We start from the raw sequence: 54,902 nt of genomic DNA, 5'->3' as shown, positions 1-54,902 counted from the left end.
GGGCCGGCGGGGAGCCGCTGGAGCACGTCGTCGGCTGGGCCGGGTTCTGCGGGCTGCGCATGCGGGTCGGCGCGGGGGCGTTCGTCCCGCGCAGGCGCACCGAGTTCCTGGTGCAGGAGGCCGTCGCGCTCGCCGCTGCGGACGGCCGCCCGCAGCCGGTGGTCCTCGACCTGTGCTGCGGCGTGGGCGCCCTCGGCGCGGCGGTCGCTCACCGGCTGGGTGCCGGGACCGAGCTGCACGCCGCGGACATTGACCCGGGCGCGCTCGCCTACGCGCGCGCAAACACCGCCCCGTACGGCGGGCGGGTGCACGAGGGCGACCTGTACGGGGCGCTGCCGGAGATGCTGCGCGGCCGGGTGGACGTCCTGCTCGCCAACGCGCCGTACGTGCCGACGGACGAGATCGCGCTGCTGCCGTCCGAGGCGCGCGACCACGAGCCGCCGGTGTCGCTGGACGGCGGCCCGGACGGGCTGGACGTCCACCGGCGCATCGCGGCGGGCGCCCCGCCCTGGCTGGCGCCGGGCGGGCGGCTGCTGATCGAGACGAGCGGACGGCAGGCGCCGCACACGGCCGCGGCCCTGGAGGCGGCGGGCCTGGCCGTGCGGACGGTCGAGTCGGAGGAATTCTGGGCGACGGTGGTCATCGCCACCCGCACCGCATAGCGGCGCGCGGAGGGGCCGGATCCCCCGCGCGGGCGGGCAGGTCTCCCCCGGGCGGGGGAGACCGGCCGCCGCGGGGTCGGCCGGGAGGCGCGGGAGGGACCGCACCCCCGGCCGACGCGCAGGGCGCGGGCCCGCCGACACGCTGCTGTACATGACATCCCGCAGCGGTCTCGCCTCCGTTCCCCTCCCCGCCCCCGCACCTGCCGCGTCCCGCCGGGCGGTGTGCGCCGCACACGCCATCGCCCTGCTGACACTGCCCACCGGCCTCTGGCGGCTGCTGCTCGCCGCCGGCTTCACGGCCGGGTACACCGAGGCCGGGTACGCGGCCGCGGGCCTGCCCGGCTGGGGGCGGGCGTACGCGCTCGGCGTCACCCTCGGCAGCGAGCTGCTGGCCCTGCTCGCGCTCGGCCTGGTCCGGCCCTGGGGCGTGGTGCTGCCCGCCCGGATCCCGCGGCTGGGCGGCCGCCGCCTGCCGGTGCGCGCGGTCGCCGCCGCGGCCGGCGCGACCGCCGTCCTGCTGACCTGCGCGTGGAGCCCTTTCCTGCTGTGGTGGACGCTGCCCCACCCGGACATGACCCCCCGCGGCGCGCTCGTCGTCGGCCTCCTCTACCTGCCGCTGGTCGCCTGGGGGCCGCTGCTGGGCGCGCTGACCCTCTCGTACCGGCGCAGGACGGCCGCGGGCGGGCGGCCTGCGGGTCTCAGCGGCGGCCCAGGAGCTCCGCGATGCGGATGAACCCGTCCGTGCCGTGGCCCAGGCCGATGACGCGGCGCGCCCACCCCTCGGCCGCGCGCATCACCCCGGCGTCGATGCCGTGGCCCTCGGACGCCTCGACGATGTGCGCCATGGAGGACGCCGCCGAGGTGACGGGGTTGTCCTTGCCGGAGTGGCCGCCGGAGTCGGCTTCCTCTGCCGTCTGCGCGAAGATCGGCGGGAGGATCGCGGCGATGCCCTGCGCGAAGGGGGCCAGCTCCCGGCCGGTGATGCCCTCCGCCCGCGCCACGGCCAGGGCGTGCGCGTAGCCGGCCATCGCCGTCCAGAACACGTCGAGGAGCGCGATGTCGTACGCCGCCGCCCGGCCGATGTCCTCGCCGAGGTGGGTGTGGGTGCCGCCGAGCGCGGCCAGCACGGGCCGGTGCTCCCGGTACAGCTCCTCCGGGCCGGAGTGGAGGAACACCGCGTCGGGGGTGCCGATCGTCGTGTTCGGCGTCATGATCGCGCCGTCGAGGTAGCGGATGCCGTGCGCGGCGGCCCAGTCGGCGGTGGCGCGGGCCCGCTGCGGGGTGTCGGCGGTCAGGTTCACGACCGTCCGGCCCCGCAGCGCGTCGGCAACGGCCTCGCGGCGCAGGATCCCGTCTGCCGCGTCCTGGTTCACGACGCAGACCACGACCAGCCCGCTCGCGGCGGCGGCCTCCTCGGGCGAGCCGGCGCCGGCCGCCCCGCGGGCCGTCAACTCCGCGTCCCGGCCCGGTGTCCGGTTCCAGACGGTGGTGCGCAGGCCCGCGTCGAGGAATGCGCCGGCCAGAGCGCGGCCCATCGGGCCCAGACCGAGCACCGTCACGGCAGACTGGTCGGAGGGGTGCGGGCCGGTGTGCTGCGGGGACGTGGACGTGGACATGGTTGGCTCCCGTACGTGGTCGAGGATGGAATGGGGGGCGCATGACGCGCGGTCGTGCCCGGGACACGGAGGTGTGCGGAGTGACCGCCGCCATCGCCGTGATCGACGGCAAGTGGAAGACGGCCCTGCTGTGGCTGCTGGAGGCGGGCCCCTGCCGGCCCGCCGAACTGCGCCGGCGGCTGCCGGGCCTCAGCGAGAAGGTGCTGACGCAGGCGCTGCGCGAGATGCAGGCGGACGGGCTCGTGCACCGGGAGGTGCACGACGTGCTGCCGCCGAAGACCGAGTATTCGCTGACCGCCTTCGGCCGCGATCTCTCCGACGCGCTCGGCCCGGTGTCCGACTGGGGGCACCGCAGGCTGGAGCGGCTCGTGGGGGAGCAGTCGCCCTAGGCCGGTGCCTCCTTCCGATCCGCCGGCCGCCGACCCCTTGATCAAGAGTGGCGCGGTGCGGGGCGCTTGCCCAGTACCCACAAAAAAGTGGGTGTCGGGGGGGCGCCGCCACGATTCGGCCGGGACGAGCCCTGCTGCCCGCGCTCGGAACGCGACAGGGCGCGCCTCACCGCCGGCCCGGGCGACGCCCGCGCGCTTCTACTGCCGCTCCTCGGTGAGGAAGGCCCGGACGTCGGCCGCCAGGGAGGCCATCTGCTCGCCGGCCTCCAACCAGGTGGTCACCGAGGCGCTCCAGTCTCCTGCGGCCTGCCTCCACGGCTGCACGGCCCAGGTCAGGCCGACGTGTCCACCGGACCGGAAGACGGCCGACACCGTCAGGTCGCGGTCGAGGGTCTGCCAGCTCCGCTCGCCGTCCCAGCCCCTGTAGTCGGCGGCGAGCCCGTCCAGGAACGCCGGGAGGCCGCCGTCCCCGACCCATGCGACGACGTCGTCGACCCGAGCGGTCAGGCCGGGGGCCGCGCAGCTCGACGCAATAGTGCACGCAGCCCTGGTCGGGGCCGGACCGGTCGCGGAACGCCACGCCCACGGCCGAGTTGTCCTGGGAGCGGACGGTCACGTCGAGCCGGTTGTCGAGGTCGGAGTGCGGGAACGTCATGCAGGAACGCCAGACCGGTGCTGTCCGGCCCGTCATCCGGGTTTGCCACTCCTGAGCGGACGACCACTTCGCCCCCGGGGTGGGAGATGCTGCAAGCGCTTGCTTGCAAAAGTTAGCAAGGTGCGGCAGGATCGCCGCATGGCATCGCTCAACGTCGGCAATCTCGGCGAGTACCTCCGCGAGCAGCGGCGGCAGGCGCAGCTCTCGCTGCGGCAGCTGGCCGACGCGGCCGGCGTGTCGAACCCGTACCTGAGCCAGATCGAGCGCGGTCTGCGCAAGCCGAGCGCGGACATCCTCCAGCAGCTGGCCAAGGCGCTGCGCATCTCCGCGGAGACGCTGTACGTGCAGGCCGGGATCCTCGACGAGCGGGACCGGGACGAGGTCGAGACGCGGGCCGCCATACTCGCCGACCCGTCCATCAGCGAGCGGCAGAAGCAGGTGCTGCTCCAGGTCTACGAGTCGTTCCGCAAGGAGAACGCGCAGGAGGCCGGACCGGCCGCCGCGCAGGCGCCGGACACCGCGGGCGACACGGAGCCCGCGGACCCCGCGGCTTTCGCCGACGGCACGACGCACCCAACGAACTGAACTGTGATCCGGGAGGACCAGCCACATGGCCATCGCCGATGACCTGAAGAAGACCCTCGCCGACCCGACCCCCCTCTACTTCGCCGCCGGCACCGCCGACATCGCGCTGGAGCAGGCCAAGAAGGTGCCCGGCCTCATCGAGCAGCTGCGCACCGAGGCGCCCGTCCGCTTCGAGGCGGTGAAGAACACCGACCCGAAGATCGTCCAGCAGAAGGCCCGCGAGGCGCAGGAGGTGGTGACCGCCAAGGTCGCCGAGGTGCTCGGCACGATCGACGCCAAGAAGATCGGCGAGACCGCGCAGGACCTCGCCATGCGCGGGGTCGGGGTGGCCGCCGAGTACGCGGTGAAGGCCAAGGAGACCTACGACCGTGTCGCCGAGCGCGGCGAGCAGGCCGTCCGCGAGTGGCGCGGCGAGGTCTCGGAGGAGATCGTCGACATCGCGGTTGCGGTCGAGCCGGAGCCGGCCGTCGACGACAAGGCCGCCGCCCGCCGTACCACCACGCGCAAGACCCCGGCGAAGAAGGCCGAGGAGAGCGTCGAGGGCTGAACGCGACGGGGCCGGGCACCCGAGGGGTGTCCGGCCCGTTGGGGTGGATGAGGGGGCCTGTGCCGGTAGCGTGGAGGCAGAGGCACCAGCCATGGCAGGGCACGTGTGAAGGCGGTCGGGTCGATGTTGATGAACGGGTTCGATAACGGCGTGCTCCCGCTGCTCGGGTTCGCCATGCTGGCGCTGGCCGTCGTGGCCTTCGTGCTCGCGCTGATCGCGAGGGAGGACGCCTACCGGGCCGCGGACAAGCAGACGAAGACCTTCTGGATGGTCATCCTCGGCGTCACCGTGCTGGTGGACTTCTTCCTCGGCATGCTGTTCCTCCAGATCGCGGGCCTCGTCGCGACCATCGTCTTCCTCGTGGACGTCCGCCCCGCGCTCAAGCAGGTCTCGGGCGGCGGCCCGCGCCGCGGCGGCAGCAGCAGCGACGGCCCGTACGGGCCCTACAACGGCGGCCGCTGACCGCCGGCGCCGACACGGAGGCCCCGGATGCGCAGGGGTCAGGGCGCGTTGCGCGACAGGAGCACCACGGCGACGTCGTCGGTGAGCTCGCCGCCGTTGAGCCGGCGCGCTTCGGTGACGGCGGCCTCCAGCAGGCCCTCCCCGCTCAGTCCGCGGGCCAGGTGCCGGTTGATCATCTCGACCATGCCGTCCTGTCCGAGCCGCTCCCTGCCCTCGCCGATGCGGCCCTCGATGAGGCCGTCGGTGTAGAGCATCAGGCTCCAGGTGCCGCCGAGCTCCACCTGGCGGCGCGGCCAGCGCGCCTTGGGCAGCAAGCCCAGCGCGGGCCCGCTGTTCTCGTACGGGAGCAGCCGCGCCGGCCGGCCCGGCCGTGAGACCAGCGGCGCCGGGTGCCCGGCCAGGCAGAGCCCGGCGCGCCTGCCGTCGGGGGATATGTCGACGGTGCACAGCGTCGCGAAGATCTCCTCGCAGGGCCGCTCCACGTCGAGGACCTCCTGCAGGGTCGCCAGCAGGTCGTCGCCGCACAGCCCGGCCAGCGTCAGGGCGCGCCAGGCGATGCGGAGCTCGACGCCGAGGGCGGCCTCGTCCGGGCCGTGCCCGCACACGTCGCCGATCATGGCGTGGACGGTGCCGTCCGGGGTGCGGACGGTGTCGTAGAAGTCGCCGCCGAGGAGGGCCCGGCTGCGGCCGGGGCGGTAGCGGGCCGCGAAGCGGAGGTCGGAGCCGTCCAGCAGCGGGGTCGGCAGCAGGCCGCGTTCCAGGCGGGCGTTCTCCTGGGCCCGCAGTTTCGATTCTGCAAGCTTGTACTGGGCCGTGTCGGCGCGCTTGCGCTCGACCGCGTACCGGATCGCCCGGCTCAGCAGCCTGCCGTCCAGCTCGTCGCGGAAGAGGAAGTCCTGTGCCCCGACCCGGACCGCCTCGGCGGCGCGCTCGGCATCCGCCTCGTCCGTCAGGACGAGGACCGGATGGCGCGGGGCGATCCGCAGGACCTCCCGCAGCACGTCGAGCCGGTCGGCCGGGCCCGGCTCGGCGCCGGCCAGGGCCGCGCGGGCTGCCGCCGACGGGTTCGGCAGGGCCAGGTCCAGCAGGATGCAGTGGACGTCGGGCGTGAGCAGGCGGGCCGCCTCGGTGAGGTTCCGGGCGGTGCGGAGCCGGATGCGCTGGCCGTCGGAGTCGAGGATCTCCGGAACGGTGAGGCCCCCCGCGGGGTCGTCTTCGATCACCAGCAGGGTCAGGGACGCCTGCGGCGGTACGGCCTGACCGTTCTCCGTGGCGGGGATCTCCCTCTGCCGCGGTACGGGTACGGGCATCGTCTCCGGTTCCTTCCCTCCCCCCGAGGGTGCGCTCGTGGGCCGACCCTAGCGGTCCGCGGCGCCCGAGCGGAATGGCGTTCCGGTACGGGGACAGCGTCATATGCCGTTATCGCGGGGGAAAATCCGCCTCGCCGAATGACCAACGTCACGGCGGGGGACGTGCTCGTCCCGTTCAGCGAGACGTCCCCGGGGCGCGGGCGGTTGCCTTCCGGATCGGCTTCCGCGGCGGGCCCGCCGGGCCTCCCCGCCGGGCCTCCCCGCACCCTTCCCGCGCCCTCCCGCACTTCCGCGGAACCTCCCCGCGGCCTCCACGGAACGGCCACGCCCCGGAACCGCTTCCCGGCGCGCTCGAGGTCACGCCTCGGGCCGGACCACCGCCTTGATCGGCATGGAGCCGGCGCCTGCGAGGGTGATGTTGCGGCCCGGGCGCGGGGCGTGGACCATCGCGCCGTCGCCCACGTACATGCCGACGTGGCTGGCGTCGTCGAAGTAGATGATCAGGTCGCCGGGCCGCATGTCCTTCAGGGCGACCTTCGGCAGCAGCCGCAGCTGCTCCTGCGAAGTGCGCGGAATGCCCTTGCCCGCGGCCCGCCACGCCTGGGAGGTGAGCCCGGAGCAGTCGAAGGAGGCCGGGCCCACGGCGCCCCACTGGTACGGCTTGCCGATCTGCGCGGTCGCGAACTGCACGGCCTTGCGGCCCGACTCGGTCGCCGTGCCGTTGATCTCCTTCAGGACGCCCGTCGACAGCCAGGCCGTCTGCGCCTTGTACTGGGCTTCCTGCTCCAGCTGTATCAGCCGGGCCCGCTCCTCGGCCTCGAGCTTGCTCTCCAGGTCCTCCGCGGCCTTGATCTTGGCCTCGATCTCCTTCTTCGAGGCCTCCTTCTTGACGCGGTTCGCCTCCAGCTTCTGCCATTCCGCGTTCGCCTCGCGGGCGCCGCGCTGCAGGTCGGCCTGGGTGCGGTCCATGTCGGACAGCAGGTCCGCGGTGGCCTTCTCGCCTTGCCGGATCCGGCTCGCCCCGTCGAGGAACCGGCTCGGGCTGTCGCTCAGCGCGAGGCGGGCGCCGGGCGGCAGCCCGCCCGAGCGGTACTGGGCGCGCGCGGCGGCTCCGGCCCGCCGCTTCAGGTCGTTGATGCGGTCCTGGCCCGCGGCGACCTGCTTGGCGATCTCCACGATCCGGTCCGACTGCGCCTTGGCCTCGCTCTCGGCCTGGTTGTAGGCGTCGGTCGCGGCACCCGCCTGCCGGTACAGGCCCTCGATCTCCTTGCGCACCTGCTCCAGGGACTTGGCTCCCGGCTCCGGGGCCGGCGCCGCGAGGGCCGGCGTGGTCAGCGCCGCCACCGCCAGCAGGGCCGACGCGCACAGCAGTGTCAGGGCGGAGGCGCCCCTGCGCCGCCGCTTCGGCTCCTCGGTTCCCATGGTCCCCCCTGGCACCCGGGTCGGATCCGGTGCCGCACGGCGCGCCGACCGCGCACGCGGCGCACGGCGAGCGCCGCACCCACCGAATCTGACTATTCATCAGTAACTTGTGCTGCCCTTCGGGATGGTGCCACGACTCGGAGGATTCCAACACCCTCACGAACCCCTCCGGATCTTGTCCCTCCCACCCCCGCCGGTCCCGGCACACATCCCCGTGCCCGCTCAACGGGCCGCCCCGACCGCCGGTTCCCCGCCGCGCGGCTTTCACCCCGCCGGGCGCAGCGCTTCCCAGCGCACCGTCAACTCCCCCTGCCGCCACCGCTTCGGACCGTCCGTCAGCGGCCAGTCCCCGGCCAGCGCCCGCGCCGTCCGGATCCACCGCTGCCGAGCCCCGTACGAGGCGTACGGCGCGGCCGCCGCCCACGCCCGGTCGAAGTCCCGCAGGAAGGCGTGCACCGGCTCGCCCGGCACGTTGCGGTGGATCAGCGCCTTCGGCAGCCGCTCCGCCAGGTCCGAGGGCCGCTCCAGCGACCCCAGCCGCGTCGCGAACGTCACCGTCCGCGGCCCCTCCGGCCCCAGCGCCACCCACACGTGCCGGCGCCCGATCTCGTCGCAGGTGCCCTCCACCAGCAACCCGTCCGGGGCCAGCCGGGCGCACAGCCGCTCCCAGACCTCCGCGACCTGTTCCTCGTCGTACTGCCGCAGCACGTTCGCCGCGCGGATCAGCGCCGGCCGGGCCCCGCCCTCCAGGGGCACCTCGAAGCCGCCGTGCCGGAAGCGGAGCCCCTCCCGCTCGTACGGGCGAGCCGCCGCGACCCGCGCCGGCTCGATCTCGATGCCGACCACCCGCACCGCGGGCGCCGCCCGCCGCAGCCGGTCCAGCAGCTCCACCGCCGTCCACGGCGCGGCCCCGTACCCCAGGTCCACGGCCACCGGGGCGTCCGCGCGCCGCAGCGCCGGGCCGTGCACCTCGGCGATCCAGCGGTCCATGCGGCGCAGCCGGTTCGGGTTCGTCGTCCCCCGCGTCACCGTCCCCACCGGGCGCGCCGCCTGTACAGCCCGCCCGCCGCCGCCCGCGCGGGCCCGGGCCCCGGTGCGGCCGGGGCCGCCGGCGGAGGCGGGGACGGGCGGTTCGGAGGCGTGCCGGGACATGCGCCGAGCGTAAGCGGAGGGCCCGCTCGGGGGGAAAAGCAGCCCCGCGCCCGGCGCCCCGCCGAGGAAATCCGGCCGCCCCGGAATGCGCGGCACCGCCATCCGGGTTGCACTCCTTGAAGGGCGCCGGGTGCGCTCCGTCCGGCATGCCCGCCCGCCGGCCCCGAAGCGCCCCCGACGCCCCGGCCCGCATGTCGTCATGTCGCCCGAGCGAGAGGAACTGCTCCCTTGAGCCAGTACGTGTCCCGCATCGGCGGCACCATCGGCGGTCGCCTCGCCGCCGTCCGCGGCACCCGCCACGACCCGCCCCGCCTGCGCATCCCGTCCGTCGGGCACCACCGCAGGCCGCGCCGCGTCGCCATGCTCAGCGTCCACACGTCCCCGCTGCACCAGCCGGGCACCGGCGACGCCGGAGGCATGAACGTCTACATCGTGGAGCTCGCCCGGCGACTCGCCGCCATCAACATCGAGGTGGAGATCTTCACCCGGGCCACCGAGGGCGGCCTCCCGCCCACCGTCGAGCTCGCCCCCGGCGTCCTCGTCCGGCACGTCGACGCCGGCCCGTACGAGGGCCTCGCCAAGGAGGAGCTGCCCGCCCAGCTGTGCGCCTTCACCCACGGCGTCATGCAGGCCTGGGCCGGCCACCGCCCCGGCCACTACGACCTCGTCCACTCCCACTACTGGCTCTCCGGCCACGTCGGCTGGCTCGCCGCCGAACGCTGGGGCGTCCCCCTCGTCCACGCCATGCACACCATGGCCAAGGTCAAGAACGCCTCCCTCGCCGAGGGCGACACCCCCGAGCCGGCCGCCCGCGTCATCGGCGAGACCCAGATCGTCGCCGCCGCCGACCGGCTCGTCGCCAACACCACCGACGAGGCCGAGGAGCTCGTACGGCACTACGACGCCGACCCCGGCAAGGTCGCCGTCGTCCACCCCGGCGTGAACCTCGACCGCTTCACCGTCGCCGACGGCCGGGCCGCCGCCCGCGCCCGCCTCGGACTGCCGCAGGACGCCGTCATCCCGCTGTTCGCCGGGCGGATCCAGCCGCTGAAGGCCCCCGACGTGCTGCTGCGCGCCGTCGCCGTGCTCGTCGGTCAGGACCCGGCCCTGCGCCGCCGGCTGTTCGTGCCCGTCGTCGGCGGACCCAGCGGCAGCGGCCTCGCCAAGCCGGAGGGGCTGCAGAAGCTCGCCGCGAAGCTCGGCATCGCCGACCTCGTCCACTTCCACCCGCCGGTCGCCCAGGACCGGCTCGCCGACTGGTTCCGGGCGGCATCCGTACTGGTCATGCCCTCGCACAGCGAGTCCTTCGGGCTCGTCGCGATAGAGGCACAGGCCACCGGAACGCCCGTCCTCGCCGCGGAGGTCGGCGGGCTGCCCGTCGCCGTCAACGACGGCGTCACCGGCATCCTCGTCCCCGGCCACGACCCGGCCGACTACGCCCGCGAGCTGCGGCGCTTCGTCGACGACCCGGGGCTCGCCGAGCGCATGGGCGGCGAGGCGGCCCGGCACGCGCAGTTCTTCGGCTGGGACACCGCCGCGAGCGCCACGGCGGACGTCTACACCGCGGCCGTGCACGAGCACCGCCGTCGCGTACGCTCCCACCATGGCTGACACCGCGATCATCGAGAGCGCGCTGAACGGCGCCGAGCTGACCTGGGAGAGCCCGACTCCGGGCACGTACGTCGTCCAGCTCCCCGGCACCCGCAAGCTGTCCACGACCTGCTCGCTCAAGGTCGGCCGGCACTCGCTGTCGGTCAACGCGTTCGTGATCCGCCACCCCGACGAGAACGAGGCCGGCGTCCACCGCTGGCTGCTGGAGCGCAACCTCAAGCTGTACGGGATGGCGTACGCCGTGGACCGCCTCGGCGACGTCTACCTCACGGCCCGGCTCCCGCTGACCGTGGTCACCGCCGAGGAGCTCGACCGGCTGCTCGGAACCGTCCTGGAGGCGGCGGACGGCGCGTTCAACACCCTCCTGGAGCTGGGCTTCGCCACGGCGATCAAGAAGGAGTACGAGTGGCGGACCGCCCGGGGCGAGTCGACCCGGAACCTCGACGCCTTCCGCCACCTGACCCGCCCGGCGGACTGACGCCCGCCTACGCGTCCGCGGCGGCCGCGGCCGCTCCCGCCCGGGCGGGAGCCGGCTTCACCGGCGCGGCGGCGGACTCCGCGGCCGCCGCCCCGCGGGCCGGCAGCCGCCGCATCAGCAGCCAGTAGCCGCCCGCCGCGACCGTGCCCAGCACGCCGGCCGACCCCCACAGCCACGCCGCGCCGAACTCGTCGACGACATAGCCCGCCATCAGCGGCGCGACCAGCGCCGCCACCGACCACGACATCGTGTACATGCCCTGGTAGCGGCCCCGGCCCTGTACCGGAGACAGCCGGACGACGAGCTCCATCTGCGTCGGCGAGTTCACGATCTCCGCCAGCGTCCACACCGCGACCGTCAGCGCGTACGCCCACAGCGGCCCGGCGAACGCCGTCAGCGCGAACCCCCAGCCCGCCAGCAGCGCGGAGAGCACCAGCAGCCGCCGGGGGTCGCGGTGCTCGATGAACCGCGTCACCGGGATCTGCAGCAGGACGATCATCACGCCGTTCACGCAGATCGCCAGGCCGTACTCGCCCGGCGTGAAGCCGGCGGCGCCCATCGCGACCGGCAGGCCGACCGAGCCCTGCATGAAGATCATCGAGATCAGGAACGACAGCCCGACGACGCCCATGAACCGGCCGTCCCGCAGCACCGTCCCCAGCGACACCTCCGGCCCGGCCGCCCCGGCGCCCCCTGCCGCACCGCCGCCGGCACCGGCCTCCGCAGCGGGCCGCGACTCCGGCAGCTTCACGTACACGAGCACCGCGCAGACCAGGGTCAGCGCCGCCTCCCCGAGGAAGCCCGCCAGGTAGCTGTACTCGGCGACGAACCCCGCGGCGACCGAGCTGATCGCGAAGCCCAGGTTGATGGCCCAGTAGTTCAGGGCGAAGGCCCGCACCCGGTCCTCGGGCGGGACGATGTCCGCCAGCATCGCCGACACCGCCGGCCGGGAGGCGTTCGACGCCATGCCGACCATCATGGCCACCGCGGCGATCGCCGCCGGGTGCTCCATGAACCCCAGCAGCGCCACCGACCCGGCCGTGGCCAGGTTCGCCGCCAGCATCGTCGGCCGCCGCCCCAGCCGGTCCGTCATCACCCCGGCCGCCAGCGAGGACACGACGCCGCCCAGACCGTGCAGCGCCGCCACGAGCCCCGCGAACGACGCCGAGTAGCCGCGCTCCAGCGTCAGGTACAGCGCCATGAACGTGGCGACGAACGCTCCCAGCCGGTTGACGAGCGTGCTCGCCCACAGCCACCAGAACGCCCGAGGCAGCCCCTCCACGCTCTCGCGTGCGGCACGTATGAGACTTCCCGCGGACATGACGCAATCCCCCCGAATGTGTAAGTGCCTCCCAAGCAGTCCGCACCCTACGGTTCTGGGCCTTCCGCAAGCCACCGGATTGACGCGCACCGTCAATCCACGGCCCCCCGGCACCGCGTGCCGCCCGCCGGAGGCGTCCATTAGGCTCCTGTGCATGGCCGACGCACCGTACAAGCTGATCCTGCTCCGCCACGGCGAGAGCGAGTGGAACGCGAAGAACCTGTTCACCGGCTGGGTGGACGTCAACCTCAACGAGAAGGGCGAGAAGGAGGCGGTCCGCGGCGGTGAGCTGCTGAAGGACGCCGGCCTGCTCCCCGACGTCGTGCACACCTCCCTCCAGAAGCGCGCCATCCGCACCGCGCAGCTGGCCCTGGAGGCCGCCGACCGCCACTGGATCCCGGTCCACCGCTCCTGGCGCCTGAACGAGCGCCACTACGGCGCCCTCCAGGGCAAGGACAAGGCGCAGACCCTCGCCGAGTTCGGCGAGGAGCAGTTCATGCTGTGGCGCCGCTCCTACGACACCCCGCCGCCGCCGCTCGAGGACGGCACCGAGTTCTCCCAGTCGGACGACGCGCGCTACGCGACGATCCCGCCGGAGCTGCGCCCGCGCACGGAGTGCCTGAAGGACGTCGTCGGCCGCATGCTGCCGTACTGGTACGACGGCATCGTCCCGGACCTGCTGGCCGGCCGCACCGTCCTGGTCGCCGCGCACGGCAACAGCCTGCGCGCCCTCGTCAAGCACCTGGACGGCATCTCCGACGCCGACATCGCGGGCCTGAACATCCCGACCGGCATCCCGCTCGCGTACGAGCTCGACGCCGACTTCAAGCCCCTCAACCCGGGCGGCACCTACCTCGACCCGGAGGCCGCGGCGGCCGCCATCGAGGCGGTCAAGAACCAGGGCAAGAAGTAGTCCCAAGGCGCGAAACAGCCCCCTACTTGCTAATTTCCAGCTGGTAGGGGGCTTCTCGTTGCCTCGGGTCTGTCTGTGGGCCGTCAGGCGCGCCGGACCTGCCGACGGATCCGGATCCGCGCTGCGACCAGGGCGGGCACCGGCAGGGCGGCGGCCAGCGGTACGTCGGTCCACGCGGGTAGGGCCGCTGCGCCCGCGCTGATCGCTGGCCCCTACCGGCCATCTACTGCCTTACAGCATCGACGTCAGATCGTTCATAGCCGCGACGCAGTTCTGCCTGTAGTCCTCGTGTACCGACACCCGGTGTCCCATCACGTCGAGGCGCCCGGCTTGCAGGGCGTACAGCGGGCATCCGCGAGCGAACGCAACAACGCCAGTGGTCTGGAAGTCGCGGATGTCCACCACTCCCTTCGAGTGCTCGTCGAACGTGAAGATCTCGGGATTGCTTTGCAGCAGCTTGGCTACGTCGCTATCGATCGAACGTAGTACGGCCGCGTAGGCCGATGCGGGACCCATGTACTGAGTGAGGCGGTTCTTGGCGATCGCGTGCACCCGCGGCAGCTCGCGGTCCGCCTCCCTGAGGCGCGTGGCGAACGCGTAGGTGGCGTAGATGTCCGAGGGAAGCTTCAGGCCGTATACGAGGGAGAAGGCGTTCTGAATGGCCCGGCGAGAGGAGTCATCCGCCATGACGGGAAGGATCAGGCGGTCCACTGCGGACAGCGCGATCTGCGTGTAGATCGAGAAGCTCGGGTTGCAGTCGACGAAGATCGCGTCGTACTGGTCTTTGATGGGCGCCAGAAGGTCACGGATCCAGTCGATGACCGACAGCCACGCATTCGTCCCAGGGATCTGGTTGTTCGCCAGAGTGGATATCGCGTTTGCCTGGAGCTCCAGCAGGGGATCACCGCAGACCAGGTCGATGTTTTCGGGCACAGCGGGGTTGTACTGGCTGGGCGTCGTTACGAAGTCCATCGCCGAGATGCTGGGCGGAGAGTAAGGCGAAGGCAGCCTCTGCTGGAAGTAGCCGCCGATCGTAGCGCGAGGCATTTCGCCCTGGCGGGCGAGCAGCTTCCCGCTGCCGTCGTTCGCGAGGCCTCCGAGGAAGAGCTCGGACAGGTTGGCCTGCGGACAGACATCTATGGCCAGAATGCGCTCATCGGGATGCTGGTCAGCGTAGAAGCAGATCGACTGAAAGCACAGGCTCGTCTTGCCGGTGCCGCCCTTGTTGTTCCAGAACGCATACACGGTCACTGGGGCCCCTAGATTGTCGGATGCGGACACGCTACCGTCCGATGTCGACAGTGTCACGTCCCAATGTGACGCAAGATCGTCAAAAGCGTACATCGGCTTGGTCTCTGGGTACCGGTTGCGATACGCCCAGCTGAAGCCGACGCCTGGCTACTCGGGTCGTCTGTGCGCCGTGGGACGGTTGCCAAAGGGCAGCCAAGGGTGACAACCGCTGACCGCCCGACCGCAGGTCAGGGCCGAGGTGGCGGTTAAAGCCGCAGGCCGGTTCAACGACCAGGGCAAGAAGAAGTAATCGGCCCGAAGGAGCCCCGGTCCGCGCGTCGTCCGCGGGCCGGGCTCCCGGCCATCACTCCTCGCTGTACCGGGCGAACACGTCCCGCTGCTCGTCCTGCCAGGTCCAGTCGGCGGGCCGGGAGAACGGGACGGAGCGTGCGAGCGTCGAGAACTGATCGGACGGCTTCCGGCTCGCCTTGTTCACCACGATCGCCGAGAGCATCGGCGCCCGTCCGTCCTCGTTGCCGTGCAGGCAGACGTCCTTGAGCAGGTAGGTCATGACTCCGCGGTACGGCGGTATCGAGTCGAAGCCCCGAGCCTCCAACTCGGCACTCAGCTCCCCGTACGTGAGGGTCCCTTCCACCCGGGCCCGCTGCCGCAGGATCGCCACGGCGGCTACGACCGCCTGCTGGTACTCCGGGTCCTTGCGCCTCATTGGGATCCCCCGCCTTGTGGACACCGACCGGACTGCGCAGCGTAGCGGGCAGCACGTCCCGGCGCCGTGAAAACGGGCGAAGAAGTGCCTGCCCGGGGACCGGCCCCGGCGCAGCGCGCAGGAGCCCCCCGGCCGCGGCATGCGCGGCCGGGGGGGCTCCCGGGTGTTCGGCGGAGCCGTGGTGGGCGGTGTCAGCCGCCGCACTGGCAGGGGGCTCCGGACTGGCAGCCGCAGCCGCAGCCGGAGCCGCAGCCGCAGGCCGCGAGCAGGGGGAGCCGCAGCGGCTCCGGAGCCGGCTCCCGGTCGGACTCCGGAGTGACGGGGACGGGGGAATCGGGCATGGTTCCTCCTCGCAGGCGGTGTACGCGTGGGCCTACTGCCTTCCGCCTCATTCATGCCCAGCCGCACGGGCGCGTCAACGGCGCACAGGCGCTCGACGGCGCCCGTGCGGGGTCCGGCCCCGGCCGGCCGGGTGCCCGGTCAGACCGCCTCCGGCGGGACCGGCGCCTGGAGCTCGTCCGCGTGCTCGCCCGTCACCAGGTACACGACGCGCTTGGCCACCGACACCGCGTGGTCCGCGAACCGCTCGTAGTAGCGGCCCAGCAGCGTCACGTCCACGGCCGTCTCGATGCCGTGCTTCCAGCGGTCGTCCATCAGGTGCTGGAACAGCGTGCGGTGCAGCTGGTCCATCTCGTCGTCGTCCGTCTCCAGCTGGAGCGCCAGGTCCACGTCCTTCGTGATGATCACCTCGGCGGCCTTCGCCATCAGCCGCTGCGCCAGCTGCCCCATCTCCAGGATCGTCGCGTGCAGGTCCCGCGGGACCGCCGCGTCCGGGAACCGCAGCCGCGCCAGCTTGGCCACGTGCTGCGCGAGGTCGCCGGAGCGCTCCAGGTCGGCGCTCATGCGCAGCGAGGTCACCACGATCCGCAGGTCGGTGGCGACCGGCTGCTGCCGGGCGAGCAGCGCGATGGCACGGGCCTCCAGGTCGTGCTGGAGGTCGTCGATCTTCTGGTCGGCCGCGATGACGCTCTCGGCGAGCTTCAGGTCGGCGTCGAGCATGGACGTCGTGGCCCGCCCGATGGCGGAGCCGACCAGCCGGGCCATCTCGACGAGGCTCTCGCCGATCGAGTCCAGTTCCTCGTGGTACGCGTCACGCATGGTGTCCCTCTCTTGGCCTACTGCGCGGTGCCCGGGGCCGGGCCGGATGCGGGCTCGAACCCCACGGTGACACGCTGGACGGCGTACGCGTCCGACTCCGGCACCGGAAGTGAATCGGCCCCGTCGCCGCGGTGAACTCTGGGCGACGACTGTTCGAGGCGCCCCCCGAACGGCTGGGGAAGTGCCGTCGCGCCTGCTTAACCTGGACGCATGGACGTGAACGCGGCGGTCGCCGCAGCTGCAGCGATAGCCGGTGCCTGCACCGGTGTCGTCGCCACGCTGGCGTTCCGCTGGAGCGAGCGCGACCAGGCCCGCCCCACCCGGAGCTCCATGCGCCCCGACATCAACGCGGTGCTCCCGCCCGGTGTCGACACCGTGCTCTCGGTGCTCCGCTCCTCCGCCGTCGTGCTCGACGAGGGCGACGCGGTGGTCAAGGCCAGCTCCGCCGCGTACGCCCTCGGGCTCGTCCGCGGCGGCAGGCTCGCCGTCGAGCCGATGCTGCACATGGCCCGCGACACCCGCCGGGACGGGGAGATACGCCAGGTCGAGCTGGACCTGCCGCGCCGCGGCACCGGCCGCGGGGAGGCCCTCGCCGTCTCGGCGCGCGTGGCGCCGCTCGGCTCCCGGCTGGTGCTGCTGCTGGTCGAGGACCTCACGGAGGCCCGCCGCATCGAGGCCGTGCGCCGCGACTTCGTCGCGAACGTCTCGCACGAGCTGAAGACGCCGGTGGGCGCGATCTCCCTGCTGTCCGAGGCCGTCATGGACGCCGCCGACGACCCCGAGGCGGTCAGCCGCTTCGCGGGCCGCATGCAGATCGAGGCGACCCGGCTGATCAACCTCGTCCAAGAGCTCATCGACCTCTCCCGGGTGCAGAACGACGACCCGCTGGACGACGCCGAGCCCGTCCGCGTGGACACGCTGGTGGAGGAGGCGATCGACCGCTGCCGCCACACCGCGTCCGCGAAGCACATCACCATGGCCTCCGGCGGCACCGCCGACCTGCGCGTCTGGGGGCACCGCGGCCAGCTCGCGGCGGCCCTGGGCAACCTGGTGGAGAACGCCGTCAACTACAGTCCCGCCCGGACCCGCGTCGGGATCGCCGCCCGCCGTGTCACCGCCCCGGGCGGCGACCTGATCGAGATCGCCGTCACCGACCAGGGCATCGGCATCCCCGAGAAGGACCGCGAGCGGATCTTCGAACGCTTCTACCGCGTCGACCCGGCCCGCTCCCGCGCCACCGGGGGAACGGGCCTCGGCCTCGCGATCGTCAAGCACGTGGCGGCCTCCCACGGCGGGGAGGTCAGCGTGTGGAGCTCGGAGGGCCAGGGCTCCACGTTCACGCTGCGCCTGCCCGAGGCGGCCGCGTCCACGGGCCCCTCCCGGGCCCCGGCCGGGGAGGCGGACCCGTCGCCCACCCCCGGCCACCCGACCCCCGCCTGATCCACAGAACGCCAGAACCGCCCAACCCTGCCCCGGAGGTCCTTCCGTGACCCGTGTGCTCGTCGTCGAGGACGAGGAATCCTTCAGCGACGCCCTCTCCTACATGCTCCGCAAGGAGGGATTCGAGGTCGCGGTCGCCGCGACGGGGCCCGACGGCCTCGACGAGTTCGAGCGCAACGGCGCCGACCTCGTCCTCCTCGACCTGATGCTCCCCGGCCTGCCCGGCACGGAGGTGTGCCGGCAGCTGCGCGGCCGCTCCAACGTCCCCGTCATCATGGTGACCGCCAAGGACAGCGAGATCGACAAGGTCGTGGGGCTGGAGATAGGAGCCGACGACTACGTCACCAAGCCGTTCTCCTCGCGCGAGCTGGTCGCCCGCATCCGCGCGGTGCTGCGCCGCCGCGGCGAGCCGGAGGAGGTCGCCCCGGCCGCGCTGGAGGCCGGCCCGGTCCGCATGGACGTCGACCGGCACGTGGTGACCGTCGGCGGGGCCAAGGTGGACCTGCCGCTGAAGGAGTTCGACCTGCTGGAGATGCTGCTGCGCAACGCCGGCCGGGTGCTGACGCGCATGCAGCTGATCGACCGGGTGTGGGGCGCGGACTACGTCGGCGACACCAAGACGCTCGACGTGCACGTCAAGCGCCTGCGCGCCAAGATCGAGCCGGACCCGGGGGCGCCGCGCTACCTCGTCACCGTCCGCGGCCTCGGCTACAAGTTCGAGCCGTAGGCCGCCGGAGGCACCTGTGGGAAGGGCCCCGTCCGCGCGCTGCGGACGGGGCCCTTCCGTGTGGGCTGCTGCCGGGTCTCAGTGGCCGGCGGCGTGCGACGCGGAGCCCGAGGGCGACGCGGCCGGGGAACCCGACGCCGCACCCGCGGGGGTGGCGGCCGGGGAGCCGGACGGCGAGCCCGACGGGCCGGCGGACGGCGAGGCGGCCGGGCTGCCCGAGGCGGACGGGGCGGCGGCGGGGGCCTCGGTCGGGCCGAAGCCCGCGTACATGCCGGTGTTCGGCCAGACGAACGCCTCCAGCTCGACGTCGCCGGTGTTGCTGAGCTTGAAGACGACCTTCTGGACGTCGCCGTCCTTCACGGCCTCGGTGCCGCCCTCGATCACCGCGGAGGGGTTGCCCTTGCCGCCGAGGACGACGGAGCCGCCGGCGGGGACGGTGACCTTGCCGGAGGCGCCCTCGGCACCCTTCAGGACGACCTTGCCCTTGGAGCCCGGCAGGGTGATCGCGTCGATCGTCTGCGGCTTGTCGCCCTCGTTGAAGACGGTCGCGGAGACGACGGCCGACCCCTTGCGGTCCTTGCCGGTGATCACCAGCGCGTTCTGGACCATGATGTCGCCCTTGGAGGCGGCGGCGTTGTCCGGCTTGATCTTCAGCGTCTGCGCGTCGTTGCCCGCACCGCAGGCGGCCAGCGAGGCGATCGAGAACACGACGGCGGTGGCGGCGAGGGCGCCGCGTCGAAGGCTGCGGCTCACGGCGGCGGCAACTCCTTGGACGTACGGAACGGAAGGTGGTCGGTCCCGCGGACGGCCGAGGTAAAGCCGCCCTAAGGGTGTGTCAGCGCGCTTAGGTTACCGAGCCGCCGCCCCGCCCCCGCACCCGACCCTCCGCAGGGGGCGGGCTCCGCTGCCCCGGCCCGGCGATCACCCATTCCGCCGGGCGCCGGGCGCCCGTTCCGCCGGCGAAGAGCGCCGGCACTTCCGGGTCCGTTCATGTGCCGTCTCATGTGCCGTCCGCATATAGCGCTCCGGCCGCCCGGTGATCAATTCCGGGATTCCCTCGAACGCCTCTCCGTGATCAATTCCGGGATTGGGCCGGAACCACTCCGTTCGGGTGGCCGGTAGTCGAACGGAGTAGTTCGGTTTCCCGACCTCGAACCCGGCAAAACGGGACGTACATCACACCGGAGGGGTCACCCGCCAGGTGTAACGTGGCCGTTTCGCCCGGTCCGTACAGCGCCTCCGACCTGCGAATACCCCCCTTCCGGAGCCCTTCGCAGCACGTCCGCGCCGGAGTTGTCAAGCCCCGAGATGTGCCCTGACCTGCGAAAACGCCATTCATAACAGTCAGTTCTCGTGTTACCCTGGATAGCCACGGAAGGGGTACCTGTCACATGACGTTCAAGGTTGGCGACACCGTGGTCTATCCCCATCACGGGGCCGCGCTGATCGAGGCCATCGAAACTCGCCAGATCAAAGGCGTGGACAAGACCTACTTGGTGCTCAAGGTCGCCCAGGGCGACCTGACGGTGCGTGTGCCTGCCGACAATGCGGAGTTCGTCGGCGTTCGCGACGTAGTCGGCCAGGACGGGCTGGACCGGGTCTTCGAGGTGCTGCGGGCACCGCTCAACGAGGAGCCGACGAACTGGTCCCGTCGCTACAAGGCAAATCTGGAGAAGCTCGCCTCCGGCGACGTCATCAAGGTCGCCGAAGTGGTGCGCGACCTGTGGCGCCGCGAGCGCGAGCGCGGGCTGTCCGCCGGTGAGAAGCGGATGCTCGCCAAGGCGCGCCAGATCCTGGTCAGCGAGCTGGCGCTCGCGGAGAACACCAACGAGGACAAGGCCGAGGCCCTCCTCGACGAGGTCCTCGCGTCCTGACGGCGCGCAGACCCGCAAGCAGCCGTGCCGCGGTGCCCGACGATCGGCCTCCCCAACGGGGGGCCGTTGCCGGGCGCTGCGGCATGTCTGCACCCGCACGCCCCACCTCGCCGCATGCCCGTACGCGTACGCGCGCGCACGCCGTCCCGGACAGGCGGCGCCGTACGCACCCACACGTGATCCCGCGCGGCCCCCGACGGCGCGCTCCCGCGCCGCCCGGTCCCGCGCCGTCCTGAGCCGGACCCGGCGCACCAGCGCCCACGGCACCTGGCACGACGCGACCCGACCCGATCCGAACTGACCCGACCGACCTGTCGTGCCGGGTCCGGGCAGCCGGCTCGACCGGTCGTCACGGAAGGGGGCGAGGGCGTCGCACCCGGCACTCCCCAGGGCCATACCCATGTCGGTCGAAGTCACAAACCTTGGCTCGGAGCTACTTCCATGTCTGACGAAACGCGCCCCCGGCGCACCGCCGCGGTGATCCCCGCGGCCGGTCGCGGGGTCCGCCTCGGCCCGGGCGCCCCCAAGGCCCTGCGGGCCCTCGGCGGCACCCCGATGCTGATCCACGCCGTCCGCGCCATGGCCCGCTCGCGGGCCGTGCACCTGGTTGTCGTCGTCGCACCGCCCGACGGCGCCGCCGAGGTGCGACGCCTCCTCGACGAGCACCCGCTGCCCGACCGCACCGAGCTGCTGGTCGTCCCCGGCGGCGACACCCGCCAGGAGTCCGTCGCCGCCGGCCTCGCCGCCCTGCCCGACGACATCGCCTGCGTGCTCGTCCACGACGCCGCGCGCCCCCTCGTCCCCGTGGACACCGTCGACGCCGTCGTCGAGGCGGTCCGCGACGGCGCCCCCGCCGTCGTCCCCGCGCTTCCCCTCGCGGACACCGTCAAGGAAGTCGAGCCCGGCAAGCCCGGAGAGCCCGAGCCGGTCGTCGCCACCCCGGAGCGCGCCCGGCTGCGCGCCGTCCAGACCCCCCAGGGCTTCGACCTCGCCACCCTGCGCCGCGCGCACGAGGCCGTCGCCGTGTCCGGCGAGGGCGCCACCGACGACGCCGGCATGGTGGAGCGCCTCGGCACCACCGTCGTCGTGGTCCCCGGCCACGAAGAGGCCTTCAAGGTCACCCGCCCGCTCGACCTGGTCCTCGCCGAGGCCGTACTCGCCCGCAGGAGGGCCACCGATGCCTACTAGCCCCACCCCCGCCCCTTCCCCGGCCCCGCTCCTCCCGCTCGTCGGCATCGGCACCGACGTCCACGCCTTCGAGGCGGGCCGCGACCTGTGGTGCGCGGGCCTGCTGTGGGAGGGAGAGGACGGCCTCGCCGGGCACTCCGACGGCGACGTCGCCGCCCACGCGGCCTGCGACGCCCTCTTCTCCGCCGCCGGAGTCGGCGACCTCGGCGCCCACTTCGGCACCTCCCGCCCGGAGTGGTCCGGCGCCTCCGGCACCACCCTCCTCGCCGAGGCCGCGCGGATCGTCCGCGCCGAGGGCTTCGAGATCGGCAACATCGCCGTCCAGGTGATCGGTGTACGCCCCAAGATCGGCAAGCGGCGCGAAGAGGCGCAGAAGGCGCTCTCGACCGCCGCGGGCGCCCCCGTCTCCGTCTCCGGGACCACCACCGACGGACTCGGCCTCACCGGGCGGGCCGAGGGCCTCGCCGCCATCGCCACCGCACTGGTGTACCGGACGAACCAGGCCTGATCCGCGCAGGCCGCCCTTACCGGGCGCCGCTCCCGGCGGCGCCCGGCTCGACGGCGGCTCCCCGGCCGCGGCGGCAAAGCGCCGCCGCGCCCCGGAAAGGGTCGCGGGGCACTGCCCGCGGCGCACTACCCTGGTGCCGTGACTATTCGCCTGTACGACACCAGCGCCCGGCAGATCCGCGACTTCACCCCGCTCGCCGAGGGCTGCGTCTCGATCTACCTCTGCGGTGCCACCGTGCAGGCGGCCCCGCACATCGGGCACATCCGCTCCGGCCTCAACTTCGACATCATGCGCCGCTGGTTCGAGTACCGCGGCTACGACGTCACCTTCATCCGGAACGTCACCGACATCGACGACAAGATCATCAGGAAGGGCGCCGAGCAGGACCGGCCCTGGTGGTCCATCGGCTACGCGAACGAGCGCGCCTTCAACAGCGGCTACGAGGCCCTCGGGTGCCTCCCGCCCACGTACGAGCCCCGCGCCACCGGCCACGTCCCCGAGATGATCGAGATGATGCGCGGCCTCATCGAGCGCGGCCACGCCTACGAGGCCGAGGGCAGCGTCTACTTCGACGTCCGCTCCTACCCCGGCTACCTCGCGCTCTCCAACCAGGAGCTCGACAACCTCCAGCAGCCGGCCGAAGAGGGCATCACCGGCAAGCGCGACCCCCGCGACTTCGCCATGTGGAAGGCCACCAAGCCCGGCGAGCCCGACTGGGAGACGCCGTGGGGCCGCGGCCGCCCCGGCTGGCACCTGGAGTGCTCCGCGATGGCGCACAAGTACCTCGGCAGCGCCTTCGACATCCACGGCGGCGGCCTCGACCTGATCTTCCCGCACCACGAGAACGAGATCGCCCAGGCCAAGGCGTTCGGCGACGACTTCGCCTCCTACTGGGTGCACAACGCCTGGGTCACCATGTCCGGCGAGAAGATGTCGAAGTCCCTCGGCAACTCCGTCCTCGTCTCCGAGATGGTCAAGAACTGGCGCCCCATCGTGCTGCGCTACTACCTCGGCACCCCGCACTACCGCTCCATGATCGAGTACAGCGAGGAGTCGCTGCGCGAGGCCGAGTCCGCCTTCGCGCGCATCGAGGGCTTCGTCCAGCGCGTCGTCGAGAAGGCCGGCGGCCCCGTCGAGCCGGCCGCCGAGGTGCCGCCCGCCTTCGCCGAGGCCATGGACGACGACCTCGGCGTCCCGCAGGCGCTGGCCATCGTCCACACCACCGTCCGCCAGGGCAACAGCGCGCTCGCCGCCGACGACAAGGACGCCGCCATCGCCCGCCTCGCCGAGGTCCGCGCCATGCTCGGCGTCCTCGGCCTCGATCCCCTCGACCCGCACTGGTCGCAGGAGGCCGACCGCGGCGACGACCTCCACGGCGCCGTCGACACCCTCGTCCGCCTCGTCCTCGACCAGCGCGAGTCCGCCCGCGCCCGCAAGGACTGGGCCACCGCCGACGCCATCCGCGACCAGCTCCAGCAGTCCGGACTCGTCATCGAGGACAGCCCGTCCGGCCCGCGCTGGACCCTCGGACCCCGCTGACCGGACCCGCCCGGACCAGCTCTGTTGTGCCGCCCGGCCCCCCGGGCGGCACACTCTTCATACGTACGTACCGCAGCACCAACGAAAACAGGTAGAGGTCATGGCCGGGAACAGCCAGCGCAGGGGACGCCGCACGTCCAACAAGAAGGGCCCCACGGTCGGAAGCGGCGGCCAGCGGCGCAGGGGCCTGGAGGGCAAGGGCCCCACGCCCAAGGCCGAGGACCGCAAGGGCCACAAGAAGTTCCGCCTCGCCAACGCCGCGGCCAAGCAGGCCGCCAAGCGCCGCCCCGCGCCCCGCCGCGGCGGAGCCAAGGGCCAGAGCGAGATGGTCGTCGGCCGCAACCCCGTGTTCGAGGCCCTGCGCGACGGCGTGCCCGCCACCACCCTGTACGTGCAGCAGTTCATCGACAACGACGAGCGCGTCCGCGAGGCCCTCCAGCTCGCCGGCGAGCGCGGCAACATCAACCTGATGGAGGCCCCGCGCCCCGAGCTCGACCGGATGACCGGCGGCCTCAACCACCAGGGCCTCGTCCTCCAGGTCCCGCCGTACGAGTACGCCCACCCCGAGGACCTCACCGAGGCCGCCTACGACAACGGCGAGGAACCCCTCATCGTCGCCCTCGACGGCGTCACCGACCCCCGCAACCTCGGCGCGATCGTCCGATCGGTTTCGGCCTTCGGCGGCCACGGCGTCGTCATCCCCGAGCGGCGCGCCGCCGGCATGACCGCCGGCGCCTGGAAGACCTCCGCCGGCACCGCGGCCCGCACGCCCGTCTCCCGGGTCACCAACCTCACCCGCGCCCTCCAGGACTACAAGAAGGCCGGCCTGACCGTCGTCGGCCTCGCCGCCGAGGGCGAGCACTCCGTCGCCGACCTCGACGCCCTCGCCGGGCCCGTCGTCATCGTCGTCGGCTCCGAGGGCAAGGGCCTCGGCCGCCTCGTCGGCGAGAACTGCGACTACCTCGTCCGCATCCCCATGCCGGGCGGGGCCGAGTCCCTCAACGCCGGTGTCGCCGCCGGCGTCGTCCTCTACGAGGCGGCCCGCCGCCGCGCCTGAACCCGGGCGGCTTCGGCCGATCGGCGCACCGCCGGTGACCCGTGAGCGTGCCACCCCGCCCCCTTGGGGCGGGGTGGCTTGATCTTGACGGGTCTCGGACACAAGAACCCCGTCAAGGCAGTGTCCTAAACACTGATCACTCGGTTAGATGAGTGTGGACACAAGAACGTCAGGGTTCGACGACCAGCCCGCGCTGAGCATGGTCAAGGTGCCGTGCGACCCCGCACAGGTCATCGTGAACCACGCCAGCTTCCGCGTGCGGCTCGCACCGAGCCCGAGCGCGCGTTCCAAGCCCGCGAACACCCCCGGCCGGGCACCCGTCCTCGGCGCCGCCGCCGCGGCGGCCGCCGGAGCCGCCGCCGGCCGCCGCCGGGCCCCCGTCGTCTGGAGCGGCAAATCCGCCCAGGGCGACTCCGCAGCCATGGGCGGCCTCCTCCAGGCCGTACGCGAACACGGCCGCGGCCACCACGAACACGACAGCGGCGCCACCCAGGTCATCCCCCGGATCGACCTCGGCCGCGACCTCGCCGACGACACCGTCCCCACCCCCACCGTCATCGGCCAGCGCACCTACGGCGCCCCCGACGAGACCCGCCCCCTGGCCCCCGTACGGGACCAACGCGGCCCGTACGCCGGCGGTCCCTACGCCGGCGGCCCGTACGCCGGCGGTCCGGGCATCCCGGGCGGCCCGGGCGCCCACCCCGACACCCTCCGCCGGACCCCCGCCGACAGCCGCCCGCAGGCCTCGTACTACCCCGGACGCCGCATGAACCTCGGCGTCGTCCTCCTGCCCCTGCGCGTCTTCCTCGGGTTCATCTCCATCTACGCCGGCATGGGCAAGCTGTGCGACCCCGTCTACTTCGACGGCGGCGAACGCGGCTCCATGGTCACCTGGCTCCGCACCCTCCACCCCTGGGCGCTGGCCGAGCCGCTCCGCGACTTCGCCCTCGCCCACCCCGTCGGCGCCGGGCTCAGCGTCGCCTTCCTCCAGGTCATCGTCGGCGTCCTCACCGTCCTCGGGCTGTGGCAGCGCCTCGCGGCCTGCATCGGGGCCCTGCTCTCCGCCGCCCTCCTGATGACCGTCAGCTGGAAGACCGTCCCCGCCTACGACGCCCCCGACATCATCTACCTGGCCGCCTGGAGCCCCCTGATCATCGCCGGCGCCCCCGTCTACTCCCTCGACGGGCGCCTCGCCGGCGAAGCCTGGCGGACCCTCGGCCCCCGCTCCGAGCTGTGGACCCTGCGCCGTCGCGTCCTGCGCCGCGGAACCATCATGGCCACCGTCGTCTGCGGACTCACCCTCCTCATCGGCTCCCTCCTCGGCGGAGCCGTCCGCTCCAGCACCGTCGTCACCGTCCCCGGACCGGGCCAGGCGCCCAGCAACTACCTCCCGGGCTCCCCGCTCCCGAAGCCCCCCGCCAAGTCCCGGCAGCCCCAGCAGCAGCAGTCCCCCACCCAGCAGCCCTCCAAGTCCCCCGAGCCCACCGCCACTCCGTCCCCGTCCGCGAAGACGGGCCGCACCACCTCGGGCACCACCTCGCGGCAGACCGCGGGCACCGGCTCCCAGCCCACCGCGTCGTCCCGTACCGGCAGCAGCACCGGCACCGGCACGGCCCCGAAGCAGTCCACCCCCAAGCCCCCGTCGAGCGGCACCGGCACCCGCAGCGGCTCCACCGGCGGCGACACCCCGTCCACGAAGCCGGGCCTCGTGGGCGGCCTCCTCGGCTGACCCCCCGGCACCACACGAGCGGGGCCCGGCGCGCGAACAGCGCACCGGGCCCCGCTTCTTGCCGCCGGGCTCAGGAGCCGCCCTGTGCCGCCGCCAGTTCGCGGGCGGCCTCCGACAGGTCCTTCGCCGTGTCGATCGCGCGCCAGTACGCGCCCTGGGGGAGCGGGTAGCCGGCCAGGCGGCGGGCGCGGGCCAGGCGGGGGAACGTCGTCCGCTCGTGGTCGCCCACGTCCGGGAGGAGTGCCGCGAAGTCCGGCGCGAACACGTACACCCCCGCGTTCACCTGGTACGGCGACGGCGGCGCCTCGATGAAGTCCAGGACCTGCCCGAACTCGTTCGTCTCCACCACGCCCCACGGGATCCGCGGCCGCGCCAGCGCCAGCGTCGCCACCGCGCCGCGCTCCGTGTGGAACGCGGCCATCTCGCGCAGCGAGAAGCGCGTCCAGACGTCCCCGTTCGTCGCGTACCACGGCGCGTCAGGGGACGGCAGGTGTCGGGCCGCGTACTTGAGGCCACCGCCGCGGCCGAGCGGCTCCTCCTCCACCACCGTCGTCACCCGCAGCGGCAGCTCCGCCGCGGCCAGCCACTCCTGGAGGACGCCCGCGAGGTGGCCGCAGGACACCACCGCGTCCGTCACCCCCTCCGCCGCCAGCCACGCCAACTGGTGCCCGATGATGGGCACCCCGGTTCCGGGGATCTCCACCATCGGCTTCGGCCGGTCGTCCGTGTACGGCCGCAGCCGCGACCCCTGACCGCCCGCCAGGACCACCGCCTGGGTGGGAGCCTGTGCGAGCGGAGCCGGGATCGCGGCTGCGGAACGGGTGAAACGGGGTGCGGAGGGCGGTGGCGCGTCGGTCATGGCCGCCAGCGTAGGGGCCCGCCCGGGGGAGCCGGACCGGGCGCCGCCGACCCGGACGCCGGGAATCCGGCGCCTGGCGTCAGGCCGGCGTCAGCCCATCGACGCCACGCCCGACGCGTACGAGGTGTCGCAGACGGGGCGCGCGTACGACTGCGCCTTCGTCGGGCCGTACGCCTCCACGGCGGCCCGGCCCAGTGCCCGCGCGATGCCCGCGCAGTGGCCGGCCAGCGACGGCCGCCGGTCCACCTCCTGCTGCAGGTGCATCAGGACGTCGCCCGGCTGCTCACCCGCCCGGAGCTCCCCGAGGAGCTTGTCGCGCAGCACGTCCTGGGGGGCGCGCGGCTTCGCGGGCACGGAGACGTCCTCCGCGGACGCGGTCAGGATCCGGGACGAGCTGTTGTCCGCCCACGGGACCATCGTGACCGCGAGGGTCCCGGACAGGACCATGACGACGGGCAGGACCAGGGCGAGGGATCGGCCGATTCGGCGGGCAGTGTGGGTCACGAGGGGAGAGTAGCGCTCGGTGCGTAAGCGGCGACAATTAGTCACCCGGTCGAGGGATGGTTCGACGTGGTTTTTCGATTCCCGTGTTGACGAGGCGGGTGTGGAGGGCCGGGGAAAGGGGAAAGGGGTGCCCCCGGCGGGGGCACCCCTTTCCCACGGGACCGGTGTCCGGTCGGCGCGCCGTCAGTCGGACAGGCGGGCGCCCGTCGACGTGGAGAACACGTGCATCTCGCCGGCGCGCGGCACGACGTGCAGGCTGGAGCCCTTCTCGGGGACGTTGCGGCCGCCGACGCGGACCACGATGTCCTGGCCGCCGCCGTCCGCCTTGTCGGTGCGGCCGTAGACGTAGCCGTCCGCGCCGAGCTCCTCGACGACGTTGACCGTGATCGTCAGGCCGCCCTCGGTGCCGATGTCGAAGTGCTCGGGGCGCACGCCGACCGTGACGGTGCGGTCGCCGGCGTCCGCGGCGGCGGTGATCGCCTCGCGCGACACCGGGACGACGGTCTCGCCGAACTTCACGCCGCCGTCGGCGATCGGGACCTCGACCAGGTTCATGGCCGGGGAGCCGATGAAGCCGGCCACGAAGAGGTTCGCCGGGCGGTCGTACATGTTCCGCGGCGTGTCCACCTGCTGGAGCAGGCCGTCCTTGAGCACGGCGACGCGGTCGCCCATGGTCATGGCCTCGACCTGGTCGTGGGTGACGTACACGGTGGTGATGCCGAGGTCGCGCTGGAGCGCGGCGATCTGCGTACGCGTCGAGACGCGCAGCTTGGCGTCGAGGTTGGACAGCGGCTCGTCCATCAGGAACACCTGCGGCTTGCGGACGATCGCGCGGCCCATGGCGACGCGCTGGCGCTGGCCGCCGGAGAGCGCCTTCGGCTTGCGGTCCAGGTACTGGGTGAGGTCGAGCATCTTCGCCGCGTCCTCGACCTTGCGGCGGATGGTCGCCTTGTCCTCGCCGGCGATCTTCAGGGCGAAGCCCATGTTGTCGGCGACGGTCATGTGCGGGTACAGCGCGTAGTTCTGGAACACCATCGCGATGTCCCGGTCCTTGGGCGGCAGGTGGGTGACGTCGCGGTCGCCGATGCGGATGGCGCCGCCGTTGACGTCCTCCAGGCCGGCGAGCATGCGCAGCGAGGTGGACTTGCCGCAGCCGGAGGGGCCGACGAGGACGAGGAACTCGCCGTCCTCGATCTGGAGGTCGAGGGCGTCGACGGCGGGCTTGTCGCCGCCGGGGTAGAGCCTGGTCGCCTTGTCGAAGGTGACGGAAGCCATGGGGGTGCATCCCTTCTACCGGCAGGAACGTGCCGGACGATCCGAGTGGAAGGAAGTGAGTGGTCTGGTCCGCAGAGCGGACTTCCGCCCGACGCTACCCCGCAATCCGCTTCCTGTCAGCACCCGCCCGGACGTGACGTCCACCTCGACGGGGGTCGGGCGGGTCGGGGCGGTGGGGCAGAGCACCGCTCTTTTGGCCGTTCCGCGCCCTCGCGGGCTGCGGTTCCTGCTTCACCGCCCACTGCCGCCGGGTTGGCCGGATGGCCCCACCGGACGGTCTGACACGGGCTCCACAGGCGAGGCGGCCGACGGCCCGTCGGCCGGAGCCTGCGGTGTTCCTACGCCGCCACGACGACCCCCGCCGGGGCGGAAGCCCGTACGACCGCCGGGAGCTGCCGGCCCGGCGAGAGGGCCGCGACCGCCTGCTCGTACAGCCGGAGCCCTTCCTGCCGCAGGTTGCGGGCGGCGTTCACGTCGCGATCGTGGGCGGCACCGCACGCTGCGCAGGTCCAGGACCGCACCGAGACGTCGAGCCGTTCGCCGTGCGCGTGGCAGGCGGAGCAGCGGCGGGTCGACGGGAAGAACCGGTCCACGATCACAAGGGTGCGGCCGTACCACGCGCACTTGTACCAGAGCATGCGCAGCAGCGTGCTCCAGGCGGCGTCCGCGATCGACCGGTTCAGCCCGGCTTTGCGGCGGCGCCCGGGGCCGGAGGGGGAGCGCACCAGGTTGGCGACGGCCAGGTCCTCCACCACGAGCACTTGGTTCTCGCGCACGAGGCGGGTGGTGAGCTGGTCGAGGGCGTCCCTGCGGTAGTCCGCGATCGCGGCGTGGAGCCGGGCGAGGCGGGCGCGCGCCTTGCCGCGGTTGGCGGAGCCGGGCTCCTTGCGGTGCAGCTCCCGCTGGAGGCGGGCGAGCTTCGCGCCGTGCGTGCGGAGGAGGCGGGGGTGGCCGGCCGTGGTGCCGTCGTCCAGGGTGGCCAGCGCCGCCAGACCGAGGTCCAGTCCGACAGCCCTCGGGGCGGCGGTGTCCGGGGTCAGGGCGGGAGGCAGCGGCGCGATGTGCTCCTCCACAAGGATCTGGAGGAAGAAGCGCCCGGCGCGGTCACGGGTCACCGTCAGCTTCAGGGGCGCCGCACCCGGTGGGAGCGGGCGCGACCAGCGCACGTCGAGCGGCTCGGATTGCTTGGCGAGGCCGATCAGCCCGGTGCCGGGCCGTGCGGGGTTTTCGCGCCAGCGGAAGCCGGTGCGCACGTACGTCGCGGAGTCCCGGGACCGGTTCTTCCGCTTCGGTTCGGGGTGGGTGGACGTCCGCTTGAAGAAGCGGGAGAAGGCCGCGTCGAGGTGCCGCAGGGACTGCTGCAGCACCGCCGAGGAGATGTCGCGGAGCCAGGAAGTCTGCGCCGCATGTCTCCAGCCGGTGAGGGCGCGGCAGGTTTCCGCGAAGCCTACACGGACGCCGTGGTCGCGCCAGGCGGTCGTGCGCAGGACGAGGCCCTGGTTGTAGACCCACCGGCAGGCGCCGAAGGTGCGGGTCAGTTGAGCGGCCTGCTCTTCGTCCGGATAGAAGCGGTAGCGGTAGACGCGCGGCCGGGCTTCCGCTCCTCTCGTACGGCGGGCCGGGGGCGGGGCGGTGCGGTCGCTGCGGTTCATGATTCCCCCTCCGGCGTGCGGTCCGGCCTTCGGGTGTGCACGTCCATACGGACAACGAACATGCGGGCGGGTGGTAACGGGAGGCGGGAAATCGCCTTCGCGGCGGGGGTGTGCGGCTGTGTAAAGTGGGGGCGATCTGTGCGCTGTGCAGCGTCACACATGCCGCCTTAGCTCAGTTGGCAGAGCAGTTCACTTGTAATGATCAGGTCATCGGTTCGATTCCGATAGGCGGCTCCATTCCACGGGTTGAAGACCCCGGACCTCTGGTCCGGGGTCTTTCTCGTGGGCCCGCGGGGTCAGTGGCGGCCTGCGATGCGGTTCGCGAGGCGGGCCAGGGGGGTTGTCACCGGGGTGTGGGTGGCGGTTTCGCGGCGGTCGGCCTCGCGGTAGGCGGCGTACAGGGCGTGGACGCCGAGCCAGCGGAAGGGTTCGGGCTCCCAGCGGCGTACGCGGTGGTTCACCCAGGGGAGTGTGGTGAGCTCGGTGGTGTCGCCGAGGACCAGGTCGCGCAGGGTGCGGCCGGCCAGGTTCGAGGTGGCGACGCCGGAGCCGACGTAGCCGCCGGCCCAGCCCAGGCCCGTCGTGCGGTCGAGGCTGACGGTGGCGCACCAGTCGCGGGGGACGCCGAGGACGCCCGACCAGGCGTGGGTGACCTCCACTCCGGCGAGGGCGGGGAAGAACGCCGTCAGGAGGCGGGTGAGGGAGGCGATCGTCGCGGGGCTGGTGCTGCCGTCGTTGTCGGTGCGGGAGCCGAAGCGGTACGGGACGCCCCGGCCGCCGAGGGCGATCCGGCCGTCCGCGGTGCGCTGGGCGTACATGTAGGCGTGGGCCATGTCGCCGAGGGTCTCCGCGCCGTCCCAGCCGATGCGCTGCCAGGTGGCTTCGGGGAGCGGGGCGGTGGCGATCATCGAGGAGTTCATGGGGAGCCAGGAGCGCTTCTGGCCCTTGAGGGAGGCGGTGAAGCCCTCGGTGCAGCGCAGGACGAACGGGGCGCGGACGGTGCCGTAGGGGGTGGTGGCGCGGCGGGGGGCGAGGGCGGTGACGGGGGTGGATTCGTGGATGGTGACGCCGAGGCGTTCGCAGGCGGCGGCGAGGCCCCGGAGGAGCTTGAGGGGGTGGATGCGGGCGCCGTGCGGGGTCCAGGTGGCGCCGACGGCGTCGGCGACGTCGATGCGGGCGCGGGTCTCGGCGGCGTCGAGGAGGATGCGGTCGGTTTCGCCGAACGCGGCTTCGGCTTCGTGGAAGGCCTTGAGGCGGGTGAGTTGGGCGGGGGTGCGGGCGACTTCGAGGACGCCGCCGTGGTGGATGTCGGCGTCGATGCCCTCCTTGGCGGCGGTCTCGATGACCTCGGTGACGGTGGCGTTCATCGCCTGCTGGAGGCGGCGGGCCTCGGGTAGGCCGTGGAGGCGGGCGTACCGGTCGCGGCCGGCGATGCCGTTGTAGAGCCAGCCGCCGTTGCGGCCGGAGGCGCCGTGGCCGCAGGTCTTCTGCTCCAGGACGGTGACGCGGAGGTCGGGTGCGGCGGTCTTGAGGTGGTACGCGGTCCACAGGCCGGTGTAGCCGCCGCCGACGATGACGACGTCGGCCGTCGTGTCGCCGGTGAGGGGCGCGCGGGCGGGCGGGGTGGCGCCGGGGTCCGCGGCGTGCCAGAAGGAGATGCCGCCGTTGATCGTCATGGGGGAGTTGGTACACCCGGGGCAGGGGGGTGTCCAGGGGGCGGGGTGTCGCGTTCCGGGGGCGCGGAGCAGGCCGTTTGCCGGGTGTGCGGCGTGGCGGGGTGTGTCTTCGGGCGGCGCCCGGGCCGCGGTGTCGGTGGGGGAGGGCACGATGGGGGGATGGCGGGCAACGGGCGCAGGGTGGCGGTGCGGGCGGCTCGGCGGCCGGAGGTGCGGCTGCCGGAGCTGCGGGGGTGGGGCGGCGGGGGGCTGGAGCCGGACGGGGACTACGACGGGGTGGAGTTCGCGGGGGCGGACCTGTCCGGGCAGGAGGGGGCGGGGGCCCGGTTCCTGGAGTGCGCGGTGCGGGACTGCGTCCTGGACGGGGCGGGGCTGGCGCGGGCGCGGTTCCTGGACTCGGTGTGGGAGGGGGTCCGCGCCGTGGGGGCGGACCTGTCGGGGGCGGTGCTGCGCGATGTGGAGGTGTCCGACGCCCGGTTGGGGGGTGCGGCCCTGCACGGGGCGGAGTGGGAGCGGGTGGTGGTGCGGGGCGGGAAGTTCGACTTCCTGAACCTGCGGGGGGCGCGGCTGCGGGACGTGGTGTTCGAGGGGTGCGTCCTGGTCGAGCCGGATCTTGCGGGGGCGGTGCTGGAGCGGGTGTCGTTCCGGGGCTGTGTGCTGCGCGGTGTGGACGTGTCCGGCGCGCGGATGGCGGACGTCGACTTGCGGGAGGTCGCGGAGCTGGAGGTGGTGCGGGGGGTGGAGTCGCTCGCGGGAGCGGTGGTGACGCCGGGGCAGTTGGTGGAGCTGGCACCGGCGTTGGCGGCGTGCCTGGGGGTGCGGGTGGTGCCGTAGCCGCGGGGGCTCGGGGTGCTTCGCCCGTACGCACGCCCCTCCGGCCGGCGGCGGGGGTCAGGCCGGGACGCGGGGGAAGCGGGACTGGAGGGTCCAGATGGCCGGGTTGTCGGCGAGGTCCTCGTGCATGTCGACCAGGTCGGCGATGAGGTCGTGGAGGAAGTCGCGGGCCTCGCGGCGCAGGAGGCGGTGGCTGAAGGTCAGCGGGGGCTCCTCGGGGGCCATCCAGTCGGCTTCGATGTCGACCCAGCCGAAGCGGCGTTCGAAGAGGATGCGGTCGGTGGACTCGGTGAAGTCGAGCTCGGCGTGGCGGCGGTCGGCGGAGCGGCTGCCGCGGGGGTCGCGGTCGAGCTCCTCGACGATGTCGCACAGGGCCCAGGCGAAGTCGAGGACGGGGACCCATCCCCAGGCCGTGGACACTTCCCGGTCGGTTTCGGTGTCGGCGAGGTAGACGTCGCCGCAGAAGAGGTCGTGGCGCAGGAGGCGGACGTCCGCGGTGCGGTAGTCGGTCTGCGGGGGGTCGGGGAAGCGTCGGGAGAGGGAGTAGCCGATGTCGAGCACGTAGCCGATGGTGTCACGGGGCGCGCGCGGGCACCGCGCGCGGGGCGGCGTACGGGCCGGAGCGGTGCGGAGACGCGGGCCGCGCTCGCCGCCCGGGCGCGGCCGCCGGCGGGCCGCTTGGCGTGATGCGGCCGTCGGGCCGTGTCGGGTGGGGCCGTCGGAATGCCCTGCCGTGCCGCCCTGGGGCGCGGATCTGCCGCGCCGTCCCGGGTACGGCCGCGGCCGCGGTCCGGCCCCGGTGTAGTTCCGCCGCGTTGCGGCGGGGGATGCGGCCTGCCGCAGCCGGGCCCCGTGCGCGCCCGCGCCGCCTTGCCCCGGCTGCTGCCTGCCACGCCGTTCCGGGTGCGGCCGCCGTGTCGCCCGTCTGCCGTACCGCCCCTCGGGTGGCGCTGTTGCGCCGTCTCCGGAGGCGGCTTGCCGCGCCTTGCCGTGCCGGCTCACCTCGGCTGCTGCCTGCCGTACCCGCTCGGCCGAGGCCGGCCGCCGGGCGCGTCCGGCGCTGCCCGCCACCCAGGCCGTGCAGTCCGCCGCCTCGTCCTGCGCCCTTCCGGGTGCGGTCTTCGGGCCGTTCCGTCCGCGACGCCCCGCGCGGAAGCGGTCTGCCGTGCTGTCCTGTTCGCCGCCCGGCAGCCTTCCTCGGCTGCCGTCTGCTGCCCCCGGTCAGGGGAGGAGGCGTTGTTCCTTGGCCACCGAGACGGCGCCTGCGCGGGTGTCGACGCCGAGTTTGTCGTAGATGCGGCCCAGGTGGGTCTTCACCGTGGCTTCGCTGATGAACAGGGCGCGGGCGATGTCGCGGTTGCCGAGGCCGCGGGCGAGTTGGCCGAGGATGTCGAGTTCGCGGTCGGTGAGGGTGGGGCGGGTGCCGCGCATGGCGGCCATGACGCGGCTGGCGACGGGCGCGGAGAGGGTGGTGCGCCCTTGGGCGGCGGCGTGGATGGCGGCGAAGAGCTCTTCGGGGCGTTCTGCTTTGAGGAGGTAGCCGGTGGCTCCGGCGCCGATGGCGCGGGTGATGTCGGCGTCGGTGTCGTACGTGGTGAGGACGAGGACGTGGGGCGGGTTCGGTGCGGCGGTGATGCGGCGGGTGGCCTCGACGCCGTCGATGCCGTCGCCGAGCTGGAGGTCCATCAGGACGACGTCGGGGTGGAGGCGGGCGGCGAGGGTGACGGCTTCCTCCCCGCTGCCCGCTTCGCCGAGGACGTCGATGTCGGGGGTGCTGGCGAGGAGGGCGAGGAGGCCGGCCCGGACGACGGCGTGGTCGTCGCAGAGGAGGAGGGTCGTCATGGGCGGTGCTCCAGGGGGATGGCGGCGGAGAGGACGGTGCCTTCGCCCGGGGTGGATTCGAGGGTGAGGGTGCCGCCGAGCTGGCCGAGGCGGGCGCGCATGGCGGGGAGTCCGTGTCCGCGCCCGGTGGCGGGGTCGGGGCGCGCCGGGTCGGGGCCGGGCCGGCCGGCGTCGGGTGCGTGGCGGGTGGTGTCCGCGGCGGGGAAGCCGTGGCCGTCGTCGGCGACGTCCAGGACGACCTGGTCGCCGAGGTAGGTGAGGGTGAGGGCGGCGGTGCGGGCGCCGGCGTGTTCGCGGATGTTGGCGAGGGCGCCTTGGGCCACGCGGAGCAGGGCGGACTGGACGCGGTCCGGGAGCGGGACGGGCGTCCCTTCGAGGTGGAAGCGGACGGCGACGCCTGGCCCGGCGTCGAGGGTGCGGAGGGCTTCGGGGAGGTCGGCGCCGCCGGCGAGTTCGCTGGGGGCGAGGTCGTGGACGAGGCGGCGGGCCTCGGCGAGGCCGCGGGCGGCGATGCCGTTGGCGGTGCGGACGTGGGTGCGGGCGGTGGCGGGGTCGGCGTCCCAGACGCGGTCGGCGGCCTGGAGGAGCATCTGCTGGCTGGAGAGGTGCTGGGCGAGGGTGTCGTGGATCTCCATGGAGAGGCGCTGGCGTTCGGCGAGGGTGCCTTCGCGGCGCTCGGTGGCGGCGAGTTCGCGGCGGGTGCGCAGCAGGTCGTCGATGAGGGTCCGCTGGGCTTCTGCCTGGCGTTCCATGTGGACGAAGACGGCGGTGGCGAGCGCGGCGACGGCGGGCGGGGCGACGAGGAGGTTGGGGTCGAACTCGTCGGCGAGCCGGAGCTGCGCGGCGACGACGAACGCGGTGAGGGTGGCGACGAGGACGATCGCGGCGCGCGGCGGGAGGGTGCGCAGGGCGGTGAAGAAGAGGGGGACGGCGCACCAGGCGAAGCTGGGGGCGAGGTCGACGAGGACGGCCCAGGTGGCGGTGACGAGGCCGAGCCAGACGAGGCGGCGCAGGGTGGGGGCGGCGCCGAGGGCGGGGCCGAGGACGTACAGGAGGGCGAGCGCGGTGCCGAGGGCGATGATCCACGGGGTGTCGGGGGAGCCGGGGTGGCGCAGCAGGTAGCGGGCGACGGAGGCGGTGAGGAGGAGGAAGAAGGCGGTGTGCATGACCGCCGCGAGCATCCGGGTGCCGCCTTCGCGTGCGGGGGCGGGGTGGGGGTGGGTGGTCACGTCGGGCTCCCGGTGGGGCGTGGCTGCTCGGCTCCATCGTGCCCGGTGGCGGGCGGTGGCGCCTCCAGCCAACGGGGCGGCGGGCGGGTGCGCATCAGCCGATCGGTTGACCCGGGGGTCGTCCGGTCCGGGCGGGGAGGCGAGCCGGTACGGGGACGTGGGGAAGGGGGGTGCGGGCGGAGGCTGGAGGGGTCCCGACGGGCCGGACGCACGGCGTCCGGCAGCGGCGGCCGGCGCAGCTGCGCGGTCGTCGACGATCCCAGGAGCAGCAGAGATGAAGACCCGCACCCGTGTTCTGACCGGTACCGCCCTCGTCGTCGCGCTGGGCGCCGGCGCGTTCGGCGCGGTGAGCGCCAACGCGGCGCAGTCGGCGCCGGCGGCCGCCGCCGCGGCCGCGGCGAAGAAGGACGGTGTGGTGGACGGCAAGGCGTTCACGACGTCGACGCACCTGACGGTCGACGCGGCGGCGCGGGCCGCGCAGGCGGCGCTGGAGGCGGCGCGCAAGGAGAACCAGCGGGTGACGGTGGCGGTCGTGGACCGCAACGGCAACACGATCGTCACGCTGCGCGGTGACGGTGCGGGCCCGCAGTCGTACGAGTCGGCGGAGCGCAAGGCGTTCACGGCGGTGGCGTGGAACGCGCCGACGTCGGTGCTGGCGGGCCGGCTGGCGCAGGCCCCGAACCTGAAGGACATCCCGGGGACGCTGTTCCTCGGCGGCGGTGTGCCGGTGCAGGCGGAGGGCGCGCCGGTGGCGGGCATCGGTGTGGCCGGTGCGCCGAGCGGCGAGCTGGACGAGAAGTACGCGAAGGCGGGCGTGGACGCGCTGGCGAAGTAGGCGTCCGGCGGGTGCGGCCGCGGTGCCGGGCGGGGTCCCGGGGCCGCGGCCGAATCGGACCGTTGCGCACATACAACCCCATAAGATCGTGGGGTGGATACCCGTACGCTCCTTCGTTCCGCCGGTCTGGCCGCCTCCGCCGCGCTCCTCGTCGTGGGGACGGGGTGTACGGCCGAGACGGTGCAGGGCCGGCCGGGCGCGTCGGGGCTGCGGGACGCGTACTTCCCGAAGGCGGGCAACGGCGGGTACCAGGTGGAGCACTACGGGCTGGACCTGGGCTACGACCCGGCGGACGGGGTGCTGCGAGGCCGCGCGGTGATCACGGCGCGGGCGGAGCAGGGGCTCAGCTCGTTCAACCTGGACTTCAGCGGGCTGAAGGTGGAGCGGGTCGCCGTGCAGGGCGCCGGGGCCCGGTTCAACCGGACGGGCAGCGAGCTGACGGTGCGGCCGGCCGACGACCTGGCGGCGGGCGAGGTGTTCCGCACGGAGGTCGTCTACAGCGGCCGGCCGAAGCCGCACGAGGACCCGGACGGTTCGACGGAGGGCTGGATCCGCCTGGACGGCGGGGCGGTCGCGGTGGGCGAGCCGGTCGGGTCGATGACGTGGTTCCCGGGGAACCACCACCCCAGCGACAAGGCCGCCTACGACGTGGTGCTGACCGTGCCGAAGGGGTACGAGGCCGTCTCGAACGGCCGGCTGCGCTCGCGTACGGACACCGGCGACGGGCGGACGGCGTTCGCGTGGCACAGCCCGGAGCCGGTGGCGAGCTACCTGGTCACGGCCGCGGTCGGCAGGTTCACGGTGACGGAGGGGCGGACGCCCTCCGGGGTGCCGCTGTACTCGGCGGTCGACCCGGGCGAGGAGGCGGAGAGCGCGCCCGCGCTGGGGCGGCTGGCGGAGATGACGGAGTGGGGCGCGGCGCGGTTCGGGCCGTACCCGTTCTCGGCGGGCGGGGCGATCGTGCTGCCGTCGGGGAGCCTGGAGTACGCGCTGGAGACGCAGACGCGGCCGGTGTTCCCGGGCGCGCCGACGGAGGACCTGGTGCTGCACGAGCTGGCGCACCAGTGGTTCGGGAACTCGGTGTCGCCGGCGTCGTGGAAGGACATGTGGCTCAACGAGGGGTTCGCCACGTACGCGGAGTGGCTGTGGGCGGAGGAGCACGGCGGGCCGACGGCCGAGCAGCGCTTCGAGGCGTTCCTGGCCGGGGACACCGCGGTGGACCCGGCGGCGGACTCCGACTGGGACGCGTTCGCGCCGGCGTCCCCGCCCGGGCCGGAGGACATCTCCGGGAATCCGGTCTACTACCGGGGCGCGATGGTGCTGCACCGGATCCGTCAGGAGGCGGGTGATGCGGCGTTCTCTGCGCTGCTGCGCGGCTGGGCGGCCGAGCGGCGGCACGGGAACGCGAGCACCGCCGACTTCACCGCGTACGCCGAGAAGCAGACGGGGCTGGACCTGCGGCGGGTGTGGGACGTGTGGCTGTACGGCAAGGACAGCCCCCGCTGACCGCGGCGCCGGGCCGCCCGGGCACGCCACCGCCCCCGGACCCCTCCCCGGACGGCCGGGAGGGGGCCGGAGCGGTCACCGCGGCCGCCGGGCTGATCCGGAACTCCGGGGATCCGGGGATCCGCCCGCGCCGCGATCCGGTGCGGGCGGGCTCAGACGTTGACGCCGAAGTCCTGGGCGATGCCGGCGAGGCCGGAGGCGTAGCCCTGGCCGACCGCGCGGAACTTCCACTCGGCGCCGTTCCGGTAGAGCTCGCCGAAGACCATGGCGGTCTCGGTGGCCGCGTCCTCGGAGAGGTCGTAGCGGGCGATCTCGGCGCCGCCGGCCTGGTTCACGACGCGGATGTACGCGTTGCGGACCTGGCCGAAGTTCTGGCTGCGGGAGTCGGCGTCGTAGATCGAGACCGGGAAGACGATCTTGTCGACGTCGGCCGGGAGGGCGGCCAGGTTGACGTTGATCGCCTCGTCGTCGCCGGCGCCCTCACCGGTGCGGTTGTCACCGGTGTGGACGATGCTCTGGTCCGGGGTGGACTTGTTGTTGAAGAAGACGAAGTGGCCGTCCGAGACGACCTTGCCCATCGCGTTGACCGCGATGGCCGAGGCGTCGAGGTCGAAGTCGACACCGGTCGTCGTCCGGACGTCCCAGCCGAGGCCGACCGTGACGGCGCTGAGGCCGGGGGCCTCCTTGGTGAGCGAGACGTTGCCGCCCTTGGACAGGCTTACTGCCATTGTGACTGGTGTCCCTTCCTCGTCGCTGACCGCGAGATGTGCGGTCAAGGTACCGCTGACCTTCATAACGCGGCGAGGTGCCCCGCAGGTTCCAGGGCGGCCTTCCGGGTTCCGGCGCGTCGCCGGGCGCGGGCCGGACGCGCGGGCGGCCGCCGGTCCGGCGCGCGGGCGCGGGAAGCCCGGAAATGCGGGTGACGGGGGCCGGGCGGGGGCGGGATCATGGGGGCATGCCTGGTCCCCATGTCATCCGCGGCTCCGTCGTGCTCCCCGAGGCGGAGCTCTCGTGGCGGTTCTCGCGTTCCTCCGGGCCGGGCGGGCAGCACGTGAACACCTCGGACTCGCGCGTCGAGCTGCTCTTCGACCTCGCGGCGACGAAGGCGCTGCCGCAGGTGTGGAAGGACCGGGCCCTGGAGCGGCTCGCGTCCCGCCTGGTCGACGGGGTCCTGTCCGTACGGGCCTCCGAGCACCGCTCGCAGCTGCGCAACCGGGAGATGGCGCTGGTCCGGATGGCGTCCCTGCTCGCGGAGGCGACCGCGCCGCCGCCGAAGCCGCGCCGCGCGACGAAGATCCCGAAGGGGATCAACGAGCGGCGGCTGCGGGAGAAGAAGGCCCGCGCCGAGACCAAGCGGGGCCGCTCGGGCCGCGACTGGTAGCCGCCCGCCTGCCGGCGGTCCGCCCGGCCGCCCGTTCCCGGGCCGGCGCGCCGCCGTCAGGGGGCCAGGTGCCGGTACCGCCCGCGGAAGTACGCCAGCGGCGCGGCGTCCGGCGCGGGGCAGCGGGCTGCGAGGACGCGCCCCACCACCAGCGTGTGGTCGCCGGCCGGGACCCGGTTCTCGGTGCGGCACTCCAGCGTGGCCAGGGCGTCCGTCAGCAGCGGCGACCCCGACAGCTCGCCGCGCTCCCACGGCAGGTCGGCGAAGAGCAGCCGGTCGCTGATGCGGCCCTTCATCGAGAAGCGGCTCGCGACCTGGACCTGGTGGTCGGCGAGGACGGAGACCGCCCACAGCGGCTGCTCGGCCAGCAGGTCGTCCATCCGCGAGCCCTCGCGGACGCTCACCAGCACCAGCGGCGGGTCCAGCGAGACCGACACGAAGGCGGTGGCGGTCATGCCGACGTCCTCCCCGGGCGGCCCGCCCGGGGCGAGCGGCGGCTCGTGGGAGGTGATCAGGCAGACGCCCGCGGCCAGTCTGCTCATCGCGGCGCGGAACTCGTCGTGGCTCACCCCCTCAGGATGCGGGGTGGCGGCGGGCGGCGCGGGCAGGGGAGTCGTCTTCAGCACGTCCGGAACGCTAGTCTCGCCCTCCCACGGCGCACATCGGGCCCCGGGCCGAACCGGTCCCGGACCCTTGGCCTAGGCCCGGTCCTGCCCGGGCCTGCCGAGCGCCGCCGCCGGAAGGAGAAGGGGGGAGCGCCGCACCGCTGCGGGAGCCGTAACCGGACGCCTGCGGTCATCTCATGTGACTTGAGTCACAGACGGCAAGATTTGTTGACCCTGTGTACCTGCCGCACAGCTCACTGTGATTCAGTGGTCGGGACACCGCAACGAAACGCCGATGACAAAACTGGAGTTGCTGTCGAGGTCTCGGGGAGAGCGAGCGATGGAGACCGAGTCAGAGCCGTACGTCCGTCTTGCGACCCTGCGGCAGCTGCACCGGGTGGTGGCCGAGCTCAACACGGCCAGGAGCCTTGCCGACACCCTGCAGACCGTCGTCGACGGCATCGTCACCGGCCTCGGCTACCAGCTCGCCTGCGTCAACCTCGTACGCCCCGACGGTGACCTCGTCGTCGCCGCGTTCGCCGGCGACCCCGCGGCGGAAGCGCTCATCACCGGCCGCGTCGGCTCACGCAGCTCCTGGGAGCGCCGCCTGACGATGGGTGAGAACTGGGACGGCCTGCGCTTCATCCCGCACACCGAGGGCTGGATCCTGCTGGAGGACGACGTCCCCCAGTGGCACACCGACGGCCCGGACCCCCGCTTCGAGGACGAGTGGCACCCCGAGGACCGGCTCTACGCGCCGATGTACGCCTCCGGAGGCGAGCTCCTCGGCGTGATCTCCGTCGACCGGCCGCGCAACGGCCGCCGCCCCGGCGCGTGGGGCCGCGAGGCCCTGCAGATGTACGCCTTCCAGGCCGCCATCGCGATCAGCAACGCCCGGCTCCGCGCGAACATGCAGCGCGCCCTCGTCCGCCTGGAGCGCGAGCAGCAGGCGCTGCGCGCCAGCGAGGAGTCGTTCCGTCAGGCCTTCGAGTACGCGCCCAGCGGCATGGCCATCGCCGAGATGGGCGGCGACCAGCACGGGCGGCTGCTGCGCACCAACGACGCCCTGTGCCGGCTGCTGGGCCGCCCCGCCTCCGTCCTGCGCCGGTACTCCTTCTCCGACCTCGTCCACCCGGAGGACATCGGCACGCTGCTGCGCACCTCCGCCGAGGGCGGCCGGGCCGAGCTGCGGCTGGGACGCCGCGACGGCACGTACGTGTGGGTGTCGCTGCGGAACTCGGTCGTCGCGGACGCCGCGGACGGGCCGCGCTTCCTGCTGACGCACGTCGAGGACATCGAGGAGCGCAAGCGGCACGAGCTGCAGCTCGCCCACCGGGCCAGCCACGACTCGCTGACCGGGCTGCCCAACAGCGCGGAGCTCCGCGCGCGGCTCTCCTCGCGGCTGTGCCGGATGCCGCAGGCGGTCCGGGCCGGCGCGGTGGAGGCCCTCGACGCCGCGTACGAGGGCGGCGGGGCCTTCGCGGACGCGGCGGTCGGACCCGGCGGGTCCGCGTACCGGCACGAGGGGTACCCGGAGCCGTTCGAGCTCGGCGCGCCCGGCCCGGGGGCGGGCCCGTACGACCACCACGTGCACGCGGTGGCGCCGGCCTCCGACGTGGACGACGGAACGAAGGGGCTCGCCGTCCTCTTCTGCGACCTCGACGGCTTCAAGTCGATCAACGACCGGTTCGGGCACCACACCGGCGACGCCGTCCTGATCGAGGTGGCCCGCCGCCTCACGACGGGCGTCCGGGACGGCGACACCGTCGCCCGGCTGGGCGGCGACGAGTTCGTCGTCCTCGCCGACGGGCTGGGTGCCGCGGACGCCGCCGACCTCGCCGTCCGGCTGCGGAACGCGATCATCCCGCCGATCCGGGTGGACGGCCGCGCCGTGCGTGTCGGGGCCAGTTTCGGAATCGGCTGGGCCAGCTGCGGAATGTCCGCCGACGAGGTCCTGCGCTCCGCCGACCAGCGCATGTACATCGAGAAGCGGTCCCGGTCCAAGGCGCACCGCCGGGCCGGCTGACCCCGTCGGCCGCCCGTGGGTGCACGTGTTCGGGGTAGGCTCCCGGGGGTCGAAAGGAGTGACCTGCGATGACGACGCCCGCGAACAACGGCCCGAACGGCGGGGCGAACAAGCCCGAGGACGACGACCCGTTCGGCTACCTCTACGCGGACGGCCAGGCTGCCGGAGCATCCCCGCCCCCGCCGGGCGGCGGCTACAGCTACCCCGGCCCGACGGTCGGCGGCCAGCCCGGCGTCCCCCGCACCTCCTACAACCAGGTGCGCACGGTCGGCGAGCGGACCTACGGCGGCCAGCGGGCCGTCCCCCAGCAGCAGCCGCCGGGCTACCAGGCCCAGTACCAGGCCCCGGAGGCCCTCCAGGCCGGCGGATACGGCACACCGCCGCCGCAGCCGCAGCCGCACGCGACCACCGCGATGCCGCTGCCGGGCGGCGGTGGGACGGCCGGCCACGGCGGCCGCGGGCGCGGTGGGGGCGGCAGCTCCAGCCGGCGCGGCCTGCTGATCGCGGCGGTCGCCGTCGTCGGCGCGGTCGTGATCGGCATCGGTGCGGCGCTGCAGTTCGGCAACCAGGACGCGGGCAAGGACGACGCCGGCAAGGACAGCCAGGGCCAGAACCAGCAGCCGCAGCCGCAGAACCCCGGCGCCTCGGACGCCCCCAGCCCGTCGGCGTCCCCCGAGCCGGGGCTGCCCAAGGGGGACGCGGGCGGTCCGGGCATGGCGATCGCCGGCGGTGCCATGCTGCAGAACGCGGTGCCCGGCGCGAAGTCGTCGAGCGGACAGTACGTCGGCAACTTCAACCAGGTCGGCGCGTCGGTGACGTGGACGCTGGACCTGCCGAAGGGCGGCACTTACCGCTTCTACGTGCGGTTCGGCATCCCAGGCGAGGACGCCGACGGCACGCTGACCGTCAACGGCAAGCCGAACCCGCAGCCGATCAGCATGCGGAACTTCTCCAAGCAGCCGAAGGGCGACTGGGAGAAGGGCTGGCAGACCACCTGGGGCCAGGTGAGCCTCAAGGAGGGCACGAACACGGTGAAGCTGTCCTGCGAGGCCGGCAACAAGTGCAACGTGAACATCGACCAGTTCTGGCTCGCCGCCGGCTGACGCCGACCCGGCCGGGACGCTCTGCAGGAGCGTCGGCCCGACCGGCTCCCGCAGCCGCCGCGACTCAGGCCGGCTGAGCTGCCGTCACGCGTACCGACCCCCGTACCTCTTCGTAGGTGCGGGGGTCGAACTCCCCCGCCGCCGGTGCCAGGACCGTCGCCGCCGACAGGGCCACCGCACGGCTCAGGCGGGACGGCCAGTCCAGGCCCTCGACCAGGCCCGACAGGAGGCCCGCGACCGCCGAGTCGCCCGCGCCCGTCGGGTTTCCGGAGAGGGGGCGGGGCGGGGCCGCCTGCCAGGTGCCCTCCGGGGTGGTGGCCAGGAGGCCCTGCGGGCCCAGTGAGGTGACCACCGCGTGGGCGCCGCGGCGGCGGGCGTCGCGGCCGGCCTGGACCGGCTCGCGGGAGCCGGTGAGTTCGGCGACCTCGGCGGCGTTCGGCTTGACCATGTCGGGGCGGGCCGCGATGCCGCGGCGCAGGGCCTCGCCGCTGGTGTCCAGCAGGACGGGGACGCCGGCCGCGCGGGCCGCCCGTACGAGGACGGCGTACGCCCCCACCGGCACGCCCGGCGGGAGGCTGCCGCACAGGGCCACCGCCTCCGCGCCGGCGAGGAGGGCCCCGTACCGCTCCGTGAACTCGGCCCATTCCCCGGAACCGATCATCGGCCCCGGTTCGTTGAACTGCGTGGTGTCCCCGGACGATTCGTCGACGACGGCCAGGGTGCGGCGCGTCGGGCCCGCGCAGGGGACCAGCGCGTCCGTCACGCCGGGGCAGCCAGCGAGCAGTTCGCGGACGGCCTCGCCGGTGCGGCCCCCGGCGAAGCCGGTGGCGGTCACCGGCCGGCCCAGTGCGGCCAGGACGCGGGCGACGTTGAGGCCCTTGCCGCCGGGCCGTTCGGTGACGGCGGCGGCGCGGTGGGAGGCGTGCGGGATCAGCCTGGGCACGCGGTGGGTGACGTCGAGTGCGGTGTTCAGCGTCACGGTCAGGATCATGGTTCTTCAGGTCCCGGTCTCGGTGTGTGCCGGGATCATGTCAAACACCGGGCGGACGGCCCAGTCCCGCGGGCCGTCCGCCGTCCGCCGTCGCCGCCGAACCCCCCGATCGGCGGCTCAGCCCTGCAGGGCCGGGGGCCTGACGACCCATTCGCCGCGCCGCATGACGCCCTTCAGGTCGAACGCCGCGTCCAGGACGACCAGGTCGGCGTACTTGCCCGGCTCCAGGGAGCCCACCTCGTCGTACAGGCCCAGGAGTTTGGCCGGGTTGGCGGAGATCGCCTGGACGACGGACTCGACGGGCAGCCGGTCCAGGGTGACCGACCGCTTGAAGGCGGTGTCCAGGGTGAGGGTGGAGCCGGCGATGGAGCCGCCCTCGACGAGGCGGGCCACGCCGTCCTTCACCTCGACCTCCAGCGGCCCCAGGTGGTAGGTGCCGTCGCCGAAGCCGGCCGCGTCCATCGCGTCGGTGATCAGGGCGACGCGGTGGGCGCCGGCGTGGTGGAAGGCCAGTTCCAGCATCGCCGGGTGGAGGTGGGTGCCGTCGTTGATGAGCTCGACGGTGACCCGCTCGTCCTCCAGGAGGGCGGCGATCGGGCCGGGCGCGCGGTGTTCCATGCCGGGCATGGCGTTGTACAGGTGGGTGGCGACGGTGGCGCCCGCGTCGATGGCCTGGCGGGTCTGGTCGTACGTGGAGTCGGTGTGCCCGATCGCGGCGATCACCCCGTGCTCGGCGAGGAGGCGTACGGAGTCCAGGCCGCCCGGCAGCTCGGTCGCGAGGGTGACCATGCGGGCCGTGCCGTGGGCGGCGTCCACCAGCTTGCGGACCTCGGCCGGATCGGGGTCGCGCAGCAGTTCCGCCTTGTGGGCGCCCTTGCGGCAGGGGTTGATGAAGGGGCCCTCGAAGTGGATGCCGGCGATCTCGCCCTGCTGGGTGAGCTCAGCGAGGAGCCCGGCGCGGCGGGCCAGTTCGTCGAGGCCGCCGGTGACGGTGGACGCCACCAGGGTGGTCGTGCCGTGCTCGCGGTGCGTGCGTACGCCCCGGAGGACTTCTTCGGCGGTGCCGGAGGTGAAGGAGGCGCCGCCGCCGCCGTGGTTGTGCATGTCGACGAAGCCGGGGACGAGCCAGTGCCCCGACAGGTCGGCGACGGAGGCGTCCTCGCGGGCGCTGCCGGCGATGCGGTCGCCCTCGACGATGACGCGGCCGCCCGCCACGATCCCGGTGGGCAGCACCACCCGCGCGCCGGAGAGAACGGTGCTGTGTGCGCTTCCGGACATCAGGCAGGTACCTCCGTGGCGAGTAGGTCCCAGGCGAGCAGCCCTGCGCCCAGGCATCCGGCGGTGTCCCCGAGGGCCGCCGGCACGATGTGGGGCAGCCGCTGGAACGTCACGCGCTCCTCGACGGCCGCGCGGAGCGGTGTGAACAGGACTTCCCCCGCCTCGGCGAGCCCGCCGCCGATGATCAGCGTGCGGGGGTCCAGCAGGGTGATCGCGGTGACGAGGCCGTCGGCGAGGGCGTCGACGGCCTCCTGCCAGATGCGGCGGGCAGCGGCGTCGCCGGCCGCGACGGCCCGCGCGCAGTCGGCGGCGTCGGCGTCCGGGTCGCCGCAGGCGGCGGCCCAGGCGCGGCTGACGGCGGAGGCGGAGGCGAGGGTCTCCAGGCAGCCGCGCTGCCCGCAGCCGCAGGCGGGCCCGCCGGGGCGGACCACGATGTGGCCGATCTCGCCCGCGTAGCCGTGGGCGCCGGCCTCGATGCGGCCGGCGATGCCGATGGCTCCGGCGATGCCGGTGCCGAGGGGGACGAACAGGAAGCGGTCGGCGCCGCGCCCGGCCCCGATGCGGCCCTCGGCGAGGCCGCCCGTGCGCACGTCGTGGCCGAGGGCCACGGGGAGGGAGCCCAGCCGGGCGGCGAGGAGGGTGCGCAGGGGCACGTCGCGCCAGCCGAGGTTGGCGGCGTACACGGCGGTCCCGGTGTCGGCGTCCACGATGCCGGGGACGGCGACGCCGGCCGCGACGGCGGCCGCCCCGAAGCGTTCGCGGCCCAGCGCGTGCAGCTCGGCGGCGAAGTCCAGGATCGTCCCGACGACGGCCTCCGGGCCGCGGTCGCGGCCGGTGGCACGGCGCGCCTGGTGCAGCAGGGTGCCGTCCTCGGCGATGAGGGCGGCCTTCATCCCGGTGCCGCCCACATCGAGGGCGATGACGTGTTTCACGGGTTTCACGGGTGACAGTCTCGCTCGCTTCGACGGGAAAGGTCTAGTCCATTGGAGGGGATTGTTGAGCTGCCATACAAATTCCGGCCGCCGACCGTGCCCGAATGTGGACCAGCGGCCAAAGTGGTGTAGACCTTACGTGGATCGTACGTACAACCTGGGATGTGTCGAGAACTGTGAAGGGCCGTTACCTGAGCCTGACCGCTACCGGAGCCGCACTGAGCCTGGCGGTGACGCTGACCGGATGCGGAAGCCTCATCGGGGACAACGAGGTGACCCTCCGGGTCGTGGCGGCCGACTACGGCGACAATCCGCAGAACTCCTCGGCGACCTACTGGAAGGACCTCGCCGCCGGCTTCGAGAAGGCCCACCCCGGCGTCAAGGTCGAGGTCAGCGTCTACTCCTGGTCCGAGGTCGACGCCAAGGTCGCGGCCATGGTCAAGGAGGGCAAGGCCCCCGACATCGCGCAGATCGGCGCCTACGCCGACTACGCCGCCGCCGGGAAGCTCCACACCGCCGACGAGCTGCTGTCCGTCCAGACCGAGGCCGACTTCCTCGCGCCCCTCGCCGAGGCCGGCAGGGTCCGCCGCACCCAGTACGGCATGCCCTTCGTCGCCAGCACCCGCCTGCTCTTCTACAACGAGAAGCTCCTCGCCGACGCCGGTGTCATCCCCAAGGACGGCAGGACGCCGTGGCAGCCCAAGAGCTGGGCCGACCTGGAGGCCGCCGCCAAGAAGCTGAAGGCCGCGGGCGTGCCGACGCCGTTCGCGCTGCCGCTCGGCCGGGAGGAGGCGCAGGCCGAGACGATGATGTGGATGCTGTCGGGCGGAGGCGGCTACACCGACAACGAAGAGGCGTACGCGATCGACTCCGCGGAGAACGTCAAGACCTTCGAGTTCCTGCGCGACAAGATGGTCGGCCAGGGCCTGACCGGAGCCGGCGAACCCGGCAAGACCGACCGGCAGGCCGCCTTCGACGCGTTCACGCGCGGCGAGGTCGGCATGCTCAACGGCCACCCCACCCTCATCAAGCAGGCGACCGAGAAGGGCGTGAAGTTCGGCATGGTGCCGATGCCGACCGCCGACGGCAGCGCCCAGCCGACCATGGGCGTCGCCGACTGGATCATGGCGTTCAAGAACGGCCACCGTGCGGAGTCCGGGAAGTTCCTCGACTGGGTGTACGACTCGAAGAACGTGACGGCCTTCACCCGCAAGTACGACCTGCTCCCCGCCACCACCAGCGGCTTCCGCGCGATGGAAGCGGCGAACGGCGGCGCCAACGCCCAGCTGAAGCCCTTCCTCCAGGCCCTGCCGAACTCCCGGCTGTACCCGGTCGGCAAGAACTCCTGGGCCGCGGTCAGCGAGAGCGTCAAGCAGAACATCGGCAGGGCCGTCCAGCCGGGGGCGCAGCCGGGGAAGGTGCTGGAGGAGATCGCGGTCCGGGCCCGCGCGGAAGACAAGCGCTGAACGCGCGGCCGGCGGCGCCGGACCCGGCGCGAGGCGCCCCGCCGGGCCGGCGCGCACCGTCCCCGCCCCCGGCACCCACCCCGAGCTTGGCGGCCCCGGTGGGTGTCGGAGGGCGGCGTTAATCTGGCCGTATGACGGACGAAGAGCAGCTCACGGCCACCGAAGCCGCTGTGCTCGCCTTCGAGGGGCGGGCCTGGCCCGGGCCGGGCGCGAAGGAGCGCGCGATACGGGAGGGACTGGGGATGACCCCGGTCCGCTACTACCAGCTGCTCAACGCGCTCATGGACGACCCGCGCGCCCTCGCGCACGCCCCCGGCACGGTCAACCGCCTCCGCCGCATCCGCGACGCCCGCCGCGCGCGCCGCTGACGCCTCGACCCCGGGGGCGCCGTAGCCGTCGTTCCGGTCGGCCGTTAGGGTCGTTCCCATGGGGAGCCATCCGCACGATCTGCCGATGCCCGTCACCGCCGCCGGCCGCGAGGGACTCGCGGCCCTGCTCGGCGACCCGCGCCGCAGCGTGGTCGCCCTCGACTTCGACGGCACCCTCGCCGACATCGTCCCCGACCCCGACCAGGCCCGCGCCCACCCCGACGCCGTCCCGGCGCTCGCCGCCCTCGCCCCGCGCGTCGGCTCCGTCGCCGTCGTCACCGGCCGGCCGGCGGGCGTCGCCGTACGCCTCGGGGGCTTCGCCGGGGTCGCAGGCCTGGAGCACCTGGTCGTGCTCGGGCACTACGGGGCCGAGCGGTGGGACGCCGTCAGCGGCAACGTCCACGCCCCGGCCGAACACCCCGGCGTCGCCGCCGTACGGGCCGAGCTGCCCGGGTTCCTGCACTCCATCGGCGCCTGGCACGGCACCTGGATCGAGGAGAAGGGCCGCGCCCTCGCCGTCCACACCCGGCGCGCCGAGGACCCGGCCGCGGCGTTCGCCGCCCTCCGTGAGCCGCTCGCCGAGCTGGCCGCTCGGCACGGGCTGATCGTCGAGCCGGGGCGGGCCGTCCTGGAGCTGCGGCCGCCGGGCATGGACAAGGGCGTCGCCCTCACGGAGTACCTCGCGGAGACGGGCGCCGAGACGGTGCTGTACGCCGGGGACGACCTCGGCGACCTCGCCGCGTACGCGGCCGTCGAGAAGAGGCGGGCCGAGGGGCTGCCGGGGCTGCTGGTGTGCAGCGGCTCGGAGGAGGTGCCGGAGCTCGCTTCGCGGGCCGACCTCGTCCTCCCCGGCCCCGCCGCGGTCACGGCCTTCCTGGCGTCCCTGGCCACCGCCCTCTAGCCCCGGGGCCCGCTGCAGCCCACTCCGGCTTCCGGGGCTCCGCCCCGGACCCCCCGCAAGGGGTCCGGGCGCAGCCCGGTTTCGGGAAGGGGCGGGTAGGGGACTGCTCCGCGCAGCGGCCCACCGCCCCGGGCCGGCGCCCGGCCCACCGCCCCGGCCGGAGCGGGGATCCGGGGCCCAGCGCCCCGGCGGCGGCCGAGTCGGGGTCCGGGGCGGCGGCCCGGGCTTCGGGCGTCAGCTCCGCAGGCCGCGGAGCGTCGTCAGCTGGGTGGTGAACCACGCCGCCGGCGGAAGGGCCGTGGCCGCCGTGGCCAGGCGCTTCGTGCGGGCCGCCCGGTCCTCCGCCGGCATCGTCAGGGCCGCGTGCAGCGCATCCGCGGTCGCCGAGACGTCGTACGGGTTCACCGTCAGCGCGTCCGCGCGGAGTTCCCCGTACGCGCCGGCCCCGGTGGACAGGACCAGCGCGCAGCCGGCCTCCGAGACGACCGGGATCTCCTTCGCGACGAGGTTCATGCCGTCGCGGACCGGGTTGACGAGGGCGACGTCCGCCATGCGGTAGACCGCGAGCGAGCGGGCGAAGTCGTCCTGGACGGACAGGATGACCGGCTCCCAGTCGGCCGTGCCGTACTCCGTGTTGATCTCCGCGGCCAGGTCGCGGACCGCCTGCGTGTACGCCCGGTACTCGGGGAGGTCCTGCCGGGACGGGTAGGCGGACGCGAGGTGGACGACGCGGCCCTGCCATTCGGGTCGGGTCGCCAGGAGCTCCCGGTAGGCGAGGAGGCCGCGGACGATGTTCTTCGACAGTTCGGTGCGGTCCACGCGGACGATCGTCTTGCGGTCGCCGATCGCGGCCCGCAGCTCCGCGAGCCGTTCGTCGACCTCGGGCCGGCCGGCGAGCCGCCGCAGTTCGTCGGCGTCGACGCCGAGCGGGAAGACCGCCACGTCGGTGCGGAGGTGCCGTACGGGGCTGTGGGGGTTCTTCGCGACGTACCGCTCGCCGCCGGTCCCGGCCGGCATCTTCGGCTCGGCGGTCCCCCGAGAGTCGTCGAGGCGGGCGGAGCCGAGGAAGGAGTGCGCCCACGCGTCCGTGTGGAAGCCCAGCAGGTCGGCGCCGAGCATGCCCCACAGCAGGTCGGCGCGGATGTCGTCGGGGAGCATCTGCAGGAATTCGTGCGACGCCCACGGGGTGTGGGTGAAGTGCGCGATGCGCAGGTCGGGGCGGAGTTCGCGGAGCATGCCGGGGACGAGCGCGAGGTGGTAGTCCTGCACGAGCGCGCACGCGCCCTGCTCGGCCTCCTCGGCGAGGGCTTCGGCGAAGGCCCGGTTGTAGGCGGTGTACGCCTCCCACTGGCGGCGGAAGGCGGCGTCGAAGACGGGGGTGCGCGGGACGTCGTACAGGTGGTGGTGGGTGAACCAGAGGACGGAGTTGGCGATGCCGTTGTACGCGGCGTCGTAGGTGTCCGGATCGATGTCCAGCATCCGGACGCCCGGTTCGGCGACGCCCCGGCGGACGGCCTCGCGGTCGCCCGGCGAGAGGGCGGCGCAGATCCACAGCGCGCCCGGCTGCTCGGCCAGGGCGGCCGACAGCCCGGAGACGAGGCCGCCTCCGCCGCGGCGGGCACCGAGGGTGCCGTCGGAGTCGAGGTCGTAGGAGAGCGGACCGCGGTTCGCGGCGACGAGTACCTGGGAAGCCATGCGGCGAACCTAGCCCGGCCCGCGCCCGCTCAAACGTCCGGTTTCACCCGTGTTCGCCCGCCGTCACGCCACGCGTCGGACCGCGTACTCCTCGACGTCGGCCATCGGCGGCCGCTCCTCGGTGTCCACGGGGTGGGTCCGGGGCTCGAAGCCGTGCGGCCCGCGCTCGAACTGGGTCAGCGCCGGCCGCACCAAGTGCCCGCGGGAGAGCCGCAGCTGCGCGGTGCGGTAGATCGCGGCGGCCATCCGGCCCAGCGCCTGCCCGTCCTGGTGCCGGTGGAGGCGTACGCCGACGTCCACCTGGGCGAGCGCGTCGAGGCCGACGGTGTGCAGGGCGTCGACGAGGAGGCCCAGCTCGACGCCGTAGCCGACGGGGAACGGCAGCCGCTCCAGCAGGCCGCGGCGGACGGCGTACTCGCCGCCGAGCGGCTGGACGAAGCCGGCGAGCCGCGGCCAGTGCAGGTTGAGCAGCGGGCGCGCGACGAGTTCGGTGACGCGGCCGCCCTGGCCGGGGGCGTCGCCGAGCGGGCGGTCGTACATGGCCTTGACGAAGTGGACGTCCGGCTCGGTCAGCAGGGGGCCGACGATGCCGGTGACGAACGCGGCGGAGAAGTCGCGCAGGTCGGCGTCGACGAAGCAGACGACGTCCCCGGTGGTGGCGAGCAGCGAGCGCCACAGCACCTCGCCCTTGCCGGGCACGGCCGGGATGCGGGGCAGGATGTCGTCGCGGTGGACGACGGTGGCGCCGGCTTTCGCCGCGACCTCGGCGGTGCGGTCGGTGGACCCGGAGTCGACGACGACGAGCTCGTCGACGAGCGGGTGGGGCAGTCCGTCGACGAGTTCGCGCCGGATGACCTCGACGATGTCGCCGACGGTCGCCTCCTCGTCGAGGGCGGGCAGGACGACGCTGACCGTGGTGCCGGCCGCGCGTTTGGCGGCCAGCAGCTGGTCGAGCGGCCGGTCGGCCACGGACCAGGAGCGGTCCGCGAGCCAGCGCTCCACCTCTTCCAGCACGTTCGGCTCTCCCTGCTTCCCTCGGCCGGTTCGGCCGAAAAGTGATCCATCTCGCGCTTCGGACGGCTGTCTCAACCGCCCGGAGCTTCGGTTACAGTCTTGAACAACGCGAAGGACCGCCGCATGCCGGGGTCCTTCCGACAAATGCCGGGGTGCGCCAGTCGAGCGCGCGCCCCGTGCCATACCGCTCATCCAGAGGGGCAGAGGGACACGGCCCGTTGAAGCCCCGGCAACCCTCCAGTCGGTTTCCCGCCACTGCGTGCAGCAGCAGCGAGGTCCCCGGCTAGGGAAGGTGCCAATTCCGTCTCATGGCGAAGTGCGCCATGGGGAAGATGAGGAGAAAGGGCCTCGCCGATCATGGCTGCACAGACCGTTGCCGTACCTTCTGCCGGAACCTCCGCTTCTGCGCCCTCCGTGGACCTCGGCCCCGCCGCCGGCCTGTCCTGTCGCGAGTGCGGCACCCGCTTCGAGCTCGGGCCCATTTTCGCCTGTGCCGAGTGCTTCGGGCCCCTCGAAGTCGCGTACGAGCTGCCGGCCGGGGACCCGGAGGCGCTGCGGGCGGCGATCGAGGCCGGCCCGAACAACATCTGGCGCTACGCCCCACTGCTGCCCGTCCCCGCGGACGTGGCCTCCAAGCCGAGCCTGAACCCGGGCTTCACCAAGCTCGTCGACGCCGAGAACCTGGCCAAGGAGCTGGGCGTCACCGGCAAGCTGTACGTCAAGGACGACTCCGGCAACCCGACGCACTCCTTCAAGGACCGCGTCGTCGCGATCGCGGTCGAGGCCGCCCGCGCCTTCGGCTTCACCACCCTCTCCTGCTCCTCCACGGGCAACCTGGCCGGCGCGGTCGGCGCCGCCGCGGCGCGCGCCGGGTTCCGCTCCTGCGTGTTCATCCCGCACGACCTGGAGCAGGGCAAGGTCGTCATGGCCGGCGTGTACGGCGGCGACCTCGTCGGCATCGAGGGCAACTACGACGACGTGAACCGCTTCTGCTCCGAGCTGATCGGCGACCCGCTGGGCGAGGGCTGGGGCTTCGTCAACGTCAACCTGCGCCCCTACTACGGCGAGGGCTCCAAGACGCTGGCGTACGAGATCTGCGAGCAGCTCGGCTGGCGGCTGCCCGACCAGATCGTGGTGCCGATCGCCTCCGGCTCGCAGCTCACGAAGATCGACAAGGGTCTGCAGGAGCTCGTGAAGCTGGGCCTGGTCGAGGACCGCCCGTACAAGATCTTCGGCGCGCAGGCCGAGGGCTGCTCCCCGGTGTCGACCGCGTTCAAGGCCGGCCACGACGTGGTCCGCCCGCAGAAGCCGAACACGATCGCGAAGTCCCTCGCGATCGGCAACCCGGCGGACGGCCCGTACGTGCTGGACATCGCGCGCCGCACCGGCGGTTACGTCGAGGACGTCACCGACGAGCAGGTCGTCGAGGCCATCAAGATCCTCGCGCAGACGGAGGGCATCTTCGCGGAGACCGCGGGCGGCGTGACCGTCGGCGTGACGAAGAAGCTGATCGAGAACGGGCAGCTCGACCCCTCGCTGACCACCGTCGTCCTCAACACCGGCGACGGCCTGAAGACCCTGGAGGCGGTGGCCGCCGACAGCGGGCAGACCGCCACCATCCGCCCGAGCCTGGACGCCTTCCGCGCCGCCGGCCTGGCCTGACCCTCCCTGCACCCCGCTGCACCCCGCGCCCGGAAAGGCAGAAGCGCCATGAGCGTCAACGTCCGCATCCCCACCATCCTGCGCACCTACACCGGCGGCCAGGCCGAGGTGCCCGCCGAGGGCGCCACCCTCGCCGAGGTCATCGCGTCGCTGGACGCGAACCACCCCGGGATCGCCGCGCGCGTCCTGGACGACCAGGGCAAGCTGCGCCGCTTCGTGAACGTGTACGTCAACGACGACGACGTCCGCTTCGAGGGCGGCTTGGAGGCGGCGACGCCGGACGGCGCGGGCGTGTCCATCATTCCGGCCGTCGCCGGCGGCTGCTGACCCGTACGCACGCACCCGTACGCACGCGCACAACCCGATTACCCCCTCCGGCAAAAAGCGGAGGGGGTAATTCTGCTTGGTTGGGCGCGGTAGAGTTGGGGAAGTCCCCTCCGCTGTTCTTGCCCGCCGCATATGAACGGGTCGCGTGATGGGTGACATTGAGTCAATGTGCGGGTGCGTTATGGGGCTTTGGCGCGATATGCCGGGTCCGAGTTGCCCGGGAATATGACAAATTTTCGGCCTATTTTCCGTTTTCGGCGTGTCCAGATTTCTCGTCGGATTGACCTGTTGCAGACAGCACCGGTGCAGATACATTCAGCCGCGGTCGAGGCGTTCCGGCGCAAGTTCTGACCCGGGACCGCGAAGTGCGGTCCTGCGCAAGGGCCAGTAATAGGGGAGTTAGGCATGGCTCAGGGCACCGTCAAGTGGTTCAACGCGGAGAAGGGCTACGGCTTCATCGCGGTCGACGGTGGTGCGGATGTGTTCGTCCACTACAGCGCCATCCAGATGGACGGGTACCGCACCCTTGAAGAGGGTCAGCGGGTCGAGTTCGAGATCTCGCAGGGCCAGAAGGGTCCGCAGGCGGACATGGTCAAGCTCGCCGTCTAGTCCCGGCGCGATCGACCACCGACGCATACACG

At 73.5% G+C, this 54,902-nt stretch carries 55 protein-coding genes, 1 tRNA gene and 1 riboswitch (1 of these 57 running past the window's edge); of the genes, 30 read left to right on the top strand and 26 right to left on the bottom strand.

The window, feature by feature from the left end; genetic code table 11:
• Both IE170_RS13865 and IE170_RS13860 read left to right on the top strand, forming a co-directional pair.
• Positions 1-662: the 3' portion of a putative protein N(5)-glutamine methyltransferase gene (locus tag IE170_RS13865; RefSeq protein ID WP_189809703.1), read on the top strand. Its footprint begins 145 nt before the window's first position; 662 of the gene's 807 nt are visible here — the last part of the coding sequence; its start codon lies beyond the left edge, outside the window; it ends in the stop codon at positions 660-662.
• Positions 663-813: 151 nt separating this feature from the next.
• Positions 814-1,395 carry a hypothetical protein gene (locus IE170_RS13860; RefSeq protein ID WP_189809642.1) on the top strand — a complete coding sequence of 194 codons (582 nt, stop codon included), beginning with the start codon at positions 814-816 and terminating at the stop codon, positions 1,393-1,395.
• Here the strand turns inward: IE170_RS13860 and IE170_RS13855 are convergent.
• Positions 1,361-2,278 (bottom strand): NAD(P)-dependent oxidoreductase, encoded by a 918-nt coding sequence (locus tag IE170_RS13855; RefSeq protein ID WP_189809641.1) that lies wholly within the window; start codon positions 2,276-2,278, stop codon positions 1,361-1,363. The genes IE170_RS13860 and IE170_RS13855 overlap by 35 nt on opposite strands.
• Before the next feature lie 41 nt (positions 2,279-2,319).
• Between IE170_RS13855 and IE170_RS13850 the strand changes: the two genes are divergently transcribed.
• A complete protein-coding gene (locus IE170_RS13850) occupies positions 2,320-2,667 on the top strand; it encodes a winged helix-turn-helix transcriptional regulator (protein ID WP_189809640.1) in 348 nt (115 codons plus the stop codon).
• Positions 2,668-2,865: 198 nt separating this feature from the next.
• Here the strand turns inward: IE170_RS13850 and IE170_RS13845 are convergent, their stop codons facing one another.
• The gene (locus IE170_RS13845; RefSeq protein WP_223856249.1) at positions 2,866-3,174 is read right to left on the bottom strand and encodes a DUF6228 family protein; all 309 of its coding nucleotides are present in this window, start codon (positions 3,172-3,174) and stop codon (positions 2,866-2,868) included.
• 286 nt (positions 3,175-3,460) lie between these two features.
• On the opposite strand from IE170_RS13845, the gene IE170_RS13840 reads away from it, so the two are divergent.
• The 3 genes from IE170_RS13840 to IE170_RS13830 all read left to right on the top strand — a co-directional run bounded on the left by IE170_RS13840 (position 3,461) and on the right by IE170_RS13830 (position 4,916).
• A complete protein-coding gene (locus IE170_RS13840; RefSeq protein ID WP_189809639.1) occupies positions 3,461-3,907 on the top strand; it encodes a helix-turn-helix domain-containing protein in 447 nt (148 codons plus the stop codon).
• A 25-nt stretch (positions 3,908-3,932) separates the two neighbouring features.
• Positions 3,933-4,454, top strand: a complete 522-nt coding sequence (locus IE170_RS13835) for a hypothetical protein (protein ID WP_125541086.1) — start codon at positions 3,933-3,935, stop codon at positions 4,452-4,454.
• A 123-nt stretch (positions 4,455-4,577) separates the two neighbouring features.
• Positions 4,578-4,916, top strand: coding sequence for a DUF2516 family protein (locus IE170_RS13830; RefSeq protein WP_189809638.1), 339 nt, complete (start codon positions 4,578-4,580; stop codon positions 4,914-4,916).
• Between the two features lie 38 nt (positions 4,917-4,954).
• Here IE170_RS13830 and IE170_RS13825 read toward each other — a convergent pair whose 3' ends face one another.
• From IE170_RS13825 to IE170_RS13815, 3 genes are all read right to left on the bottom strand, one after another.
• Positions 4,955-6,226 (bottom strand): PP2C family protein-serine/threonine phosphatase, encoded by a 1,272-nt coding sequence (locus IE170_RS13825; RefSeq protein ID WP_189809637.1) that lies wholly within the window; start codon positions 6,224-6,226, stop codon positions 4,955-4,957.
• Between the two features lie 357 nt (positions 6,227-6,583).
• Positions 6,584-7,648: a C40 family peptidase gene (locus IE170_RS13820; RefSeq protein ID WP_189809636.1), complete on the bottom strand. Its 1,065-nt coding sequence runs from the start codon at positions 7,646-7,648 to the stop codon at positions 6,584-6,586.
• Positions 7,649-7,912: 264 nt separating this feature from the next.
• Positions 7,913-8,638, bottom strand: coding sequence for a class I SAM-dependent methyltransferase (locus IE170_RS13815; protein ID WP_223856250.1), 726 nt, complete (start codon positions 8,636-8,638; stop codon positions 7,913-7,915).
• Positions 8,639-9,028: 390 nt separating this feature from the next.
• On the opposite strand from IE170_RS13815, the gene mshA reads away from it, so the two are divergent.
• Positions 9,029-10,411: a D-inositol-3-phosphate glycosyltransferase gene (gene mshA / locus IE170_RS13810; protein ID WP_373298985.1), complete on the top strand. Its 1,383-nt coding sequence runs from the start codon at positions 9,029-9,031 to the stop codon at positions 10,409-10,411.
• Entirely contained in the window at positions 10,404-10,889 is a 486-nt protein-coding gene (locus tag IE170_RS13805) for a type III secretion system chaperone family protein (protein WP_189809635.1), read from the top strand. The genes mshA and IE170_RS13805 overlap by 8 nt, the downstream gene beginning before the upstream one ends.
• Before the next feature lie 7 nt (positions 10,890-10,896).
• Here the strand turns inward: IE170_RS13805 and IE170_RS13800 are convergent, their stop codons facing one another.
• Complete coding sequence (locus tag IE170_RS13800; protein ID WP_189809634.1) at positions 10,897-12,210, bottom strand: MDR family MFS transporter; 1,314 nt, start codon at positions 12,208-12,210, stop codon at positions 10,897-10,899.
• A gap of 154 nt (positions 12,211-12,364) precedes the next feature.
• On the opposite strand from IE170_RS13800, the gene IE170_RS13795 reads away from it, so the two are divergent.
• Positions 12,365-13,123 (top strand): phosphoglyceromutase, encoded by a 759-nt coding sequence (locus IE170_RS13795; protein WP_189809633.1) that lies wholly within the window; start codon positions 12,365-12,367, stop codon positions 13,121-13,123.
• A 231-nt stretch (positions 13,124-13,354) separates the two neighbouring features.
• On the opposite strand, the gene IE170_RS13790 is transcribed toward IE170_RS13795, so the two are convergent.
• The 4 genes from IE170_RS13790 to phoU form a co-directional block, all read right to left on the bottom strand.
• A complete protein-coding gene (locus IE170_RS13790; RefSeq protein ID WP_229884720.1) occupies positions 13,355-14,374 on the bottom strand; it encodes a ParA family protein in 1,020 nt (339 codons plus the stop codon).
• Between the two features lie 343 nt (positions 14,375-14,717).
• Positions 14,718-15,080: a hypothetical protein gene (locus IE170_RS13785; RefSeq protein WP_189809631.1), complete on the bottom strand. Its 363-nt coding sequence runs from the start codon at positions 15,078-15,080 to the stop codon at positions 14,718-14,720.
• Between the two features lie 191 nt (positions 15,081-15,271).
• Positions 15,272-15,421 carry a hypothetical protein gene (locus IE170_RS13780; RefSeq protein ID WP_174250483.1) on the bottom strand — a complete coding sequence of 50 codons (150 nt, stop codon included), beginning with the start codon at positions 15,419-15,421 and terminating at the stop codon, positions 15,272-15,274.
• 139 nt (positions 15,422-15,560) lie between these two features.
• Positions 15,561-16,238: a phosphate signaling complex protein PhoU gene (phoU, locus tag IE170_RS13775; RefSeq protein ID WP_189809630.1), complete on the bottom strand. Its 678-nt coding sequence runs from the start codon at positions 16,236-16,238 to the stop codon at positions 15,561-15,563.
• 210 nt (positions 16,239-16,448) lie between these two features.
• Between phoU and IE170_RS13770 the strand changes: the two genes are divergently transcribed.
• Positions 16,449-17,678: a sensor histidine kinase gene (locus tag IE170_RS13770; RefSeq protein WP_189809629.1), complete on the top strand. Its 1,230-nt coding sequence runs from the start codon at positions 16,449-16,451 to the stop codon at positions 17,676-17,678.
• A 55-nt stretch (positions 17,679-17,733) separates the two neighbouring features.
• Positions 17,734-18,405: a two-component system response regulator PhoP gene (gene phoP / locus IE170_RS13765; protein ID WP_467807892.1), complete on the top strand. Its 672-nt coding sequence runs from the start codon at positions 17,734-17,736 to the stop codon at positions 18,403-18,405.
• A gap of 78 nt (positions 18,406-18,483) precedes the next feature.
• Here phoP and IE170_RS13760 read toward each other — a convergent pair whose 3' ends face one another.
• On the bottom strand, positions 18,484-19,158 hold the full coding sequence (locus IE170_RS13760) for a copper chaperone PCu(A)C domain-containing protein (protein WP_189809628.1): 675 nt from the start codon (positions 19,156-19,158) through the stop codon (positions 18,484-18,486).
• Positions 19,159-19,796: 638 nt separating this feature from the next.
• Here IE170_RS13760 and IE170_RS13755 point away from each other — a divergent pair.
• From IE170_RS13755 to IE170_RS13730, 6 genes are all read left to right on the top strand, one after another.
• Positions 19,797-20,279: a CarD family transcriptional regulator gene (locus IE170_RS13755; protein ID WP_114058094.1), complete on the top strand. Its 483-nt coding sequence runs from the start codon at positions 19,797-19,799 to the stop codon at positions 20,277-20,279.
• A gap of 441 nt (positions 20,280-20,720) precedes the next feature.
• Positions 20,721-21,467: a 2-C-methyl-D-erythritol 4-phosphate cytidylyltransferase gene (gene ispD, locus IE170_RS13750; RefSeq protein WP_189809627.1), complete on the top strand. Its 747-nt coding sequence runs from the start codon at positions 20,721-20,723 to the stop codon at positions 21,465-21,467.
• Positions 21,457-21,975 (top strand): 2-C-methyl-D-erythritol 2,4-cyclodiphosphate synthase, encoded by a 519-nt coding sequence (ispF, locus tag IE170_RS13745; protein WP_189809626.1) that lies wholly within the window; start codon positions 21,457-21,459, stop codon positions 21,973-21,975. Before ispD ends, ispF begins: the two co-directional genes overlap by 11 nt.
• Positions 21,976-22,113: 138 nt before the next feature.
• Positions 22,114-23,514 carry a cysteine--tRNA ligase gene (cysS, locus tag IE170_RS13740; RefSeq protein ID WP_189809625.1) on the top strand — a complete coding sequence of 467 codons (1,401 nt, stop codon included), beginning with the start codon at positions 22,114-22,116 and terminating at the stop codon, positions 23,512-23,514.
• A gap of 100 nt (positions 23,515-23,614) precedes the next feature.
• The gene (gene rlmB / locus IE170_RS13735; protein ID WP_189809624.1) at positions 23,615-24,571 is read left to right on the top strand and encodes a 23S rRNA (guanosine(2251)-2'-O)-methyltransferase RlmB; all 957 of its coding nucleotides are present in this window, start codon (positions 23,615-23,617) and stop codon (positions 24,569-24,571) included.
• Between the two features lie 148 nt (positions 24,572-24,719).
• A complete protein-coding gene (locus IE170_RS13730; RefSeq protein ID WP_189809623.1) occupies positions 24,720-26,300 on the top strand; it encodes a DoxX family protein in 1,581 nt (526 codons plus the stop codon).
• A gap of 70 nt (positions 26,301-26,370) precedes the next feature.
• Here the strand turns inward: IE170_RS13730 and IE170_RS13725 are convergent, their stop codons facing one another.
• The 4 genes from IE170_RS13725 to IE170_RS13710 all read right to left on the bottom strand — a co-directional run bounded on the left by IE170_RS13725 (position 26,371) and on the right by IE170_RS13710 (position 30,590).
• The gene (locus IE170_RS13725) at positions 26,371-27,159 is read right to left on the bottom strand and encodes a nucleotidyltransferase family protein (RefSeq protein WP_189809622.1); all 789 of its coding nucleotides are present in this window, start codon (positions 27,157-27,159) and stop codon (positions 26,371-26,373) included.
• 90 nt (positions 27,160-27,249) lie between these two features.
• On the bottom strand, positions 27,250-27,663 hold the full coding sequence (locus IE170_RS13720) for a hypothetical protein (RefSeq protein ID WP_114058087.1): 414 nt from the start codon (positions 27,661-27,663) through the stop codon (positions 27,250-27,252).
• 183 nt (positions 27,664-27,846) lie between these two features.
• Complete coding sequence (locus IE170_RS13715) at positions 27,847-28,938, bottom strand: ABC transporter ATP-binding protein (protein WP_189809621.1); 1,092 nt, start codon at positions 28,936-28,938, stop codon at positions 27,847-27,849.
• Positions 28,939-29,276: 338 nt separating this feature from the next.
• Positions 29,277-30,590, bottom strand: coding sequence for an RNA-guided endonuclease InsQ/TnpB family protein (locus IE170_RS13710; RefSeq protein WP_223856230.1), 1,314 nt, complete (start codon positions 30,588-30,590; stop codon positions 29,277-29,279).
• 161 nt (positions 30,591-30,751) lie between these two features.
• On the opposite strand from IE170_RS13710, the gene IE170_RS13705 reads away from it, so the two are divergent.
• Positions 30,752-30,827: transfer RNA gene (locus IE170_RS13705), tRNA-Thr, on the top strand.
• Positions 30,828-30,886: 59 nt separating this feature from the next.
• On the opposite strand, the gene IE170_RS13700 is transcribed toward IE170_RS13705, so the two are convergent.
• Positions 30,887-32,266: an NAD(P)/FAD-dependent oxidoreductase gene (locus IE170_RS13700; protein ID WP_189809620.1), complete on the bottom strand. Its 1,380-nt coding sequence runs from the start codon at positions 32,264-32,266 to the stop codon at positions 30,887-30,889.
• A gap of 159 nt (positions 32,267-32,425) precedes the next feature.
• Here IE170_RS13700 and IE170_RS13695 point away from each other — a divergent pair, with 159 nt between their 5' ends.
• Positions 32,426-33,100, top strand: a complete 675-nt coding sequence (locus IE170_RS13695; protein WP_189809619.1) for a pentapeptide repeat-containing protein — start codon at positions 32,426-32,428, stop codon at positions 33,098-33,100.
• A 57-nt stretch (positions 33,101-33,157) separates the two neighbouring features.
• On the opposite strand, the gene IE170_RS13690 is transcribed toward IE170_RS13695, so the two are convergent.
• The 3 genes from IE170_RS13690 to IE170_RS13680 all read right to left on the bottom strand — a co-directional run bounded on the left by IE170_RS13690 (position 33,158) and on the right by IE170_RS13680 (position 36,123).
• Entirely contained in the window at positions 33,158-33,661 is a 504-nt protein-coding gene (locus tag IE170_RS13690; RefSeq protein ID WP_125548410.1) for a hypothetical protein, read from the bottom strand.
• A gap of 660 nt (positions 33,662-34,321) precedes the next feature.
• Positions 34,322-34,942 carry a response regulator gene (locus tag IE170_RS13685; RefSeq protein ID WP_189809618.1) on the bottom strand — a complete coding sequence of 207 codons (621 nt, stop codon included), beginning with the start codon at positions 34,940-34,942 and terminating at the stop codon, positions 34,322-34,324.
• The gene (locus IE170_RS13680; protein WP_223856256.1) at positions 34,939-36,123 is read right to left on the bottom strand and encodes a sensor histidine kinase; all 1,185 of its coding nucleotides are present in this window, start codon (positions 36,121-36,123) and stop codon (positions 34,939-34,941) included. The genes IE170_RS13685 and IE170_RS13680 overlap by 4 nt, the downstream gene beginning before the upstream one ends.
• A gap of 322 nt (positions 36,124-36,445) precedes the next feature.
• Here IE170_RS13680 and IE170_RS13675 point away from each other — a divergent pair, with 322 nt between their 5' ends.
• Both IE170_RS13675 and IE170_RS13670 read left to right on the top strand, forming a co-directional pair.
• Complete coding sequence (locus tag IE170_RS13675) at positions 36,446-37,006, top strand: GlcG/HbpS family heme-binding protein (protein ID WP_189809617.1); 561 nt, start codon at positions 36,446-36,448, stop codon at positions 37,004-37,006.
• Positions 37,007-37,099: 93 nt separating this feature from the next.
• Positions 37,100-38,512 (top strand): M1 family metallopeptidase, encoded by a 1,413-nt coding sequence (locus tag IE170_RS13670; RefSeq protein WP_189809616.1) that lies wholly within the window; start codon positions 37,100-37,102, stop codon positions 38,510-38,512.
• 152 nt (positions 38,513-38,664) lie between these two features.
• On the opposite strand, the gene IE170_RS13665 is transcribed toward IE170_RS13670, so the two are convergent.
• Entirely contained in the window at positions 38,665-39,240 is a 576-nt protein-coding gene (locus IE170_RS13665; protein ID WP_125548305.1) for a TerD family protein, read from the bottom strand.
• A gap of 227 nt (positions 39,241-39,467) precedes the next feature.
• Here IE170_RS13665 and arfB point away from each other — a divergent pair, with 227 nt between their 5' ends.
• On the top strand, positions 39,468-39,893 hold the full coding sequence (arfB, locus tag IE170_RS13660) for an alternative ribosome rescue aminoacyl-tRNA hydrolase ArfB (protein ID WP_189809615.1): 426 nt from the start codon (positions 39,468-39,470) through the stop codon (positions 39,891-39,893).
• Between the two features lie 56 nt (positions 39,894-39,949).
• Here arfB and IE170_RS13655 read toward each other — a convergent pair whose 3' ends face one another.
• The gene (locus IE170_RS13655) at positions 39,950-40,519 is read right to left on the bottom strand and encodes a flavin reductase family protein (protein WP_189809614.1); all 570 of its coding nucleotides are present in this window, start codon (positions 40,517-40,519) and stop codon (positions 39,950-39,952) included.
• A gap of 319 nt (positions 40,520-40,838) precedes the next feature.
• Between IE170_RS13655 and cdgB the strand changes: the two genes are divergently transcribed.
• Together cdgB and IE170_RS13645 are read left to right on the top strand one after the other, a co-directional pair.
• Entirely contained in the window at positions 40,839-42,524 is a 1,686-nt protein-coding gene (cdgB, locus tag IE170_RS13650) for a diguanylate cyclase CdgB (protein ID WP_189809613.1), read from the top strand.
• A 68-nt stretch (positions 42,525-42,592) separates the two neighbouring features.
• Complete coding sequence (locus tag IE170_RS13645) at positions 42,593-43,627, top strand: carbohydrate-binding protein (RefSeq protein ID WP_189809612.1); 1,035 nt, start codon at positions 42,593-42,595, stop codon at positions 43,625-43,627.
• Positions 43,628-43,691: 64 nt separating this feature from the next.
• On the opposite strand, the gene IE170_RS13640 is transcribed toward IE170_RS13645, so the two are convergent.
• The 3 genes from IE170_RS13640 to IE170_RS13630 all read right to left on the bottom strand — a co-directional run bounded on the left by IE170_RS13640 (position 43,692) and on the right by IE170_RS13630 (position 46,828).
• A complete protein-coding gene (locus IE170_RS13640) occupies positions 43,692-44,618 on the bottom strand; it encodes a 1-phosphofructokinase family hexose kinase (RefSeq protein WP_189809611.1) in 927 nt (308 codons plus the stop codon).
• Positions 44,619-44,735: 117 nt separating this feature from the next.
• Positions 44,736-45,896 (bottom strand): N-acetylglucosamine-6-phosphate deacetylase, encoded by a 1,161-nt coding sequence (nagA, locus tag IE170_RS13635; RefSeq protein ID WP_189809610.1) that lies wholly within the window; start codon positions 45,894-45,896, stop codon positions 44,736-44,738.
• Positions 45,896-46,828: an ROK family protein gene (locus IE170_RS13630; protein WP_189809699.1), complete on the bottom strand. Its 933-nt coding sequence runs from the start codon at positions 46,826-46,828 to the stop codon at positions 45,896-45,898. The genes nagA and IE170_RS13630 overlap by 1 nt, the downstream gene beginning before the upstream one ends.
• Positions 46,829-46,992: 164 nt before the next feature.
• Between IE170_RS13630 and IE170_RS13625 the strand changes: the two genes are divergently transcribed.
• The 3 genes from IE170_RS13625 (at position 46,993) to otsB (ending at position 49,563) form a co-directional block, all read left to right on the top strand.
• Positions 46,993-48,294 carry an extracellular solute-binding protein gene (locus tag IE170_RS13625; protein WP_229884719.1) on the top strand — a complete coding sequence of 434 codons (1,302 nt, stop codon included), beginning with the start codon at positions 46,993-46,995 and terminating at the stop codon, positions 48,292-48,294.
• 131 nt (positions 48,295-48,425) lie between these two features.
• Positions 48,426-48,662 (top strand): DUF3263 domain-containing protein, encoded by a 237-nt coding sequence (locus tag IE170_RS13620; RefSeq protein ID WP_125545468.1) that lies wholly within the window; start codon positions 48,426-48,428, stop codon positions 48,660-48,662.
• Between the two features lie 58 nt (positions 48,663-48,720).
• Positions 48,721-49,563: a trehalose-phosphatase gene (gene otsB / locus IE170_RS13615; RefSeq protein WP_189809608.1), complete on the top strand. Its 843-nt coding sequence runs from the start codon at positions 48,721-48,723 to the stop codon at positions 49,561-49,563.
• A gap of 234 nt (positions 49,564-49,797) precedes the next feature.
• Here otsB and IE170_RS13610 read toward each other — a convergent pair whose 3' ends face one another.
• Complete coding sequence (locus tag IE170_RS13610) at positions 49,798-51,258, bottom strand: alpha,alpha-trehalose-phosphate synthase (UDP-forming) (RefSeq protein ID WP_189809607.1); 1,461 nt, start codon at positions 51,256-51,258, stop codon at positions 49,798-49,800.
• A 63-nt stretch (positions 51,259-51,321) separates the two neighbouring features.
• Entirely contained in the window at positions 51,322-52,272 is a 951-nt protein-coding gene (locus IE170_RS13605) for a glucosyl-3-phosphoglycerate synthase (protein ID WP_189809606.1), read from the bottom strand.
• A gap of 185 nt (positions 52,273-52,457) precedes the next feature.
• A riboswitch (SAM riboswitch) is annotated at positions 52,458-52,611 on the top strand.
• An 18-nt stretch (positions 52,612-52,629) separates the two neighbouring features.
• Between IE170_RS13605 and thrC the strand changes: the two genes are divergently transcribed.
• The 3 genes from thrC to IE170_RS13590 all read left to right on the top strand — a co-directional run bounded on the left by thrC (position 52,630) and on the right by IE170_RS13590 (position 54,870).
• On the top strand, positions 52,630-53,934 hold the full coding sequence (gene thrC / locus IE170_RS13600; protein WP_189809605.1) for a threonine synthase: 1,305 nt from the start codon (positions 52,630-52,632) through the stop codon (positions 53,932-53,934).
• Between the two features lie 48 nt (positions 53,935-53,982).
• The gene (locus tag IE170_RS13595; RefSeq protein ID WP_189809604.1) at positions 53,983-54,261 is read left to right on the top strand and encodes a MoaD/ThiS family protein; all 279 of its coding nucleotides are present in this window, start codon (positions 53,983-53,985) and stop codon (positions 54,259-54,261) included.
• A gap of 405 nt (positions 54,262-54,666) precedes the next feature.
• A complete protein-coding gene (locus IE170_RS13590) occupies positions 54,667-54,870 on the top strand; it encodes a cold-shock protein (RefSeq protein WP_005315736.1) in 204 nt (67 codons plus the stop codon).
• Positions 54,871-54,902 lie beyond the last annotated feature (32 nt).

The sequence above is a fragment of the Streptomyces toxytricini genome (assembly GCF_014649915.1).
Taxonomy (GTDB): Bacteria; Actinomycetota; Actinomycetes; order Streptomycetales; family Streptomycetaceae; genus Streptomyces; species Streptomyces toxytricini.
The sequence above is the reverse complement of the archived record's forward strand: the minus strand, read 5'-3'. Positions and strand labels throughout refer to the sequence as shown.

Coding starts and splice junctions, on each gene's coding strand:
- IE170_RS13860 (WP_189809642.1), top strand. CDS start 814: ATGACATCCCGCAGCGGTCTCGCCTCCGTTCCCCTCCCCGCCCCCGCA.
- IE170_RS13855 (WP_189809641.1), bottom strand. CDS start 2,278: ATGTCCACGTCCACGTCCCCGCAGCACACCGGCCCGCACCCCTCCGAC.
- IE170_RS13850 (WP_189809640.1), top strand. CDS start 2,320: ATGACGCGCGGTCGTGCCCGGGACACGGAGGTGTGCGGAGTGACCGCC.
- IE170_RS13840 (WP_189809639.1), top strand. CDS start 3,461: ATGGCATCGCTCAACGTCGGCAATCTCGGCGAGTACCTCCGCGAGCAG.
- IE170_RS13835 (WP_125541086.1), top strand. CDS start 3,933: ATGGCCATCGCCGATGACCTGAAGAAGACCCTCGCCGACCCGACCCCC.
- IE170_RS13830 (WP_189809638.1), top strand. CDS start 4,578: ATGTTGATGAACGGGTTCGATAACGGCGTGCTCCCGCTGCTCGGGTTC.
- IE170_RS13825 (WP_189809637.1), bottom strand. CDS start 6,226: ATGCCCGTACCCGTACCGCGGCAGAGGGAGATCCCCGCCACGGAGAAC.
- IE170_RS13820 (WP_189809636.1), bottom strand. CDS start 7,648: ATGGGAACCGAGGAGCCGAAGCGGCGGCGCAGGGGCGCCTCCGCCCTG.
- IE170_RS13815 (WP_223856250.1), bottom strand. CDS start 8,638: ATGGACCGCTGGATCGCCGAGGTGCACGGCCCGGCGCTGCGGCGCGCG.
- IE170_RS13805 (WP_189809635.1), top strand. CDS start 10,404: ATGGCTGACACCGCGATCATCGAGAGCGCGCTGAACGGCGCCGAGCTG.
- IE170_RS13800 (WP_189809634.1), bottom strand. CDS start 12,210: ATGTCCGCGGGAAGTCTCATACGTGCCGCACGCGAGAGCGTGGAGGGG.
- IE170_RS13795 (WP_189809633.1), top strand. CDS start 12,365: ATGGCCGACGCACCGTACAAGCTGATCCTGCTCCGCCACGGCGAGAGC.
- IE170_RS13785 (WP_189809631.1), bottom strand. CDS start 15,080: ATGAGGCGCAAGGACCCGGAGTACCAGCAGGCGGTCGTAGCCGCCGTG.
- IE170_RS13780 (WP_174250483.1), bottom strand. CDS start 15,421: ATGCCCGATTCCCCCGTCCCCGTCACTCCGGAGTCCGACCGGGAGCCG.
- phoU (WP_189809630.1), bottom strand. CDS start 16,238: ATGCGTGACGCGTACCACGAGGAACTGGACTCGATCGGCGAGAGCCTC.
- IE170_RS13770 (WP_189809629.1), top strand. CDS start 16,449: ATGGACGTGAACGCGGCGGTCGCCGCAGCTGCAGCGATAGCCGGTGCC.
- IE170_RS13755 (WP_114058094.1), top strand. CDS start 19,797: ATGACGTTCAAGGTTGGCGACACCGTGGTCTATCCCCATCACGGGGCC.
- ispD (WP_189809627.1), top strand. CDS start 20,721: ATGTCTGACGAAACGCGCCCCCGGCGCACCGCCGCGGTGATCCCCGCG.
- ispF (WP_189809626.1), top strand. CDS start 21,457: ATGCCTACTAGCCCCACCCCCGCCCCTTCCCCGGCCCCGCTCCTCCCG.
- rlmB (WP_189809624.1), top strand. CDS start 23,615: ATGGCCGGGAACAGCCAGCGCAGGGGACGCCGCACGTCCAACAAGAAG.
- IE170_RS13730 (WP_189809623.1), top strand. CDS start 24,720: ATGAGTGTGGACACAAGAACGTCAGGGTTCGACGACCAGCCCGCGCTG.
- IE170_RS13725 (WP_189809622.1), bottom strand. CDS start 27,159: ATGACCGACGCGCCACCGCCCTCCGCACCCCGTTTCACCCGTTCCGCA.
- IE170_RS13715 (WP_189809621.1), bottom strand. CDS start 28,938: ATGGCTTCCGTCACCTTCGACAAGGCGACCAGGCTCTACCCCGGCGGC.
- IE170_RS13710 (WP_223856230.1), bottom strand. CDS start 30,590: ATGAACCGCAGCGACCGCACCGCCCCGCCCCCGGCCCGCCGTACGAGA.
- IE170_RS13700 (WP_189809620.1), bottom strand. CDS start 32,266: ATGACGATCAACGGCGGCATCTCCTTCTGGCACGCCGCGGACCCCGGC.
- IE170_RS13695 (WP_189809619.1), top strand. CDS start 32,426: ATGGCGGGCAACGGGCGCAGGGTGGCGGTGCGGGCGGCTCGGCGGCCG.
- IE170_RS13685 (WP_189809618.1), bottom strand. CDS start 34,942: ATGACGACCCTCCTCCTCTGCGACGACCACGCCGTCGTCCGGGCCGGC.
- IE170_RS13680 (WP_223856256.1), bottom strand. CDS start 36,123: ATGCTCGCGGCGGTCATGCACACCGCCTTCTTCCTCCTCCTCACCGCC.
- IE170_RS13675 (WP_189809617.1), top strand. CDS start 36,446: ATGAAGACCCGCACCCGTGTTCTGACCGGTACCGCCCTCGTCGTCGCG.
- IE170_RS13665 (WP_125548305.1), bottom strand. CDS start 39,240: ATGGCAGTAAGCCTGTCCAAGGGCGGCAACGTCTCGCTCACCAAGGAG.
- arfB (WP_189809615.1), top strand. CDS start 39,468: ATGCCTGGTCCCCATGTCATCCGCGGCTCCGTCGTGCTCCCCGAGGCG.
- cdgB (WP_189809613.1), top strand. CDS start 40,839: ATGGAGACCGAGTCAGAGCCGTACGTCCGTCTTGCGACCCTGCGGCAG.
- IE170_RS13645 (WP_189809612.1), top strand. CDS start 42,593: ATGACGACGCCCGCGAACAACGGCCCGAACGGCGGGGCGAACAAGCCC.
- IE170_RS13640 (WP_189809611.1), bottom strand. CDS start 44,618: ATGATCCTGACCGTGACGCTGAACACCGCACTCGACGTCACCCACCGC.
- nagA (WP_189809610.1), bottom strand. CDS start 45,896: ATGTCCGGAAGCGCACACAGCACCGTTCTCTCCGGCGCGCGGGTGGTG.
- IE170_RS13620 (WP_125545468.1), top strand. CDS start 48,426: ATGACGGACGAAGAGCAGCTCACGGCCACCGAAGCCGCTGTGCTCGCC.
- otsB (WP_189809608.1), top strand. CDS start 48,721: ATGGGGAGCCATCCGCACGATCTGCCGATGCCCGTCACCGCCGCCGGC.
- IE170_RS13610 (WP_189809607.1), bottom strand. CDS start 51,258: ATGGCTTCCCAGGTACTCGTCGCCGCGAACCGCGGTCCGCTCTCCTAC.
- thrC (WP_189809605.1), top strand. CDS start 52,630: ATGGCTGCACAGACCGTTGCCGTACCTTCTGCCGGAACCTCCGCTTCT.
- IE170_RS13595 (WP_189809604.1), top strand. CDS start 53,983: ATGAGCGTCAACGTCCGCATCCCCACCATCCTGCGCACCTACACCGGC.
- IE170_RS13590 (WP_005315736.1), top strand. CDS start 54,667: ATGGCTCAGGGCACCGTCAAGTGGTTCAACGCGGAGAAGGGCTACGGC.